Source organism: Streptococcus sp. SO4 (assembly GCF_030440055.1).
Lineage (GTDB): Bacteria > Bacillota > Bacilli > Lactobacillales > Streptococcaceae > Streptococcus > Streptococcus nidrosiense.
In genome coordinates, this window is record NZ_JAQFJI010000004.1 from 57,672 (window position 1) to 115,342 (window position 57,671).

Annotated in this window: 42 protein-coding genes (2 of these 42 cut by a window edge); 2 read left to right on the top strand and 40 right to left on the bottom strand. The window is 40.6% G+C overall.

The window, feature by feature from the left end; all coding sequences use genetic code 11:
• From bgaA to miaA, 14 genes are all read right to left on the bottom strand, one after another.
• Positions 1-3,669: the 5' portion of an LPXTG-anchored adhesin/beta-galactosidase BgaA gene (gene bgaA, locus PCY08_RS03310; protein ID WP_301559414.1), read on the bottom strand. Its footprint begins 3,396 nt before the window's first position; only the first 3,669 of its 7,065 coding nucleotides appear in the window; the start codon lies at positions 3,667-3,669; its stop codon lies off the left edge, out of view.
• A 518-nt stretch (positions 3,670-4,187) separates the two neighbouring features.
• Positions 4,188-4,745 (bottom strand): SMI1/KNR4 family protein, encoded by a 558-nt coding sequence (locus tag PCY08_RS03315; protein WP_301559415.1) that lies wholly within the window; start codon positions 4,743-4,745, stop codon positions 4,188-4,190.
• A 14-nt stretch (positions 4,746-4,759) separates the two neighbouring features.
• The gene (locus PCY08_RS03320) at positions 4,760-6,508 is read right to left on the bottom strand and encodes a glycoside hydrolase family 13 protein (RefSeq protein WP_301559416.1); all 1,749 of its coding nucleotides are present in this window, start codon (positions 6,506-6,508) and stop codon (positions 4,760-4,762) included.
• Between the two features lie 196 nt (positions 6,509-6,704).
• The gene (locus tag PCY08_RS03325) at positions 6,705-7,661 is read right to left on the bottom strand and encodes a hypothetical protein (RefSeq protein ID WP_301559417.1); all 957 of its coding nucleotides are present in this window, start codon (positions 7,659-7,661) and stop codon (positions 6,705-6,707) included.
• Between the two features lie 18 nt (positions 7,662-7,679).
• Positions 7,680-8,429, bottom strand: a complete 750-nt coding sequence (locus PCY08_RS03330; protein WP_049526216.1) for a hypothetical protein — start codon at positions 8,427-8,429, stop codon at positions 7,680-7,682.
• On the bottom strand, positions 8,426-9,013 hold the full coding sequence (locus PCY08_RS03335) for an SMI1/KNR4 family protein (RefSeq protein ID WP_049526253.1): 588 nt from the start codon (positions 9,011-9,013) through the stop codon (positions 8,426-8,428). Before PCY08_RS03335 ends, PCY08_RS03330 begins: the two co-directional genes overlap by 4 nt.
• Positions 9,014-9,057: 44 nt before the next feature.
• Positions 9,058-10,122 carry an ankyrin repeat domain-containing protein gene (locus PCY08_RS03340; protein WP_049526218.1) on the bottom strand — a complete coding sequence of 355 codons (1,065 nt, stop codon included), beginning with the start codon at positions 10,120-10,122 and terminating at the stop codon, positions 9,058-9,060.
• Between the two features lie 2 nt (positions 10,123-10,124).
• Positions 10,125-10,562 (bottom strand): hypothetical protein, encoded by a 438-nt coding sequence (locus PCY08_RS03345; RefSeq protein ID WP_049526220.1) that lies wholly within the window; start codon positions 10,560-10,562, stop codon positions 10,125-10,127.
• An 18-nt stretch (positions 10,563-10,580) separates the two neighbouring features.
• Positions 10,581-11,150: an SMI1/KNR4 family protein gene (locus PCY08_RS03350; protein WP_301559418.1), complete on the bottom strand. Its 570-nt coding sequence runs from the start codon at positions 11,148-11,150 to the stop codon at positions 10,581-10,583.
• A 202-nt stretch (positions 11,151-11,352) separates the two neighbouring features.
• The gene (locus tag PCY08_RS03355; RefSeq protein WP_301559419.1) at positions 11,353-12,108 is read right to left on the bottom strand and encodes an SDR family oxidoreductase; all 756 of its coding nucleotides are present in this window, start codon (positions 12,106-12,108) and stop codon (positions 11,353-11,355) included.
• Between the two features lie 20 nt (positions 12,109-12,128).
• Positions 12,129-13,058, bottom strand: a complete 930-nt coding sequence (gene rnz, locus PCY08_RS03360; RefSeq protein ID WP_301559420.1) for a ribonuclease Z — start codon at positions 13,056-13,058, stop codon at positions 12,129-12,131.
• 14 nt (positions 13,059-13,072) lie between these two features.
• Positions 13,073-13,696, bottom strand: coding sequence for a cystathionine beta-lyase (locus PCY08_RS03365; RefSeq protein WP_045763204.1), 624 nt, complete (start codon positions 13,694-13,696; stop codon positions 13,073-13,075).
• Positions 13,689-14,927, bottom strand: a complete 1,239-nt coding sequence (gene hflX / locus PCY08_RS03370) for a GTPase HflX (protein WP_045763203.1) — start codon at positions 14,925-14,927, stop codon at positions 13,689-13,691. The genes PCY08_RS03365 and hflX overlap by 8 nt, the downstream gene beginning before the upstream one ends.
• Positions 14,920-15,804: a tRNA (adenosine(37)-N6)-dimethylallyltransferase MiaA gene (miaA, locus tag PCY08_RS03375; RefSeq protein WP_301559421.1), complete on the bottom strand. Its 885-nt coding sequence runs from the start codon at positions 15,802-15,804 to the stop codon at positions 14,920-14,922. The genes hflX and miaA overlap by 8 nt, the downstream gene beginning before the upstream one ends.
• A 120-nt stretch (positions 15,805-15,924) precedes the next feature.
• Here miaA and PCY08_RS03380 point away from each other — a divergent pair, with 120 nt between their 5' ends.
• Positions 15,925-16,095 (top strand): DUF3042 family protein, encoded by a 171-nt coding sequence (locus PCY08_RS03380; RefSeq protein WP_001051776.1) that lies wholly within the window; start codon positions 15,925-15,927, stop codon positions 16,093-16,095.
• 115 nt (positions 16,096-16,210) lie between these two features.
• On the opposite strand, the gene PCY08_RS03385 is transcribed toward PCY08_RS03380, so the two are convergent.
• The 24 genes from PCY08_RS03385 to PCY08_RS03500 form a co-directional block, all read right to left on the bottom strand.
• Positions 16,211-17,050, bottom strand: a complete 840-nt coding sequence (locus PCY08_RS03385; protein ID WP_049526234.1) for a thymidylate synthase — start codon at positions 17,048-17,050, stop codon at positions 16,211-16,213.
• A gap of 53 nt (positions 17,051-17,103) precedes the next feature.
• Positions 17,104-17,538 carry a GTP pyrophosphokinase gene (locus PCY08_RS03390; RefSeq protein ID WP_301559422.1) on the bottom strand — a complete coding sequence of 145 codons (435 nt, stop codon included), beginning with the start codon at positions 17,536-17,538 and terminating at the stop codon, positions 17,104-17,106.
• Between the two features lie 98 nt (positions 17,539-17,636).
• Positions 17,637-18,596, bottom strand: coding sequence for an ROK family glucokinase (locus tag PCY08_RS03395; protein ID WP_049508573.1), 960 nt, complete (start codon positions 18,594-18,596; stop codon positions 17,637-17,639).
• 103 nt (positions 18,597-18,699) lie between these two features.
• A complete protein-coding gene (locus PCY08_RS03400; protein WP_301559423.1) occupies positions 18,700-19,545 on the bottom strand; it encodes an excalibur calcium-binding domain-containing protein in 846 nt (281 codons plus the stop codon).
• Between the two features lie 43 nt (positions 19,546-19,588).
• Entirely contained in the window at positions 19,589-20,212 is a 624-nt protein-coding gene (locus tag PCY08_RS03405; RefSeq protein WP_301559424.1) for an alpha/beta hydrolase, read from the bottom strand.
• Positions 20,213-21,934, bottom strand: coding sequence for an aminodeoxychorismate synthase component I (pabB, locus tag PCY08_RS03410; protein ID WP_301559425.1), 1,722 nt, complete (start codon positions 21,932-21,934; stop codon positions 20,213-20,215).
• Positions 21,935-22,067: 133 nt separating this feature from the next.
• On the bottom strand, positions 22,068-27,224 hold the full coding sequence (locus PCY08_RS03415; protein ID WP_301559426.1) for an SIALI-17 repeat-containing surface protein: 5,157 nt from the start codon (positions 27,222-27,224) through the stop codon (positions 22,068-22,070).
• Positions 27,225-27,568: 344 nt separating this feature from the next.
• The gene (msrB, locus tag PCY08_RS03420; protein ID WP_301559427.1) at positions 27,569-28,684 is read right to left on the bottom strand and encodes a peptide-methionine (R)-S-oxide reductase MsrB; all 1,116 of its coding nucleotides are present in this window, start codon (positions 28,682-28,684) and stop codon (positions 27,569-27,571) included.
• A 9-nt stretch (positions 28,685-28,693) separates the two neighbouring features.
• Positions 28,694-29,254: a TlpA disulfide reductase family protein gene (locus PCY08_RS03425; RefSeq protein ID WP_301559428.1), complete on the bottom strand. Its 561-nt coding sequence runs from the start codon at positions 29,252-29,254 to the stop codon at positions 28,694-28,696.
• Between the two features lie 158 nt (positions 29,255-29,412).
• On the bottom strand, positions 29,413-35,469 hold the full coding sequence (locus PCY08_RS03430) for a ZmpA/ZmpB/ZmpC family metallo-endopeptidase (RefSeq protein ID WP_301559429.1): 6,057 nt from the start codon (positions 35,467-35,469) through the stop codon (positions 29,413-29,415).
• A gap of 1 nt (position 35,470) precedes the next feature.
• Positions 35,471-36,034: a TIGR01440 family protein gene (locus PCY08_RS03435; RefSeq protein ID WP_301559430.1), complete on the bottom strand. Its 564-nt coding sequence runs from the start codon at positions 36,032-36,034 to the stop codon at positions 35,471-35,473.
• 507 nt (positions 36,035-36,541) lie between these two features.
• Positions 36,542-37,279 carry an adaptor protein MecA gene (gene mecA / locus PCY08_RS03440; protein WP_301559479.1) on the bottom strand — a complete coding sequence of 246 codons (738 nt, stop codon included), beginning with the start codon at positions 37,277-37,279 and terminating at the stop codon, positions 36,542-36,544.
• Positions 37,280-37,647: 368 nt separating this feature from the next.
• On the bottom strand, positions 37,648-38,907 hold the full coding sequence (locus tag PCY08_RS03445) for a TRZ/ATZ family protein (protein WP_301559431.1): 1,260 nt from the start codon (positions 38,905-38,907) through the stop codon (positions 37,648-37,650).
• A 276-nt stretch (positions 38,908-39,183) separates the two neighbouring features.
• Positions 39,184-40,932, bottom strand: a complete 1,749-nt coding sequence (locus tag PCY08_RS03450) for an ABC transporter ATP-binding protein (protein WP_301559432.1) — start codon at positions 40,930-40,932, stop codon at positions 39,184-39,186.
• Position 40,933: 1 nt separating this feature from the next.
• Entirely contained in the window at positions 40,934-42,658 is a 1,725-nt protein-coding gene (locus PCY08_RS03455; protein WP_301559433.1) for an ABC transporter ATP-binding protein, read from the bottom strand.
• Between the two features lie 48 nt (positions 42,659-42,706).
• A complete protein-coding gene (gene msrB, locus PCY08_RS03460; protein WP_301559434.1) occupies positions 42,707-43,645 on the bottom strand; it encodes a peptide-methionine (R)-S-oxide reductase MsrB in 939 nt (312 codons plus the stop codon).
• A gap of 123 nt (positions 43,646-43,768) precedes the next feature.
• The gene (gene thrB, locus PCY08_RS03465) at positions 43,769-44,638 is read right to left on the bottom strand and encodes a homoserine kinase (RefSeq protein WP_301559435.1); all 870 of its coding nucleotides are present in this window, start codon (positions 44,636-44,638) and stop codon (positions 43,769-43,771) included.
• A gap of 1 nt (position 44,639) precedes the next feature.
• Positions 44,640-45,926, bottom strand: coding sequence for a homoserine dehydrogenase (locus PCY08_RS03470; protein ID WP_301559436.1), 1,287 nt, complete (start codon positions 45,924-45,926; stop codon positions 44,640-44,642).
• Between the two features lie 140 nt (positions 45,927-46,066).
• A complete protein-coding gene (gene yaaA / locus PCY08_RS03475; RefSeq protein WP_301559437.1) occupies positions 46,067-46,789 on the bottom strand; it encodes a peroxide stress protein YaaA in 723 nt (240 codons plus the stop codon).
• A 45-nt stretch (positions 46,790-46,834) separates the two neighbouring features.
• Positions 46,835-47,245, bottom strand: coding sequence for a peptide deformylase (locus PCY08_RS03480; RefSeq protein WP_301559438.1), 411 nt, complete (start codon positions 47,243-47,245; stop codon positions 46,835-46,837).
• A gap of 106 nt (positions 47,246-47,351) precedes the next feature.
• Positions 47,352-50,036: a cation-translocating P-type ATPase gene (locus PCY08_RS03485; RefSeq protein ID WP_301559439.1), complete on the bottom strand. Its 2,685-nt coding sequence runs from the start codon at positions 50,034-50,036 to the stop codon at positions 47,352-47,354.
• Between the two features lie 190 nt (positions 50,037-50,226).
• Positions 50,227-51,195, bottom strand: a complete 969-nt coding sequence (locus PCY08_RS03490) for a glycosyltransferase family 2 protein (RefSeq protein WP_301559440.1) — start codon at positions 51,193-51,195, stop codon at positions 50,227-50,229.
• Entirely contained in the window at positions 51,188-52,219 is a 1,032-nt protein-coding gene (locus tag PCY08_RS03495; RefSeq protein WP_301559441.1) for an acyltransferase family protein, read from the bottom strand. The genes PCY08_RS03490 and PCY08_RS03495 overlap by 8 nt, the downstream gene beginning before the upstream one ends.
• A gap of 1 nt (position 52,220) precedes the next feature.
• Positions 52,221-53,831, bottom strand: coding sequence for a hypothetical protein (locus PCY08_RS03500; RefSeq protein WP_301559442.1), 1,611 nt, complete (start codon positions 53,829-53,831; stop codon positions 52,221-52,223).
• Between the two features lie 156 nt (positions 53,832-53,987).
• On the opposite strand from PCY08_RS03500, the gene PCY08_RS03505 reads away from it, so the two are divergent.
• Positions 53,988-55,178: a cation diffusion facilitator family transporter gene (locus PCY08_RS03505; RefSeq protein ID WP_301559443.1), complete on the top strand. Its 1,191-nt coding sequence runs from the start codon at positions 53,988-53,990 to the stop codon at positions 55,176-55,178.
• 40 nt (positions 55,179-55,218) lie between these two features.
• On the opposite strand, the gene scrK is transcribed toward PCY08_RS03505, so the two are convergent.
• A complete protein-coding gene (scrK, locus tag PCY08_RS03510; RefSeq protein WP_075228182.1) occupies positions 55,219-56,106 on the bottom strand; it encodes a fructokinase ScrK in 888 nt (295 codons plus the stop codon).
• Positions 56,107-56,367: 261 nt separating this feature from the next.
• Positions 56,368-57,671 carry the 3' portion of a sucrose-specific PTS transporter subunit IIBC gene (locus PCY08_RS03515; protein ID WP_301559444.1) on the bottom strand. Its footprint extends 580 nt past the window's final position, so only the last 1,304 of its 1,884 coding nucleotides appear in the window; the start codon falls outside the window, past its right edge; the stop codon is at positions 56,368-56,370.

Sequence of the window (57,671 nt, forward strand, 5' to 3'; positions counted from 1 at the left end):
ATTTTCAACTTCTAGGCTCAAACGTTCAATTTGTGGAGCTTCTTGTAGGAATTGGATAGCATAGGTTTGTAGTGGGCCACCATCGTTTGGTTGAACATGGATGCTTGCACGCATACCATTTGCTTCATTAGCTTGAATAACTGTCACTTGAGCATTTTCAGCTGTAGCTTTGACCTCTGGCAAGGCTGCTCCATAAGCAAGCTTGTGATATTTTACAGGTTGGTCTGTTGAAAGACCTTCAACCGCTTGATCTGCTACAGTTACACTTGGAACTACTGGATTAGCAGCTTCCCCTTCTGCAACTACCAAGGTCGCAGCGATTTCTTCATCTTCTAAAATACCTTTTGCTGGGATGCGAGAGCCTGGGATTGCTAGTTTAGCTTGGTCTTCAGCTGCAATTTCCCACTTATTAACATCATAGCTTGCTACAGTACCATCTGACAATACGTAGGAAACAGATTTGTCAACTGAATTTAGGTCTGTATTTGGAGCGATTCTCTTGACTACAGGCAATTCTGCTTCGAGAGCCAAGACTTCAACACGCGCTTCGACGTCTCGTCCATCTGCTACCCCCTTAACAGTCACAATTCCTGGTTCATTGACATCAACTGCTGACCATTCTACTGGAAGTTTTGTACGGCTACCATCACTGTAGATAAATGCTACCTTCTTAGGCATTTTCGGTGCTTGACCGATAACAGTACGGACTTTAGCAACTTCTGTACCCAAAACTGTTTTTTCAGCTTGGTCTTTCTTACCTGTAAAGATAGTAGTTTGATCAGATTTCAAGAGATCAGAATGAGCAGTCAAGGTAAATTTACCAGCTTGCTCAGTTGATTTGACAATGACAACACCCTTACCATTGAAGGCCTTACGAACCCATGAACCGTCAGCTTGCTCTTTATAACGTTCACGGCTTGCTTGTTCACCGTTATCCACACCGACAATTTGACCTTGTCCATGCAACTGGAAGCGCACAAGGTTATTGGCAGTTGGAACTACATTACCAGCACTGTCAACGATTTCGTAGTAAATATAAGTGAGATCTTTTCCGTCTGCTGCGATAGCATTTTCTTCTTTGACTAGGCGAACACCTGCAGGTTCACCAGCAGTCGTAACCTTATCACGAGCAATTTCATTACCAGCCTCATCGCGAGCTACTGCTTCCAAGGTTCCAGGTTGATAAGCAACCTTCCACTCAAGGTAAAGTTCCTTGGCATTGGCACCTTCTTGGTAAGTACGGCCATCACTAGTTTGTTTCTTGTTAAAGGTTTTCTTACCTAGAGACTCGCCATTCAAGAACAGTTCCACACTGGCAGCATTTGAAAATGCACGAACAGGAATCTTACCATCTGCGTCCGCTACATTTGCTTTCAGAGTAGGATCTTCCCAGTTCCAGTGAGGAAGGAGGTGAACCATTGGTTTCTTCTGAGCAGAAACCCATTGGCTTTGGTACAAGTAATAGTCATTCTTAGGAATTCCAGCTGTATCTACGATACCAAAGTAAGAACTCTTAACTGGAGTTTGGTTTTGGTTGTGCCATGGAGTAGGCTCACCGATATAGTCAGTACCTGTCCAGATAAACTGACCAGCATAACCAGCATTGTCTCGGTCAAAAGTCCACGATGCAGTGGCTGTTTTACCCCAACCAACACGGTCATTACCATAGTCTGATTGCTCATAGTGACGGTAAGCTTGGTTGCTATGGACTAGTTCACTTTCTGGACGGAAATAGCTACCACGAGTACGAGTTGCTGAAGAAGTTTCTGAACCGTAAATCAACCAATTTGGATGTTTCGCACGAAGCTTCTTGTAGTTGTCCTCTGAATAGTTAAATCCAACCGCATCAAGTTCGTTGGCAACCTTTTCATGATCACCACTACCATCACCAAAGCGGAACTTGTCTGCTCCCATAGTAACATAGCGTGTCTTATCAACAGCCTTGATCACTTGCACCAAGCGTTTAACCGTTGCTAGAGAACGAGCCTTACCGTCTGCTTCACCGATTTCATTACCGATAGACCACATGAAGATAGCAGGGTTGTTTTTGCCTCTCTCGACCATTGTACGTAGGTCAAAGTCAGACCATTTTTCACCTTTTTTAGCATCTGGGTGAGTGGCGTCTTTGTCAAAGAAACGTCCGTAGTCATACTGTTTCTTCCCACCGTACCAAGTATCGAAGGCTTCTTCTTGGACCAACAAACCTAGTTCTGCAGCGATCTGCAACGTTTGCTCACTAGCTGGGTTGTGGGTTGTACGGATAGAATTCACACCCATATCCTTCATCTGTTTCAGACGACGGTATTCTGCCTTATAGTTTTCTTCAGCCCCTAGAGCTCCATGGTCATGGTGAAGAGAAACTCCATGGAATTTAATGCGTTCACCATTCAAAGAGAATCCTTCATTTGGTGTCCAGTTATAGTAACGGTAACCAAACAAGTCCTTCTTGGCATCGACCAATTGACCATCACGATAAACACGAGTCACTAATTCATAAAGAGCCGGTTTATCGTTAAGAACTGTCCAGAGTTTTGGTTTCTCAACTTGCAAAATAGCATTCAAACTAGTTGATTGATGAGCTTTCAAGACTTGGCTATCTGTACGAACTGCGTCCGTTACAGCCTGACCATTTCGTTCAATAATTTGGTATTCAGCAACAATTTCATGATCTTTGTCATCTGTATTGACGATCTTACTTGTTACATGAGTATCAACCTTACCATTTTGTTGTTTTTCAAGGTCTGGTGTTAAGATAGTTGTTCCATTTTTCTCAGCATGAACCTTATCTGTGACTTGAAGGGTAACATCGCGGTAAATACCACTTCCTGAGTACCAACGGCTACTTGGTTGTTTATTAACCGCATGTACAGCTACGACATTTTCACGACCGTCTTTATTGAGATAATCAGTGATGTCATAAGAGAATTGGTTGTAACCATTTGGATAGTGACCAACTAGCTGACCATTTACATAGACTTGCGAATCCATATAAACACCATCAAAGACTAGGCGAACATTCTTGTTAAGGTCTTTTTCATCTAGTTTAAAGGTCTTGCGATACCAAGCATCACCACCATTGAGTTGTCCCCCCTCATTTTGGGCAGGAGAATCATGATCGAAGTCATTGTAGATACTCCAGTCATGAGGAAGGTCTAATTTCTTCCAGCTTGATACATCTGCATCTGGTTTGATGGCGTCTTTGGCATTAGCATTGAGTTTAAAATGCCAGTTTTGGTTAAATTCTACTTTACGGTCCTCAACCAATTGATTTACCTCCTCGCTGGTAGCCGGTTTTAGGTCCGGTTTTTCCGTTTGAGCAGATTGATCTTGAGTAATTGCTTGAGGTTTCTTATCTAGCATGGAATCCTCTTTTTTGTCAGAGTCTGATTGTAGAGTTTGATCGTCCTGTGTTTTTTCAGCTTCATGGCTTGGAGCAACTGCTTCATCAGCAACTGAATTGGCCGTTTCAACAAGGTTCTCTTTTTTAGATTCGTCCTCTACTTTTTCTGTAGCAACTGTAATCGGAGTTTCTTCCGCAGCTACTGGATTTGCAGCAGCTACACTTGCTCCAAATAAGACTGAGCAAGTACCGATGACTACAGAGCAAGTTCCAACGGTAAATTTTCGGATACTATACACTCTTTTTCGATTCCAATGATCTTTTCCCATAAGATCCTCCTTACATTCGTAACCGCTTCCATTTTTGTGTAAGCGCTCTACTTTTTCAGTAGTATTTTGCTTCTATTTTATAAAATAATATAAGAAACTTCAATACTGGCAGCATAAAAATCATACTTTTGATTCTTTTTTCTATAATTTGTAGAAAACTTTGAAAATCTGAATGTACATTTAGCGAATGATTTTACTAAAAAAGGTGGTGGGACAGAAATCGATAGACAAAGTCTCGATTTCGTAGTCCCAGCCCCGCGAGGATGATGATTAGGAGCTTTTTGGAGTCTAATACTCAATGAAAATCAAAGAGCAAACTAGGAAGCTAGCCGCAGGTTGTACTTGAGTACGGCAAGGCAACGCTGACGTGGTTTGAATTTGATTTTCGAAGAGTATAAAAGACGAACAAAAAGTTCAATCAACTACCGCGTCAAAGTTTGATTGCTAATAAAAAGTGAGGTCGGGATCTTTTGTCCCAACCTCTTTTACGGACTATCAAACTGATATTTCCTTATAGATTATTGACTAGATTTCCTCTTTTCCAAAAGCTTGACCATCTCATTTTTACGTTCTTCTAGCTCGGCAATTTGCTGGAGTAAAAGTCCTGAAAAATCACATTCAAGCTCTTCAGTTTCGCCACTATTATACCAATCTAGAGCTACAATATGATTGTCCTTATCAAAGCAAAAAATCACATCTCCGTCCCCGACGATAGACAGAAATGGAATATAATCCACAAAGCCCAGAGCGTGTAATTCCTTGGTTTTAAGACGAATGTCTAAGAAGTCTGGGATGCCATTTGCAATTCCCAAGACCTTAATACCTCGACAGAAGGTCCAAAATGGGGCTACATCGTAAGCCTTGGCTCTTGGCCATAGCTCTTCCCTGACTTCCATAAAGAGACCTCCCAGAGCTGACATGGCGAATTCCCTGAAATCTTCTGGCAGACGAATGCCGTATTGATTTTCGAAATCTTGAACATCTCCTTCCGATGGTTCATTGCCCATGCAGGCGACAACTTGATAAGTTTCCTTATCATAGTGACGAAAATACTCATAAACTTCCTTGAGTGCCATTATTTTAATCCTTTTTACTCAGAAATAATAACTACAAATCCATCTGGCAAGATGACTTGCTGACCATCTTCAAACTGGCAATGACTCGCTAAATCAACAGAGTCTCTTTCTAAAACAAAATTCTCTTTAGACTGATTAAAGATTGCCTGAACGTCTTTTCCTTGGTAGTTCCACTTCAAGGATAGGACATCTGGTTTCAATTCTTCCAAGCGATAATTACCATGCTGAATCATACTTGCCACTTCCTTACGGACTTGAATCAACTGTTTCATGAAATTCAGCATGTCATTGTCTTCAGACACACGCTCCCAAGGCATGACACGACGGCAGTCAGGGTCTGGTCCACCTATTAGGGCCAACTCTGTTCCGTAATAGATACAAGGAGTCCCTTTTTGAAGGTAGAGGAAAGCTAGAGCAGCCTTGACATGTTGGAGATTGCCTTTGGCAGTTGTGAGGATACGCTCTGTATCGTGAGAATCAAGAAGGTTAAACATCACTTCTGATATTTGTTGCTTGTAGTACATAGACTGGCTATTGATTTCTGAAATAAACTGCTCTGTCTTTTTACGCTGACGCAAGAAATAATCCTTGATACTTTCAGAGAGCGGATAGTTCATGACAGCATGGAACTCGTCCCCTTGTAGCCAAGGTTGTGAGGTATGCCAGATTTCACCTAAGATATACAAATCAGGCTTTTTAGCGAGAACTGCCTTTCTGAAATCTCTCCAGAACTGATGGTCAATTTCATTGGCAACGTCCAAGCGCCAAGCATCGATATCAAAATTCTCAATCCAGTAGGTTGCAACACTGAGAAGATAGTCTTTGACTTCAGGATTGGCTGTATTCAACTTAGGCATATAGCTAGCAAAGGCAAAGGTATGATACGGTAGCTCTCTTGGGTTCTGAAGTTTATCCTCAGTAACTGGAAATTCTTGGATATGGAACCAATCTTTATATGGTGACTTTTCTCCGTTCTTTAGAACATCCTGCCATTGGGCAGACTGGTAGCCGATATGATTGAAAACAGCATCTAGCATAATCTTGATGCCACGTTTGTGAGCTTCCTCGACTAGATTAGCAAAAATTTCCTTATCCCCAAAGTGACGGTCAATTTCAAAATAATCCGTCGTATCATACTTGTGATTGGTTGTAGCTTCAAAAATCGGACATAGATAAAGTCCAGTGATTCCCAAATCTTTTAGATAGTCTAAATGGTCAATAATCCCTTGTAAATCTCCACCAAAAAAATCATCCATGTTAGGTGCAATGGCAGCATCCCACTCTCGAGCTCCATCTGGGGTCAAATTAGGATTTCCATTTGCAAATCGTTCTGGGAAAATCTGATACCAAATGGTATTTGAAACCCAGTCAGGTACCTGACAACCGTCAATTTCGTGAATATAAGGAAGCTTAAAGCCGTTTCCATCAGCATCCAAGTTTTCTTGAGTATGTTCTACACAACCCTTATCACCGTAAAAAACACCCTGACCTTCTTTATCAAGTAGCTCAAAGAGATATTGAATTCGTGCAAAATCAACAGAGACCGTAACCTGCCAATAATCAAATAAAGCATCCGAGGTTACTTTGGTCATTTCTTTCTTAGCTTCATACTTAGCCTCGATAAAGATAAAGGGATCTCCATAGTGTAAGATGACCTGCTGGACATCATCCTTCTTGCTTCTGATTCGGATATGTAGCTGACCTTCTTTGTACAGATAAGCATACTCTGATTCTGGTCTATGATAAATAGCTGTTAATTCCATGTATTGTCTCCTAAATAATCTTCAACAACAAAAACGCAAACGTTTTCATAACTAACAGAACTAGTATACTATTTTAAGATTCGATTTGCAATACTTGGTCAAATTTGACAAGAAAACACCTCAAAATGAATACTGCAGACTAACCAAGAAATTTCAGCACCTATCTATAAAAAGCTCTCAAACTCAGCCTCACAGCCTAGTCAATCCGACAAAGGGCAAGTTCTTTTAATCCTCTGTCGTACAGGAAGGTTAAACAAAAGTTGTCTGTTATATTTTGAAGCTTGTGTTTACTCATTCCTCTAGGAAAGGCTATATCGCACCATTCTCTTGTTGTCAGAGAAAATAGCTTTTGCTTGCCCTTCCAGTCATCATTCTTAAATAGAGGGCTCAGGATCAGATAAGGCGAATCCGTAAAGAGTCCATTGACACCAGCTTTTTTACCTGAAGCCTTTAAATGTTCAGATTCTAATAACTTTTCAATAATACGACCATCACTAGAGATTTTAACAAGAGCATAATAGTCCATGCCCCATTTATTGACAGAGGTTTGACTTTCTCCAGAGCTAAAGGCATAGAGCTCTTGCTTCCAACATTTCATACTATCAATTTTAGGACAAGCATCAGAGCTCGTGTCGTGGTGATTTAACTCTTTTTTATCAATATGCGAATAAGTGGTCCACTTCGCCTGCTTTTTCTCCCTATCAAACTCTAAAAGGGCAAAGTTTCTTGCTTGGTTTGTATAAACTTGATCTTCAAAACACACGGGTATCTGGTCGCTATCTGATACGATTTGAAAATATCTCTCTTGTGCCTTTTTAGGAAGTATACTTTGCGGATTCTTTATGGCAATGATTTCTGGATTAGAAAAATCACCAGTATAATAGACTATTTCCTTGCCAGCCTTGATGATGCCAATATTTTGTCCATCTGTAAAGAGTAGAGGCTCTTCCTCCCAAACATGGTCACAATCCCAAGCATCTATCTCCTTCACACCCAAAGGTGATACTTCAAGCAGACAGTAGAGATTGGAAGCTTCCTTCTCACTGGTTAAGACAAAGGCTCTACCACCCTGTAACATGACAGAATTGAGAACACTATTGTATTCCTTGTCTAGTTCCCATTTATTCAATAGACTTAACTTTAACTTCCCCATTTTCTCTCTCCTAATCCATCACCACTCGTTGATGGCAAATAGAATGGCTGATCTAATATTTCTTAGCAATTGATCTGAAAGTTCATCGTATACTTGACCCAGTCCCTTATCTTGTGCCAGCCATCCAGGTTCATCATTCCAGGAGCCCATTGCTCCAAAAACATCCGCTGCACTTGCAGCTCTAAATATGCTTAAATGTTGCGGTGGAATTTGAGGTTCTGCCAGTCCTTTACCAGATTCTGGATCTAGCAAAAAGTTTCTAGCAGAGTGAAAGACTTTGGCAAAGTTGTCACATTCAATTTTACTTGCTAAATCTTCTATACGAGACAATATGTCCTTAAATTCTTCGATATTATTTTCATAGTGGGGAATGTCTTGAGAAGACCTTTCCCATTCATACTCGGTGTAGGTAACATCCCAGCCCCTACCTGAGGAAGCAGCTTCCCAATTTGGTAGGAAATAACTTGCCTTCCCATCTTTATAAAAACAGAGAATTGAACTCTGTGTCGTATTAGAGAATCCTAAAATACCTCTGTCTTCAACTGAAATAGGACAAAATAATTGTAAGTCCTTCAAACCTTTTTCCTTAAGATTTTCAAACCAGTCAGATACAGATAGTTCTATAACTTCCCCATTTTCTGACGGCAAAATTTGAAAGCTCAACTTATTTGTATATTTTTCAGGATTATAGCATATTTCTTTACCACTTTTTAAAGCCTTCCTAGCTGCTGCCACGATACAGGCTATCTGATACATTTGTCCATTCATATGATTTCTTCCATTATCCCTTCAATCAGATTTGTAAGGCTTTTAGCCGCATAGATCACCTGGTCAGGATCATGGATGTAGCAAATAACCTGTCCTTCCTGACCCTCCTGATCTGGATCAAAATCCAGCATAAGATAACAAGAGTCACAATACTGAGCAAAAGGAAGCCATTTTTTATTAAAAAGATAAGGCTTAATTCTACTATCATGCATGTTTTCTAGGTCTTGACTAGAAAAATAGTCGGGAAATTCGGTTAACAGAGCATCTCTATTTTGAAAGTACTTTTTACAAGTCTCAATTTCCTGTAGACTCATGAGAGAAAAAGTCAAATCTCTCTGGTCAATTACACAAGGTAAAATAGAGAGGTATTTACTCCCATTTTTATAGCTATAAAGCTCTTTGAAGTCACTAGGTAGACGAATACCAAATCTTTCCTCAAAGGCTTGAAGCTCTTCTTCGGAAGCACCAGAAATGCCCTGATAATCTTCCAGATATCCTTCCTCTACAGGATCATCCAAATCCCAGACTTCAAAACACTCACAAATATAAGTTTCTATTTTTTTAACTTGGTCAATTAGTTGCATCATTTCACCATGATTTCTTTATTTTATCTGTCTTCCAATGCTTTTTAACGCTTATAACTTGTTTTTTCTAGGAGAAGGGGTTCAGAATTTTGCTTAACCCAAGCAAGAGCTAGCTGACACAGGCGGTCTAGGCGAGGCTCGTCATCAAAATCTTTCCCATGAACTTGAGCAATAAGCTCTTTAGTCTCTTCCAATTCTTGGTCTGAAAGAGGGATTCCTAGAGACAAGTATTGAGGGAGAGCCTGAAGCATTTTTCTATAGTCCCTGTCCCAGTTGACCCCACCATTGCGATCCAGTTCATCTCGAACTCGACCTGGTATACGGATAACTTCCCCCTGAACAGTTTTTGCTGCTCCACTTGAAGGAATCAAGAAGGACCAAAGTTCCTCGTATTGCTCCTCCCAACTACCTTCTTTTACGAGAATCGGAGAAACTCCATCGTGGGTTATTCGTTTGGCTACCGGCTTGACATCAAACAAAGCATAAAGTTTTTCTAGACCCTGATCTGCTGCTTCTAGATAATCGGGATTGATCCCTTCTCTATGAAATTCAAAATCCTTACCAATATTTTCAACCTTTTCTTTCATAGCAGATGTTTTCTTAGCACCTGCATCCAGCAGCATAGAGGCAATTTCAGCTGTTTGGGCAATATAAATCCCCCGACAAACCATCAAGACTGAAGCTAGTGGGGTTCTTCCCATATCATTTTTAGCATTGACATCTGCTCCCTTATCAATCAAAAGTTTGACAGTCTTAGGATGGAAAAACTCAGCTGCTACATGTAGGGGGGTCTCACCATAGGTATTAGGTTTTCCAATGTCTGCCCCCAATTCGAGCAAGAGTTTTACAGTCTCTCTTCCCATGGTTGCCTGACGGTACAAAGGAGTCGCTCCATAATAATCAGGGATATTGATATCTAAGCCTTTTTCCACCAGCCAGATAACCAATTCATCTGGGACTCCTCCCATATGCAGAGGTGTACATAAGCTAAATCTTCCATCATGAGCGGTTAATTCACAACGATCATAGACTGCTTTAAGGGCTTCAATATTTCCTTCATCCATTAAATCCTTAAACTCTTTTGGTAAGGTTACTCTTTTCTTTGCCATATTTAGTTCCTTTCTTCTGATTTAGCATCTAGGGCAAGCCAATGAAGATTGTCAACAGTTTTCAAGGTCAGGGCTTGTCCATCATAATCATTTTTCAACTCAAGACCGTTTTGCTCAATAGATATATGATTGTACCAGTGGTCTAGGCTGGCGTATTCCCCCGTATGAATGTCGATGAGCATACTCGTTATGGGATCCCAAGTCCCTTTCTTAACTGTTTCTGCTAAGAGGTAGTAAGCATCTAAAAACATGAGATTTCTCCCATAGATCCAAAAGGGCAGATCAAGCCCCAACAAAGGCAACTTGGCAGAAAAAATCTCATCACCGTGTGGTGGAACGGTTTCATAATGAAATTCTATCTCACTGCCATAATAGGCAATCAGGGCTCCCTGACTTCCGATATTTTGAGGAATCCCTTCCTCAGCTACAATAAATTCCATGACTTGCTCCTTCTATTTTCAATCATAAAATCCGACCAGACTCTGCCAAAATATCAAACTGGACGCATGGCCTTTTCTAGTCATCAAGTGGATGAAGTCACTTTCACAACCCTTCCAAACTGCAGATTGAGCCGTTCCCATGGCTCTAACAAATGCTAGAAAATCTGATGCCAGCCATATTTTTTCATCATAGTTCATCTCTGCATCAAGAGCATAGACCGCCCCAGATTGACAGTCCAGCAAAATAGTGTAGGGATCTCCATTTGCAATGATGAACAAGCCTCTTTCTTGTAGAGTCGAGTAATCGTGGTATTCCAGATTGCGATTGATTAGCCAAGTAAGACTAGTGTCGTCCCCATATCCAAACTGGTAACTTAAAAAACCGACCTGCCCCCAGTTATAGGCCAAAATATATTTCCTAAAAATCGGATCCAAATCTTGGATTTGTAATTGTTTTTTCAAACGATCCAGTTCAGACACGGGCAGTTCAGTATGGCTCAGGACAATTCCTTCTCTTATCTCAGGGTCAAGCCCTTGTGTTGCTTCCTCAATAATGGAAATGATTTGGTCAATTGTCAATAATTCCATTGTCAACCTCCGGCTATACATGAGTCATTATCTAAGGTAAGCTAGCTGGTTTGGGACTTCATTTATCTAATGAACTTTCTTATCTCTATTATACCTCAAAGCTATCTAACAGGGATAAACTACCAGTATTTTCAGGGATTATTTTTGACAAACAACTTCTTCTAATTAAAGCAAAAAGCCATTCCTCAAGGGAACAGCTTTCTCACTTATAATTAAAGGTTTCTCCAGCCAACTTATCTGCTAGCTTGGGAAAGAGGGTATAAAACTTATGGGCTAGATTGAGCAAGATTGGGAGATTGAGCTCGCGTTTGTTTTTACCTATGGTCTTAACGATCTTTTGCGCGACAGCATCCGGTTCCAATAGAAAACGGTCAACCGACTTGAGATAGGTCCCATCTGGGTCTGCTTGGTCAAAAAATCCTGTACGGATCGGGCCTGGATTAACAGTTGTCACATAGACACCATAGGGCATGAGTTCGAGGCGCAAAGCATTTGAAAAACCAATGGCCGCAAACTTGGTCGCAGAGTATAGACTGGACTTGCTAGTCGCTATCAATCCTGCCATGCTGACGATATTGATGATATGGCCTTTTCGAGTCTCCTTCATACGAGCTGCAAGCAAACGTGATAGATTCATGAGAGCAAAGGTGTTAACCTCAAACATTTGATGAATGTCTTGATCAGAAATCTTGTCAAAATCTTCAAAAATCCCGTAGCCAGCGTTGTTAATTAAAACATCAATCTTGCCATAGCGCTGGTAGAGTTCCGTTATAAGAACTTGAAGTGCTTGATCATCTGTAATATCTATCTCGACCAATTCTGCATGTAGATGATTTCCGTATAGTTGAGCTAATTTTTCTCTATTTCTACCCAGCAAAATCAATTGATCATTGGGCAAGAGTTTGACCATTTCTTGAGCTAGACCACCACTAGCACCCGTAATGAGAATCGTAGACATATTTATCCTTTCTCGAGATCCTAGATTTCCACTTCTTCTAGGTCTTTAACCACATGGACATTTTCAAAAATTGTTGCCGCATCTTTCTTGAGCTGGCTAATGTCTTTTGAAAGGAAGCGTGCACTGATATGGTTGAGCAAAAGTCGTTTGGCTCCTGCTTCTGCCGCTACTTGTGCAGCCTGCATATTAGTTGAGTGACCGTGGTTGCGGGCAATCTTCTCATCACCCTTGCCATAAGTGGACTCATGGACAAGAACATCTGCATTGACTCCAAGACGCACACTAGCATCTGTTTTTCGAGTATCTCCCAAAATGGTAATAATCTTACCAGGTCGCGGTGCTGAAATATAATCTGCTGCCTTAATCTCGGTGCCGTCTTCTAAGACGACATCCTGACCGTTTTTAATTTTTCCAAAAAGAGGGCCGAATGGGACACCAGCATCCTTGAGTTTCTCAGCATCCAAGGTCCCTTCTAGGTCCTTTTGCATGATACGATAGCCGACACAGAAAATAGTGTGATCCAACTCTTCCGCATATACAGTAAACTTATCCGTTTCAAGGATTTTCCCAAGAGAATCTTGGTCAAATTCATGAAAATGAATCTTATAGGGTAGACGAGAACCAGAGACACGTAAACTAGTCAAGACAAATGACTTAATACCTTGGGGACCATAGATTTCCAAATCTGTCTGCTCTTCATTGGCTTGAAAAGCGCGACTTGAAAGAAATCCTGGCAAGCCAAAGATATGGTCTCCGTGTAAGTGGGTGATAAAGATTTTGCTGATTTTTCGTGGTCGAATCGTGGTTTCCAGAATGCGATTTTGCGTTCCTTCGCCACAGTCAAAGAGCCAAACTTCGTTAATCTCATCCAAGAGTTTCAGGGCGAGACTTGAAACGTTGCGGGCTTTAGAGGGCTGACCAGCCCCCGTTCCTAAAAATTGAATATCCATTCGATACTTTCTAATTAATCAATATATAACATAGCGGTGCGGTTTTCTGAGCGATAATAAAGCTTACCAGTATAGGCTTTAGCTTCTTGTAATAAATCTTCTTGACTATAGCCTTTGAGACGCTTGCGACCATCTGCCAAGCTTTCCAAATCTGTCAAAGCTGTAAGATTTTCCACGTTAACAACTTCCTCTTCTCCGATTGCCTTCATGTAAATTTTCCCAGACTCCTCAAAAACTAGCTGATGGGGGAAAATTTGCGCAATTTCAAAAAGCAAGTCAGCTGTGATTGTTTCCTCAGTTTCTGAGAAAATCCGACCCAGACCTTCTTTCTCATAGCAAAAACCAAAAGATTTGCCTGACAGATTCAGACGAATAAAGGGTTTGCTTTCTTCCGTGAAACTTGGCTCAGCATTGTAGAGGTTCAGTTCCTGGCTGACTTCTGCAAAATAATCCGTCGCAGCTTGAGGACTTTTTTTCTGGTAGAGTTCTGCAAAGTAGGCATTAACCACGCTAGGTGGAGGTGTGATTAGAGCTAGTTGCTCCTCTTCAGACCTACCAGCTAAAAGCTGATCTAGATATACCTTGTCTAAACTCGTATAGCCACCATACTTGAGAGCTAATGATTTGATATCAGTCATAAAATTCTTCTAATCTCCATTTATTTTTCTCAGAAATGTAGCCTGTGATGACTTCACCGTCATCTTGGTAGTCCCGTTCTTCAAGAATCGCAACACTTTCTAAATCATGAATCTTGTAAGACTTAGAAAAAGGCACGCGCAAAGTAAAGGGTTCAAAAATTTCCTTGATCTTATCTAGCAATAAAGCCTGCAACTGTTCTCGACTATTCTCAGATTTGGCAGAAATCAGTGCATACGGCGTTTGGGTAGGCGTGAAATCCTCCACCAAATCCGCTTTATTATAAAGGGTTAGGCGAGGAATATCCTCCATGTCCAAGTCTTTCATGATAGACAGGACCGTTTTTTCATGTTCCTCATGGTAAGGATTGCTGGCATCGATAACATGAACCAAGAGGTCTACATGCTTGCTTTCTTCCAAGGTAGACTTGAAACTTGACACCAACTCTGTCGGCAAATCTTGAATAAACCCAACGGTGTCAGTCAAGGTAACCTGAAGATTGCCCCCCAGATGAATGCTTTTAGTTGTCGCATCCAGAGTCGCAAAGAGCTCATCTGCCTCATACTGGGTCTTGCTAGTCAAGGTATTCATGATAGTTGACTTTCCAGCATTGGTGTAGCCAATCAAACCAATCTTAAAGGTACTTGACTCCAAACGTTTTTCTCGAACTGTCGCTCGATTTTTCTCAACGACTTTGAGCTGACGCTCGATATCTGTGATTTGGTTACGAACACTACGACGATTGAGCTCCAACTGACTTTCACCTGGACCACGAGAACCAATGCCCCCAGCCTGACGGCTAAGCATAATCCCTTGACCAACCAAGCGAGGCAAGAGGTATTTGAGCTGAGCAAGATGAACTTGAAGCTTTCCTTCATGGCTTCGAGCTCTCATGGCAAAGATATCCAAAATCAACTGCATGCGGTCAATGACTTTAACACCCAAGACTTCTTCTAAATTGACATTTTGTCGAGGTGTCAGACGGTTGTTGACAATGACAGTTGTGATTTCTTCTGCATCCACCATTTGAGCAATTTCTTCCAACTTACCAGAACCGACGAAGGTCTTGGAGTCGTATTTTTCACGTTTTTGTCTGTAACTATCGACTACGACTGCACCAGCCGTCTTAGCCAGACTAGCCAGTTCTTCCATGGAGAGGTCAAAATTATCCATGCCCTGGAGTTCAACACCAATCAGCAGGACTCGCTCCTCTTTTTTCTCCGTTTCAATCATTTAAAAACTCCTCAATCTGGTTTAAAATACGGTCTTGTACACCAGATTCTCCTATCTGATAAAAGGTCACCTGCATGCGATTGCGGAACCAGGTTAGCTGGCGCTTGGCAAAACGACGGGTCGCCTGTTTGAGACTGTCACGAGCTTCTTCCAAGGACTGCTCTCCTCGAAAATAGGGAAATAGTTCCTTGTAACCAATTCCTTTAGCAGCTTGAACATCTGGATAATGGTCAAACAGCCACTTGGCTTCGTCTAAAAGTCCAGCTTCAAACATCAGGTCCACTCTGTGATTGATACGCTCATAAAGCTGACTACGTTCATCGTCCAAGCAGATAATCAGCGGTTCATACAAGGTCTCTTGATTTTCCAAATCCTGACCAAAATGGGCAATTTCCAAGGCACGCATGGCACGACGACGATTAAACTGGGGAATTTCAAGGCCTGCTTGATCCACCAGATGGGCTAACTCCTCATCCGAAAAAGGCTCTAGACTAGCGCGATAGGCTAAAATATCCTCATGAGGTGTCTCTCCACCTAAATGATATCCTTCTAGCAGACTCTGGATATAAAGACCTGTCCCACCAGCGATAATAGCTAGTTTGCCGCGACTTTGAATATCCTCAATGGCCGCCTTAGCTTCTGAAACAAAATCAAAAGCCGAGTAAGACTCGGTTACTTCTCTCACATCAATCAAATGATGAGGGACAGTTGCCTGCTCCTCCGGACTAGCCTTGGCTGTCCCAATTTCTAGTCCTCGATAGACTTGTTGGCTATCTCCACTAACTACTTCACCATTAAAATGCTTAGCAACTTCAATGGCTAGAGCTGTCTTTCCGACTGCAGTCGGTCCAACAATCACAATTATTTTTGTTTTCATCTTTTTTCCTTGAAAAATTCCCATTTTTTCGTTACTATTATTATATCACAAAAAGGTCAGTCAGAAAAATGCGACCTCTTGAGGTAGCTGGCTGATTTATAAGTTAAAGGAGGAATACTCATGGCTAAAGGATTCGCTAAAGGTCTTGTAACAGGTATTGCAGGAACTGTCGCTGCAGTTGCAGGTGCAGTATACGCAGTTAAAAAGAAAGTGATCGAACCAGAAGAACAAAAAGCAGCTTTCATCGAAGAAAATCGTAAAAAAGCAGCGCGTCGTCGCGTATCACACTAAGCAACAAAAGAAGTTGAGACTTTTTCTCAACTTCTTTTTTTCTATATTTATACTCAATAACAACCCAATAGGAAACTAGGAATCTAGCGTGGTTTGAAGAGATTTTCAGAGAGTATTAAATTGCCAAGTCAAACTTCAACTGTGGCTTGACTGGATCATAATCAACCAGCTCAAAATCCTCTGCTTTAATATCAAAGAAGTTGGTCTTGTCTGGTACATTCAAGACTAAACGTGGTTGGCAATTTGAAGGCTCACGACGAAGCAATTCCTGAGCTTGTTCAAATTGATTGTCATAGATGTGAAGGTTATTGATAAAGTAGAAGAATTTCCCAACCTTCCATCCAAAATGTTTAGCAATCATCATCTGAAGCGCCACATACTGCATGGCATTGATGTGGTGAGCTACTAGCATATCATTAGAACGCTGGGTCAAGGTTGCATCCAGATAAATTTCCCCATCTACTCGACGGACATCAAACATAGTCTGAAAGGCGCATGGAAGGAGGCCATCTGTCTCCTCAAAAGCTTGATAATCCCAAAGTGAGATGATATTGCGACGGTTCCAAGGATTGGCTTCTAACTGTTTGAGAATCTTGTTAATGATGTCATGCTTCTTAACAACAGCCCCATAACGTTCCCCAATAGTCCCTGTATCTCCAACTTCCCAGTCATTCCAGTAGTGAACATTGTACTTGTCATTGAGAACTTCCAAACTATTGGTCTGGTCTTGGTAGATCCAAAGTACTTCCTTGATGGCTGATTTGATTGCGATGGGGCGCAAGGTCGTGATTGGAAATTCCCCCTTAGACAAATCGTACTCCGCAAAAGCACCTGTGATGTACTTGGAGTTAGCTACTGTTCCATCCTTATACTTGGGACGAGCTTGTTCTGAAAAGACTCCTTCATTGAGAATTCGCTCGATATTTTCTTTAAAAATCGTGTCTGCTTTTGTCATTTACCCCTACCTCAACTTTTATTCTTAACTAGTATAGCATAAAAAGGGTTTTTCTACCTGCTCAAAAAATCAATAGCCTTTTTATATTTCTTCAATCTTTCCCTATCCTTTTCAGTAATAGAAGACAATCTCGATAAATCTGAATTATGCTTCAAATCTGCTAATTTGACAACACGTGCTAGAGAATTAGATTTTACATTTTCCAGATATGTTTGATAGTCTTGCCCCTTTTTATTTGACAAAATCTGAACGGCAGTAACTACTGTTTCTGGCAAACCAGCTTGTAATAGTTCTTCAGCCGTATAATGACTGTCTTCAATAACATCATGTAGTAAAGCCACTGCTTTTCCTTCTTCAGTAGCAACTTGGCTTGCTACATAGATTGGATGTTCTATATAATCTACTCCTGCCTTAACCAGTTGCCCTTCATGAGCTTGCCTAGCAATAGACAAGGCTAAATCCACCATGGATTGTTCTGCAGTATTCATCCAAAACTCCTCCTATCATTATTGAGTTATTACTTTATTCTAACAACTTCAACTTAAAAAGAGCTTGATCAATAACCAAGCTCTTTTATCAATCTATCTTATTGCAAGACAAGTGACGCAGCACCAATCACTCCAGCGTCGTTTCCTAGAGTGGCAAGAGCCAATTTAGTGGTTGTACGAACTTGTGGGAAGGTATTTTCATCATAAACCTTTTGTACACCTTGGAGAAGGAATTCTCCCGCAGCTGATACACCACCACCGATAACGATTGTTGATGGGTTTAGGATTGAACCGATGTTGGCACATGCAATTCCCAAGTAACGTGAGAAGTTACGGTAAACGATCAAGGCAAGGTCGTCTCCTTCTTTTGCCAAATCAAAGACAGTTTTAGCAGTTACTTCTTCTCCATCATCAATCAAGCGTTTCAACTCTGCATCGCCTTCATATTCATCTGCATAACGACGAGTCAAGTTAACAATACCTGTTGCTGAAGCTACTGTCTCAAGACAGCCTTTTTTACCACACGTACATGCGATTGGTTGATCAAAGTCAACTGTGATGTGTCCAAGTTCACCTGCAGCACCAGCAACACCGTGAAGTAATTTTCCTTCTGCCACGATACCGCCACCAACACCTGTACCAAGTGTCATAAAGACAACGTCTGGTTGGTTTTCACCAGCACCCATCCAACGCTCACCAAGAGCTGCCACGTTAGCGTCATTGTCGATGAAGAATGGAATACCCAAGGCTTTTTCCATTTTTTCTTTGATTGGTTGAAGAGTTTTCCAGTTCAAGTTGTAGGCACCGATAACAGTCCCTTTTTCACGGTCAACCACACCAGGTGATCCCATACCAATTCCACGGAAATCTTCAGCAGACAATCCAAGCAAGCCCAAACGGTGTTGGATAGTTTCAATCATATCGTCTACGATATGGCTTCCTTCATCCAAAATGTTAGTCTTGATAGACCATTTTTCTTGGATTTCTCCTTCTTGCGTTAAAATAGCGAACTTGATAGAAGTTCCACCAAGGTCAATCCCAATAATCTTTTGACTCATCGTCTTCTCCTTATCCTTAATTGAAAAAGCTTACAGTACTAGTATAACAAAATCTGCCATTCAGTGCAAAGGTTTGCATTACTTTTCCAAACTTTTTTCTGTTCTATGGTTTCCACAAACCAGAAGCATCTACATAATAGCGTCCACCATCCACTCGCTCATTTTTTGCCATTTTACCATCTGATTTGAGGTAGTAGTTTCCTTGCCATGCATTACGAGCATAAGATCCATCTGATTTTAAATAGTACCAAGATTGGTAAGAAGAATCATAAACCCATTCACTCTGAGCCATTTTACCATTTGACTTGAGGTAGTATGCACCTTGCCAAGCATTATGAGCATAAGAACCATCTGATTTGAGGTAATACCAGGCTTTGTAGTAAGAATCATAAATCCATTCACTCTGAGCCATCTTACCATCTGATTTGAGATAGTAACTTCCTTGCCATGTATTGCGGGCATAGGAACCATCTGATTTGAGGTAATACCAAGCTTGGTAATAGTTATCGTATACCCACTCATTCTCAGCCATTCTTCCATCTGATTTGAGGTAGTATGCACCCTGCCAAGTATTTGTTGCTGGTTTCCCATTTGCAGAAAAATAGTACCAAGATCCATTTTGACGAACCCAACCACTTACAACTTCTGTACTAGGAGCAGGTACTGCACTATTTGGTGCTACATTGGTGTTAGCTTGAGATGTACTCGTCTTTTTCTCTTTTAAAACTCCCTTAGGCGCATTCTTCGATTCACAAGCGATTCCATCATGATCCTTATCCAGAGTAGCAGAATAACCTGGTTCTCCCTTATGAATATCTGCATATCCATTCTCCCAAGCTTCCTTACAGCTCGAAAAATGGATACTTTCATCTGCCACAACAGGTTGTAAAAACAAAGCTAGGGCAGGTAAAGAAGCTAAGCCTAGTTTTAATAAATGACGTTTGTTCATGATTTTCTCCTAAAATTATAATATCAATCTCAATATTATTTTATCAAACTTGTTTCAGCAATTCAAGAAAACTTCTGGTTAATTCTGCAAACTCTTTTGGTTTTGCCCTATTCAGGACATGAGGGCCGTCAGGGATGATCTGAAACTGAGAATCTGGCATCAGTTCATGAAGACCTTTCATTGAACTGAGATTTGGCTTATCCTGACTACCACAGATCAACAAGCTTGGATAGGGACAATCCCGTGCAATCTCTCTTAAATCAAGTATTTTTAATTCTTCGGAAACTCCAACCATAAGAGCCTTATCTGCCCCCTGCTTTTCATATATCCTCTTAGGAAGCAATTTAAATATCAGCAACTGAATGTAAAAAGGAATGTTACCTGCTAATTTCAGTGGACATCCTGACAAAACCAAGGCCTGAAGATTTTGTATCTCAGAACTTGAAAGCTCCAACGCAAGTGCAGCCCCTAAAGACAAACCGATTAAGACAAAAGGTTCAGTCTCCTCTGATAAGTGCTGATAAATGCGCTCTTTGGCTTCTTGATAAGTCCCAACTCCGGTAGGAAATAACTCTAGGGCTTCAGAGGGATAATCTGCCAGCAAATCCTGAACCTCTTTCCAACTATCTGCTGACTGTCCCAAACCGTGTAAAAATACGAGTTTCAATTAGTTCTCCTTTACTGACAATTCATACAAGCCTCTGACTGCATTGCAGCCATAGATGACTTCTGCTCGCATCAAATCTTCTATGGTCAAAACCTTCTCTTCTACCTGCCCGCTTTCAAGCAAGTGTTGACGATAAATCCCTGGTAAAAGACTTAGTTGACTTGGCGGTGTATAGAGTTTCCCATTCATTTTCAAAACCAGATTGCCAATAGAGGTTTCAAGCAATTTTCCATCAACAGTGTAATAGATGATTTCCTGCTCTCCCATTGTCAAATGTGGTCGGTGTGTCGTCTTAAAGTAGGTAAAGGCCTGCTGCAAATCAGCTTCTTGCAGACAAAGTTTAGCCTGACAGAAGCTATAACTAAGTGGTGTTAATACTTGTCGATCAATGTCTATTTCTCCAGACTTATTGAGACTGATTCGCAAACGATAGTCTTGATGGAGGTCACAAGCTTGACACTCTTCCTCTATCTTTTGTCTCAAGTCTTCTGCATCAAAAGGAAAGGTAAAGTAACGACTAGCCTTTTGCAATCTTTCTAGATGTTGATTTTCAAAGAGGATTTTTTTCTGGCTAATTTTCCCTGTCGTAATCAATTGAAAACGAGGCTGTTTTCGGTAAAGAACAGTAGCCTTTTGATGGACTTCGCGGTATTCTGACTCCCAAGTGCTATCCCATGTAATGCCTCCACCGACTCCATAGATGGCTTGCCCTCCATGCAGTTGAATGGTTCGAATGGCGACATTGAAAATTCGTCGTCCATTGGGAAGTAAGAGACCAACAGTTCCACAGTAGACTCCTCTAGCTTGTGGTTCCAAGTTCTTGATAATTTCCATGGTCGCGATCTTGGGAGCCCCTGTGATAGAGCCACATGGAAAGAGAGAACGGAAGATTTCTACTAGGTCAACATCCGGTTGTAACTGACTCTTGATGGTCGAAGTCATCTGCCAAACCGTTGAATACTGTTCCACCTGACATAAACGTTCCACATGCTCACTTCCCACCTCAGACAGACGATTCATGTCATTGCGCAAGAGGTCCACAATCATCATATTCTCTGAGCGATTTTTGGGATCCTGTTCTAACCAAACTGCCTCTTTCAAGTCTTCTGCATCAGTCAGACCACGTTTAGTCGTCCCCTTCATAGGACGAGTGGTCAACTCACGCCCATTTTGCTCAAAAAAGAGTTCTGGACTCATGGAAATTACTGCCATGTCGTCGTGCTCTACGTAAGCATTATATCCCGCTTCCTGCTCTACAACCATACGATTGTAGATAGCAAAAGGATTGGCAGACAACTCCTGCTTGAGTTGAACAGTATAGTTGACCTGATAAGTATCCCCTTGTCGTAAATGATGGTGAATTTGCGCAATCGCCTTTTCATAGTCCTCTGCAGATGTTACTTCCTGCCAGTTTGATGGCAAAGCCACCTCCTCATAAGTCAGAGGAATGCTAGATTTTTCAACGCTGTCATGAATAGTGAAATAGAGGAGATACTCTCCTAACAAGGGACCCTCGTGAACCGCCAACTTCTCCTCAAAAGCAGGTGCTGCTTCATAACTAACATAACCAACTACATAATAGCCTTGCTTTTGGTAGCTTTCCACTTGAGCTAACAAGTCTGTTACTTCTGCTAAATCTCTGGTTTTTAACTCTTTGATAGGCTGGGTAAAGGTGTATCGCTCGCCCAAAGCCCTAAAATCAATCACTGTTTTTCTATGCATATCCTAAGTATACCATAAAAGCCAGACCCCAACAGGAGATCTGGCAATTTTATTCTTTGAGAATGATAAAGTAGATGTCACTTTCTAAGAAAATCTGAACATAGCATTCTCTTTTATCATACCGACTTTTTATCTATCCTTTGGGAAAGAGTTCGGATGAAAAGGCATCTGTCACCTGCAATAGTTTTTGGAAGACTTTTTTCTTCAGCGCTACTGTATAATTGGCAACTGAGCCTCCATACTTGAAGTTTCGGTAATCCGTTTCTACTGCTTGGTCAAACAAGTCTTGCAATTTCTCATAAGAATCAATTTGCTGACCATCAATTTCAAAACTATGAATTCCTCGTTTTGCCTTAGCAATAATAGCGTCAAACCAAGCCTTCTTCCATTCTTCCAAGTTCTGGAACTTGCCTTTCGAAACCTTCTGGATGATGAAATCATCTCCAAGGGTGTCATGCCCCTCGCTTAACGCCTCATCCTTGTACTTGTTAGAAGCATAACCTAGGAAACCATTTTCGTAGCCATAATAACCCCACATACGGAAGGCATTATGCTTGAAGGAGATGGCTCCTGGAGCTCCCTGACTTGTGTTTCCACCATAGATAGCATCCACCATTTTGACATTGACATAAGCTGTCTTGAGTTCTTCTGGTCGATAAGTTCCCTGATAATGCCTATTGGTAATGATGTTATGTTTGATTAGGTCATCCACAGAATTTAGCTGAGTTTTGGCTTCCTCATCCGTCAATGGACGAACATAGTCCCACTGGTTAGGAGCAAGGAGTTTATTATCTTGGTCCTGATGACGCATTTGCTTGGTCATCTTGCTAAACCAAGCCTTCTTCAAAGCCAGATCATTCTTAGCGAGAACTCGTTCTCCTTCCAGATAATCTAGAAGCATCAAGGCCTCGTTATAACCCTTCATGTAGTGGTCAATCTGCTGGCGTGTTTGCAACTTGGTTGGATCTGGATTGTACCATTGATCCCCATCATTTGGTCGTATATAAGCCATGTTGAGACCAAGAGCACCATACTCACCTTGATGCCCTTCCTCAGCTGGCGACTGGAGCATGCCCTGAGCATAGGCTTCTACATAGGTTCCTTCACGATGTTTGTAGCCACCCAGATAGACAATACGATCGTTGACGTGAGTTGTCTCATGGGTGTAGACAGACAAACCATACTCACTCATCATATCTATTTCTACAAAGTGAACAGCATCTCTGGCATTTATCTTGGGATAGATAGAGGCATAAGCTCCTAGTTTATTGTCCTTATAGTAGCGACCTGCTGGTCCAAATACTTCACGAATTGGCGCATAGTCTGCCATACCACTAGTATGTCCATAACGCTCTACCCAGCCACGTCCATCAACGCGATAGCCTTCCCAAACTGGTGTAGCTACATTAAAGTCACTCTTAACCATACGATCTTTGACATCATCAGCAGCAAGTCGATACCAAAAGTCCAAGTAAGTCAACTGACGGTCCGCTACTAGATCAATGTCAGCCTTCATCTGGTCTATGGTTTTGCCAGATTTATCAGCTGATCCGAAGGTAATGGTATTATAGTTGGAAATCAGGAACATCTGTGCCTTCTTCACATTCAACAAAGGCAGAATCATATTGCGATGCAACCAGTTATTCAGATTGTCATAAGCCCGATGCTTCCGATTTGCAATTTCTTGATTCTTCGAAGCTCGCTCTGCTATGTACACATGGCCCTTGGTGGCATTCACAAACCAGTCATTCATATCCTTGTCAGTCGTCAATAACTGTCTGTTGTAGTCTAAGAAGGCATGTAAATCTTCAGATTTTGTATCCTTGGCTAGGACTCTTGCAAAGGTTTCATGAGTCTGGTCGCCTTTTAGGTTGCTTTCTCTTGAACCGATTTCAATCAACCGATCTAAGATATCCACATTTTGGCCATAAAAATCTGGTTTAAAGAGCATGAGTTCTTTCAGATTGTAATCGGCAAATCGGATACCATAATAGCGATTGAGATAAGCAAGTCCCAGCATGATAGCAGACTGATGATCCTGAACTTTTTGCTTCAAGGAAGCCATGCTAGCAGGTGAATCGTTCCACTGATAGTCTAGATTGGTGAGTAACTTATCAACCAGAGTTCCCAGCTGCGCTTTGACTTCTGCAAAGCTTTCTTCTAGGTACCAATTCTTCACGGACTCAACCTTCTTATCAAGGCTAGTGGTTTGATCATCTAGGATTCGATAAATCCCATCAGACTGTAAGTCCACTGTTTTCAGGATAGATGTTAGCTCCTTGGCTAAGGCCGAACGTTCCTTAACTAGCATATCTGGAGTATACAGCACATCCAAGTCAGCAATCTTGTATTCCTTAACAGCAGTTAAGCCAGAATTTTGCGAGGTGATTGCAAACACATCCTTGGTCTGATCTGCATAATGAACCATGATATGATCTGCCGCTGACAGGTCCGTCACAAAATCTTGTCCCTTCATGGCAATAACAGAGACTACCTCTTTCTTGGCTAGATTGTGATCAAGATCTAGCTTGTTCCCTTGATTAACGATCCATTCTTTATTGTAGAAAGGCTGTAATTTTTCAAGGTTGCGATAGGCTTGATCATGGCGACTATCATAATCTTGAATATCCTGATAAGCGTACTCTTTTACACCAGCAATCGTAGGAGAATCAGCACTTGACTTAGCCAAGTAGTAGCTGTAGCCTTCTTCAAAGGTTTTCTGAGCATTACGTTGAATCAAGTCAGTTGCCTCAGCAGTCACTTTATAATACTCTTTGCCATCTATTCTCTCAGTTTGGATGGACTTGATGGCTAAACGGCTGGTCTTATGATCTTTAGAGCTGACCTTGAGATAGTAGTTTTCCAAATTCCTTGGTGCTTCCGCAAATTGTTGAATCTCAGTCTCTCTGCCATTGTTAACCTTGATAAGACTTGTTTCCTTGATATCTTTTATTTCCAGCTTTTTAAGCTCTAAACGAAGCTTTTTGTCCTCAAGCAGAGCGCTCTCCTCACCCTTACCACGATTAAAGACCATCTTTGTAGATATGGTGTAATCCGTGTAGAGTTTTAGATTGTCAACTGTTGCTTCCAGCTGTTCACTCGTCAAATCAAGAGTTTTATCCTCTAACCCCTTGGCTTTGATAGTGGCACTAATTTTTGAGACGGTAACGCCATCTGCCTTGTTCAAATTATAACTTAAGCGAGCTGAACGGCCCATCGAATTTCCAGTAATATTTGAAAGAGTTAGGACAGGTTCAGGTTTAATTTCTTCCTTTTCCTTACTACCACGGATGATAACCTGATCTTTAGCTTCTCTTAAAATCCGTGTTGTTTCTTTCGGCTCTGAAATACGTTTCCCATCTTTTTCCTCATAGCTGGTAACAATCTCTTTCTCACCATCTTGACCGACTTGCTCGATTCTTGTTTCACCGACAAGCATGTCTGGATCAATCTTTTCCCTAGTTTGTTTAGGAATCAACTCTTTTCGGACTTCAATATGTAAAGTCGGGTTTGTATCCTGAATCAGCGCTTCAGTAGCGTTCACACCGCCACTATAGCTAGGGAGGTCCTGTTTCAAAGTTTCAACTGGAACTGCACCACCTTCATAGTCTTGTAAGGTTTCAGCTACTGCTCCTTGGCCATTAACACCACCTTCAAATGTTGGTTTAGACGGTTCAACCAAGGATTCGCCTGATACACCACCTGCGAACTCAGGGAGCTCCTGTTTCAAAGTAGCAACGGGAACTGCACCACCTTCATAATCTGGTAAGACTTCAACTACTGTACCTGGACCATTGACGCCGCCCTCAAATGTTGGTTTTGTTGGCTCAACTAAGGATTCGCCTGATACGCCACCTGTAAACTCTGGTTTGTCATGGATTTCTGGAATGCCACTTTGACTGCTAAATTCTTGTTTATACTCAGGCAAAGCTTCAGCTACTGTACCTGGGCCATTGACTCCACCTTCAAATGCTGGTTTTGTTGGCTCGACTAAAGATTCACCTGATACTCCACCTGTGAACTCTGGGATTTCCTGTTTCAGAGTATCAACTGGAACTGCGCCGCCTTCATAACCTGGCAAGACTTCAGCTACTGCTTCTGGGCCATTGACTCCACCTTCAAATGCTGGTTTAGACGGTTCAACTAAAGATTCGCCGGATACACCGCCTGTGAAGTCTGGGTGCTCCTGTTTCAGAGTATCAACTGGAACTGCACTACCTTCATACTCTGGCAAGGCTTCAGCTACTGTACCTGGGCCATTGACTCCACCTTCAAATGTTGGTTTTGACGGCTCAACCAAGGAGTCACCTGATACGCCACCTGTAAACTCTGGTTTGTCATGGATTTCTGGGATGCCACTTTGACTGCTAAATTCTTGTTTATACTCAGGCAAGGCTTCAGCTACTGCTCCTGGACCATTGACTCCACCTTCAAACGATGGTTTTGTTGGCTCAACTAAGGATTCGCCGGATACACCGCCTGTGAAGTCTGGTTTGTCGTGGACTTCTGGCACGCCACTTTGACTAGTCAATTCTGGGGTATACTCTGGCAAGGATTCAGCTACTGTACCTGGGCCATTGACTCCACCTTCAAATGTTGGTTTAGTTGACTCGACTAAGGATTCGCCGGAAACACCACCTGTGAATTCGGGAATTTCATGAACAGCTGCTTGATTTACTGGTTTTGCAGGAATTTCTGAATTTTCACTAGATGTTAGATCTTGCCCTGTTCCTCTTAAATCTGACTCTAATAAATAGCCAATATAGTCATAGCCTTTAATGTCAATAATCCCTTGAGAGAAACCATCTGCAGACACAAGGGTTTTAGTCTGATCATAAGCTAGCAAGTCCTTGTGTCCAAAAGCAAATACTTGATAAGGTAGTAATAAACTCTTACCTACAGAAGCAATCAATAACACTCCAACTATCTTAGAAGGTTTTTTCTTTGAAAATAGGAAAACCACCAAACTAGCAGTCAAAAGACCAACACCAGCCAAGGGGAAGCTGATAGATCCAGTTTGAGGTAAGACGGCTTGTCCCTGCTTGCGATAAACTAGATAATAGTTATCTTGGCTCAAATCTTGTGGCAATTCATGATGAATGAGTTCACGTTCAGCAGCTGTCAACTCCGATTCTGCTAAGTAATGAAAGGAAACTTGCTTGGTTTCATCAGCCTGAACCAGTTTCGGTTCAAGTGTTCCTCCAATGAAGGCAAGTCCAATCAATACCGAGCCCACTCCCATGCTCAGTTTACGAATGGCAAATTTTTGTAGCTTTTTTCTATCTTCCATGTCAGCTTTGTTCTTGTCCTTAAAGACATCTCCTTTATTCCGTTTTCATAATTTTATTATAATATTTTGTTGATTTTTTTACAAAATATTTTCGAGATAAATCGAACATTTCTAATTTGGTACATATTCCAATAAATCATCTGGCTAGCGACCTAGTTATTAGTAGATAGCTTCAGGCATTGAAAAACGGATGGCTTTCACCTTACTTGTTTTCAAAATCAAGAATTTTCAGGAGTGATCCCAACACGTTCGATTAAATTGCCCAACCGCTTCTAAAATCCAAATTCTACACTTCTTATGAATTAAAATATATTTCTAGTAAACACTTTTTAATCATCTCAAGATTACTCAACATAATCCAACAAATAGCCATAGCCCTTTTCTTCCATTTGATCCTTAGGAATAAAGCGAATGGACAGACTATTGATACAATAGCGTAGACCTCCCTTGTCCTGAGGTCCATCTGTAAAGACATGTCCTAGGTGAGAATTCCCTGTTCGACTTCTGACTTCCGTTCTGACCATATTGTATGACTTGTCTTCCTTATAGGTCGCAACATCTGGACTGATCGGCTGAGTAAAGCTTGGCCAACCACAACCCGATTCAAATTTATCTTTCGAAGAAAAGAGAGGTTCGCCAGTCGCAACATCCACATAAAGACCTGCTTCAAATTTATCCCAGTAACGATTTGAAAAGGCACGTTCTGTTTGACCATTTTGAGTCACGGCATACTCCTCTGGAGACAAAAGTTTTTTCAATTCATCGTCGCTCGGTTTTGGATATTGACTTGCATCAATAACAGGATAGGCTGCTTGATTGACATTGATATGACAATATCCATTAGGGTTTTTCTGGAGATAGTCTTGGTGGTAGTCCTCAGCCACAATAAAGTTTCTTAAGGCTTCCTTTTCAACCGCTAGAGGTTGGTCGTAATTCTTAGAAACTTGGTCAAAAACTTGATTGATGACTTCTAAATCTTTCTCATCTGTATAGTAGACTCCTGTTCTGTACTGAGTTCCCACATCATTTCCCTGCTTATTTTTACTAGTTGGATTGATAATGCGGAAATAATGGAGCAAGATCTCTTTTAGAGAGATTTGATTGGCATCATAGGTCACATGAACAGTCTCAGCATGCCCAGTTTGGCCGATCAATTCATACTGGGTTGTTTCTCCTCTACCATTTGCATAGCCAGAAACAGCATCTGTCACACCTGCTACTCGTGAAAAATATTCTTCGACTCCCCAGAAACAACCTCCAGCTAGATAGATTTCATGCAAGTCCGCATCTTTACCTAGCTCAGTTTTTTTCTTGGCCTTTTGTCCTTGACTAACTGCTGCCTTCTCGATTTGAGTGGTATCTGTGTAGCTTGCGCTCCTTTTTTCTAAAAGAAATAAAAATCCAATAATAATGCAAATGATGATTCCTATGAATACAATTATTTTTAATTTATCATTCATGATGAGCCTCTAATCTATGCTTTTTAGCGTCTGTAAAATAGTTTCTTTGTCCATAAAACCTGGCTGGGTTTTGACTAGTTTGCCTTCTTTATCGATAAAGGCCTGAGTCGGATAAGAACGAACTCCGTAACTCGCTAAAAGTTGTCCCGAAGGATCTAGCAATACTGGTAAATCTTTATAGTCCAAGCCCTGATACCATTTTTTAAAGGATTCTTCTGACTGCTCTCCTTTTTGACCAGGAGAAACCACTGTCAAGATGACATAGTCATCACTTGCTTCTTTTGCAAGTTCATCTGTATCAGGAAGACTGGCTAGACAAATAGAACACCAGGAAGCCCAAAATTTGAGATAGACTTTTTTACCTTTGTAATCAGATAGATGATAGGTTTTCCCATCAACTCCCGTGAGTTCAAAGTCTGTAACTGCTTCTCCTTTTTTTGCTACCTGAGAGCTAACTTGCGCTTGTTTGTCTGCATTTTGCTTGTCAGTTTCGCTTGTTGTCTGATTTTTACAAGCTGATAGACAAAACAAACTAGTGCAGACCAATACAGTTGCTTGCCATTTTTTCATCTTCATCACCTTTCTCGTTTATCATATGAATATAGATATCGACTTTGTAGTTCTATTATATACCTACCTTACTAAAAATACTTAGAATCTGTTTGGAAAATCAATAATCTTCTTGATTACAAAAAACTCCCACCTGCTAAGCAGATGAGAGTTTTGGATTATTTAAAGATAGAAGTTTTAAAGCTATCTGTTTGTTGAAGAAGTTTCTTATAAACAGCTTCCTTAAGTTTGGTTACATTATTTGTAGACACAGACTTATTACCATTCTTCTCTGTTTTTAAGGTTGCAGCATCCTTAGCAGCAGCTTCCTTGAATAAACGAAGAAGATCACTGTAAGATGAAATGTTAGTTCCATTTACTTCAAAGGTTGTCAAACCATTTGTAGCCTTGTCTTTCACTTCTTTATAGTAAGCTTTCTTCCAATCTTCAAGATTATTGAATTTTCCTTCAGAAATCTTACTGATAATAAAGTCGTCACCTAGGGTGTTCTTACCTGCCGCCTTAGCCTCTTGTTTATACTTATTAGTAGCATAACCTAGGAAGCCTTTTTCATAGCCGTAGTAACCCCATAATCTGAATGTATTATGTTTAAATGACATTCCTCCAGGAGCACCTTCACTTGTGTTACCACCATAGATACCTGTCATCATAGGAACGTTGACATATGCAGAACTAAAGTCATCTGGTTTATAGATACCATTTCCTGGTCCACGGTTAGTCATAAAGTTGTTATCTACTAGGTCGTTCACGGAATGAAGTTGAATAGCTTTTTCAGTATCATTTAGAGCACGAACATTGTCGTATTGGTTCTTAGAGTTTCCTCTCATTTGCTTATCAACTTTCTTGAACCAAGCATTATTCAATTCTTGACTATTTTGTCCAAGAACTGCATCAGCCTCAAGATTGTCTAACATCATCAAAGTATCGTTATAACCTTTCATGTAGTTATCGATAGCTTCACGTGATTTAAGATCATTTGGATTCGTATTATACCATTGGTTACCATCGTTAGGTCTTTCAAATGCCATGTTTAATCCTAGAGCTCCATATTCACCTTGGTGGCCTTGTGTAGCAGGTGATTGAAGCATACCTTGAGCAAAGGCTTCAACATCTGTACCTTCACGGCGACCAAAATTACCGAAGTAAACAAGACGGTCATTTAAGTGTGTAGTCTCGTGTGTGAACGCAGAAGCTCCGTATTCGCTAATCATATTAGACATAACGAAAGTTACTTTAGCACGATTATCATTTGGATTATCGTAAATACTTGCATAAGCTCCAGCAACAGCTCCATTATCACCGTAGTATTCTCCTGCAGGTCCATAGATTTCACGGATTGGGGCATATACTTCCGTACTATTTTTGAATTGGCCATAGCGTTCAGGCCAGCCTGGCCAACCGTGACCCCAAACATAGAATCCTTCCCAAACTGGATAGACGATATCTTTGAACAATCTATTCTTCACATTATCCAAGGCCAATCGATGCCAGAAATCAAGATAATTAATCTGACGTTGTGCGGCTAAATCAATCTCCGGTTTAAGTTTTTCCAAAGTAGTATTGTACTTATTAGCTGTACCATAAGACATCGTATCGTAAGTAGAAATGAGGAACATTTCTGTCTTATCTAGATTCAACAAAGGTAGAATCATTTTTCTATGAAGACCACGAGTCAAATTGTCATAAGCACGATATTTATGTTCGCCAACTCCTGGATTTTGAGAAGCTTTTTCTACTACATAGACCTTATCCTTAGTCGCATCAATGAACCAATCATTCATATTATCGATATTAGTGAATAATCCTCTGTTGTAGTCTAAGAAACCATTTAAATCTCCAGATTTAGTGTATTTCGCTAGAACCTCACCGAAAGCATCGTATGTTCTTGAACCACTGATATTATTCTCTTTAGATCCAATTTCAATTAATCTATCAAGAACATCAACGTTTTTACCATAGAAATCAGGTTTGAATAACATTAATTCTTTAATATTAACATCACCAAATTTAACGCCGTAGTAACGATTTAAGTATGTTAAACCTAGCAATAGGGCAGCTTTATTTTTCTCAACTTTATCAAGAATCATTTGTTGAGCTGCAGGAGAATTATTAAGTTGATGATCTTCATTTTCAACCAATTTAGTTACTAATGTGTTTAAATTAGCTTTTACATAGTCGAAACTTTCTTCTAAGAATAGATTTTTAATCGCATTTACTCTATTTTGTCCTGTTCTGCCAAGTTTTTGGTAAATTGGATCAGATTGAAGCTCGATAGGGTTTAAGATATTTACGATACCGTTAATTAAAGCACTATGATCTTTTTGAACGATATTAGGTGTATATTTAATACCTAAGTCTGTTACAGTGTATTCTCTAACATTACTTAGACCCTCATCACTAGAAGATAGGTTGAAGTAATCTTTTGTTCCATCAGCATAGTGAACAATAATTTTGTTTGCAACACTTAGATCTGTTACAAAGTTATTATCATTCATTGGAGTAACAGAAATAACTTCTTTAGTATTTAACTTGTGGTTCTTATCTAGTTTATTAGCTTGATTAACGATAAAATCTTTGTTATAGAATGGTTGTATTTTTTCAATATTCTTATAAGCAAGTTTATAGTCTGGATTGTAGTCTTGAATAGACTCATAAGCTGCTTCACGGGTGCTTACATTGTTCAACTTGTTCAATTCATAAGGTTCACTTATGAATTTATCGGCTGTAATATTGTAACCAGCAACACGCTTATCAGCTTCTTCCTTAGTCAAATGTTTGAGTTTTTTAGGACTCTTGGTATCTTTACCAGTACCATCCTCAGCTGAGCTATAGCCAACTACGCCAAAAAGATCTTTAATATGTGGGCCACCATCTTCATCGTTAACATCGTTAGAACCAAATATTTCATGACCTTTGATTACTTTAGCATATGTTACGTTATCTTGTACAGCTCCGTATGGCCATGTTTTAGAGGCAATACCACCAACGTTTCTAGTATTTTTAACATCAAGGATACCCTTGGCAACAGAATTTGTTAATCTTGCTTTTGTACCTGATTTCCAACTATTTAGCATGTAAGTGACAAATGGCACTAGCATACTTGCATTTGCATTTTGCGCCGTAATAGTCGCATCTACATAGGCTCTATTGACAAAGCCCATATAGTTTGAACCAGCAATACCACCAACTGTCGAGTTATTTCCTACAGAGTTGATTTTACCAATAAAGGCGACATTTTCAACCTTACCATCTTCATCAATCTTATTGACAATACCTGCAACATCATTGTTACCAGTAACCGAACCAGTCACCTTAACATCTTCAATCAGACCTTTATTTTTAAGGTTAAATCCAACCGTCGCAATTTGATTTTGACCAGAACGATTAATATCTACATTTTCAAAGTTAATGTTCTTAATAGTCCCACCATTAATGACATTGAAGAGGGGATGTTCCAAATTATGGATAGCAAAACGTTTGTCACCATCACTCAATAGTTTACCAGTAAACTCCGAAGTAATGTAAGATTTACCTTGAGGAACAACGTTACGAGCACTCATACTTTGACCCAGTTTAAATTCACCAGCAGGATTTGCCTGAATGGCTTGGATCAATTCTCCAAAGTCGTAGAAAACACCATCCTGACTAGCTTTTGGTTTTTCAATATAGTAGGTATAAGTTTCATTAAAGCGATTATCGACATTACGTTGAACCAAGTTCTCCGCTACTGCTGTTACCTTGTAGACTTGTTTTCCATCAATTGTTGACTCTTCGATTTTTTGAACCGCTAGTAGATTGGTCTTATGGTCATTAGAGGTAACTTTCAGATAATAGTTTGACAAGTCGGTTGGCACTGAAGTCAGTCGAGTTTCATCCATTTCGATTTGATTTTCATATTTGATCAAATCCGTTCTTAGAATATCTTTAATCTCGATTTTCTTTAAATCCAGTCTTAGTGGTTCTTCCGTGAGAACTACTTCTTCATTCCCATTTCCACGATCGTAAACCATCTTGGTCGCAATCTTGTAGTCCTTGTAATACTTCAAGTTTGTAAGATTTGCAGTCAGGTCTCCTTCAGACATATTGACTGTTTGAAGGCTAGTGTCTCCATCTTTCAAAACAACTTCAAGAGATTTAATAGTTACACCTGTTGGTTTGACCAATCGGTAACGAGCCTTGGCACTACGCTCTAACTCTTCTTTATCAATTTGAGTAAGTGTCAACGTTGGCGCAGTCAGGATTTGATCACCTTTCTTGATGATACGATCTTGAACTGCTTCAACAACTTCCTCTGAAATCGTTGGAGCATCTGCAGTTTTCACGCCTTTAAGAGTCTTATAGACTTTGGTAATCTTTTTCTTACCGTTCTGACCAGCTTGAGCAACAACTTCTGTTCCCTTCGGAAGAGTGCTGTCTACTTCTGTTCTTGTCTCGAAAGGAATTTCTTCAAACGAAACTTCTTCAACTTGACCTTCAATAGCCTTGGTACCACGACTAATTTTTTCGTTTACTGGAGCCTTAACAGTTTCTGTACTTGTGCTGATTGGGTCCCCAACTTTTTGACCATTAACAGTTTTATAAACGCGGTGAATTAGCTGACTTCCTGCTTGACCGTTTTGAATCACTGTTTCTTCATCAGTGTAACGAGTATCATCAGCTACATACTCCTTTGTATATGGAACTTCTACAGTTTCAGTTTCCGTGATAGTTGCTTCAGCTACTGTATACTCTGGTAATTCTGGCTGAACTAGGGATTCACCTTCGTGACCTGCTTCTTGCGTGCCTTTGGCTGTAATCTCTCCGGTATAAGCTGGGGATTCTGGTTGAACCAAAGATTCGCCTTCATGACCTGCTTCTTGCGTGCCTTTGGCCGTAATCTCTCCAGTGTAGGCTGGCAACTCTGGCTGAACCAAGGATTCACCTTGGTGCCCCTCTTCTTGCGTGCCTTTTGCGCTAATCTCGCCGGTGTAGGCTGGGTTTTCTGGTTGAACTAAGGCTTCGCCTTCATGACCCTCTTCTTGAGTTCCTTTAGCACTAATCTCACCTGTGTAAGCTGGGGCTTCTGGTTGAACCAAAGATTCGCCTTCATGACCTGCTTCTTGGGTGCCTTTGGCACTAATCTCACCTGTATAAGCTGGGGCTTCTGGTTGAACCAAAGATTCGCCTTCATGACCTGCTTCTTGGGTGCCTTTGGCACTAATCTCACCTGTATAAGCTGGGGCTTCTGGTTGAACCAAAGATTCACCTTCATGGCCTGCTTCTTGCGTGCCTTTGGCTGTAATCTCTCCTGTGTAGGCTGGCAATTCTGGTTGAACCAAAGATTCGCCTTCATGACCCTCTTCTTGAGTTCCTTTAGCACTAATCTCACCTGTATAAGCTGGGGCTTCTGGCTGAACTAAGGACTCCCCTTCGTGACCTTCTTCTTGAGTACCTTTGGCTGTAAGCTCGCCGGTGTAGACTGGCAACTCTGGCTGAACCAAAGATTCGCCTTCGTGGCCTTCTTCTTGCGTGCCTTTGGCTGTAAGCTCGCCGGTGTAGGCTGGCAACTCTGGTTGAACCAAAGATTCGCCTTCGTGGCCTTCTTCTTGAGTTCCCTTAGCAGTCGTCATTTGCTCTGGTTGGTCTTGGAAGTCTGATGCTTTAAAGTAACCGACATATTCGTATCCTTCGATTTGAATGACACCTTTTGCCAAATCCTCTTGACTACTTGCTGCAATCGTTTGATTGTAGGACACTAAGATTTTATTCTCAAATGCTTGAGCTGACTGAGGGATAAAGTAACTACCACCTAGAGCTCCAATAAAGAGAATACCCAACATTTTATTGCGGTGTTTTTTAGACATCACCACAACAACCATAGACGCTGTTGCAAATCCAAGAGTTGCCAGTGCTAACTCCTTGCTTCCAGTGTTCGGTAATTGTTGAGAATTCACTTCCTTCTTTCTGTAAACAAGATAGACAACATCATCTTGTTTTAAATCCGAAGGGAGTTCGTGATGGATCAAAGCTTTTTCTGCTTCTGTCAATTCTTGTTCAGCCAAATAACGGTAATGAACTTGGTTGGGTGTTGCCACTTCGTTAGCTGAAACAGTTTCAACTAAAAAGTTATTTGCCCCCAAAAGAAATGTCCCGATAACCGCAGAACCGACACCAACCGAGAACTTCCGAATAGAGTATTTAATGACTCTCTCAAACTGCATTTTTCTAGTATTCATTTTATATCTTCCTAATATGATCTATTGGATATTGAGCACGCGCCCCTCCAATGAGTTTTGGTCGACTAGCAAGTGCCGTTACATGAGCCTGACCAATCTCTCTTAAGACTGGTCGAATGGGTACCTGAACATGTTTGATATGCATACCGATAGCTGTATCACCAATGTCTATACCAGCATCTGCCCTGATAAATTCGACCTCCACGGGATCCTTCATATAGCGGAAGGCGGCCAATTGACCAGAACCTCCTGCATGTAAGGTCGGGAGTACACTCACAATCTCCAACTGATGTTTTATAGCTACTTCTCGTTCAACAACTAAAGCCCGATTGACATGTTCACAACCTTGAACAGCCAGGTGAATTCCCTTAGCCGTCAACAGTTCCAACATAGTCTTGACAATAAGTTCACCGATTTCCTGACTCGAATCTTTTCCGATGTGTCCTCCCAGCACTTCACTCGAAGACAAACCCAAGACAAATAGTGCTCCCTCCTGTAAAGAAGCCTTGTCTAATACATCTTCAAGTATCTGCTGTGTTTCTGTTTGAATCCGTCTTTGGTCCATTTTTCACCTCGCTTTTTTTCATTCTATCATATCGTTTTTCATCAATTTTAGCAAGATTGGAAGGCATAGGAATACCATTTGCTAGGATTCAAAAACTATATGAGGGCTCTTTTTAAAAACTGATTCAAATTCATCTAGTTTCAAATGTAAGATAAAATTATACTTTGAAAACAAAAAAAATATAATAGTTTAGTAAAATCGTTGATGTAACAACATTTACACCTAAAAGATTTGTCAGTCAATTCGATTATAAACTACCGAAAAGCAACTTCTACCATTCTACCCCATTTCTTCTATTAAAGCTACTACTTTGCTTATTTTTTAGGCACTTTTTCTTCCTTGTAGCTTTAGATGATGATTCAGAAAATTTTCATGAAATTATGCTAGAACTTTAATTTTATCCTCAAATTATAATATGACAGTTTTTTGGATACAAACTGAATCCAAAATTTTAAAAACTAGATTTTACAAAAACAGAGAAGGGTAGCTTCTCTGTTTTTTTATAGATTAAACTTTTTGAAGTCCTTGAACAGCATCATGATTGATGAGTAGTTGCCCATATTCTTGTAGGACAGAACGACTGATATCACTATCATCCGCAAATTCGCGCATACGTGCCAACAACCAAGCTGGATAAAGGCTAGGTTGATCTTCTACATCAACTAAAACTGTCAGATAGTACTGGTCATTCATCTTGTAGAGTTCTGAAGTTTCCATTTGGTAGTCAACCGTTTTGGCAAAAGAAACCAAACTAGATAAATCGTCAAAACGTAAGATGTAGTAGATATAAGGCTCTCTTTTTCCTTCTTCTACTTCGAGGGCTTCGTCAAGCGCTGCTTCTTCTTCCTTTTCAACCTGCTCTAAAGATTGAATGGCTTCAATATCATCTTTAGTTTTTTCTGCCATGGTTTTCTCCAAGGTTTTTAAAAACTCATCTGGAGACATTTTAGCCAACTCATCCATATCAGGAAGATCTGCCAAATCGTCAAAATCTAAATTATGGTCGATCTTAGATTTTGTCACAAAAACATCAACCTTATCAGGCTTTGGAGTCACTCGGAAGCTAAGCATGCCCGTGTCCAAGAAACTGTCTGGCATTTCTAACTCATCCAAGATTGCGTAGAAAAATTCTTCTGTTTTCTCTTGTGGAACGAGAAAGTCTGCGATTTCCATTCCACGATCCATCAAATCTTCTAAAGACATGGTGATTTTTAAAGTCGTATCACTGATTTGTTTCATTTTCATAGTTCGTAACCTCATACTTTCAGTTCTATCTATTATACAAGATTTCAAAAATTTTATCAAAAAAAATGGCGTTGGGTTATCGATTACTATCTAGTATAGAATACTTATTACGCTATCACCCTCTTTATTATCAAAGATAAAACACTTCATTATGCACTTGACCTAGTTCGTGCAAGGATTAAAAGAGGATAAAGGTCTGTATCCCTCTCAAAAGTGTTCAGATTAAATATTATGCAACAAAAAGAAGACTCGTAAGGTCTTCTTTTTCTATACAGCCTACACAATAAATACTCAATCAATAAACTTGTTAGAGCAAACGAGGTCAAGTCGATACTGACCTAGCTTTAAAAAATTAGAAAGAGTATCACTTACAAATCTACTGTTAGTACCTTCTCAGCTCTCACGACTTGCTCACCTGCAATGTAGACATCATCAACATCACTGGATTTGACGGCATAAACGAGGTGAGAGAGCATGTTTTCTTGAGGTTGGAGATGGATTTTTCCTTGCGGTTGGATAACGAGAAAATCTGCTTGCTTGCCGACTTCTAGACTACCAATCTCATCTTCCATTCTCAACACCTTAGCTCCTTCAATCGTCAGTGCCTTGAGAGCAGTTTCAATAGGAAATTGACTGGCATCACCGCTCTTCATTTTCTGTAAAAGGGCCGCCGTGCGTCCTTCCTCAAACATATCGAGATTATTGTTAGAAGCAACTGAGTCCGTCGCGATACCAACTGGAACACCTGCTTTTTGTAATTGAATGATTGGTGCAATTCCCGAAGCTAGTTTGAGGTTGCTGATAGGATTGTGGGCGATAGCGACTTGCGAATCTGCCAAGCGGGTAATTTCTGCTTCATTTAACTCCACACCGTGGGCAAATACAGCCTGATGATCTAAATAGCCAAGTTCATCTAGAAAGGCTATTGGACGTTTACCATAACGCTTCAGGATAATGCCTGACTCTTCCTGTGTTTCTGCCACATGGATATGAAGCGGAATATCTTCTTCTTTTGCTAGGTTCAAACTAGCCTCTAACAATTCTCGACTACAACTGTAGGGCGAATGAGGAGCCACCATAACCTTGAAATTGGGATCCTGATAGCTTTTAATTGTCCCGATAACAGCACGCGTTCTTGCAACAGTTTCATCTGTCGTCTCCATGTCTGAAGAAAAGAGAGTTGGAGAAAAATAGCAACGCATCTTGGATGCCTTGACTGCTTCATAAATCTTCTCTATCTCTACTCCATTCGGATTGTACATATCATTGAAAGTTGTCGTTCCTGACTGGAGCATCTCTGTCAGCGCCTCTTTAACGGCCTTTGTAGTCATCTCTGCTGTAAATTCTGCTTCTGCTGGCCAGATATAGTCTTCTAGCCATTCGTGGAGATTGCTATCATCACGAATCCCCCTCAAGCCTGTCATTGCAGAGTGAGTATGGCAGTTAACCAAACCAGGCATAATCCAAGCACCCTGATAGTCTATAATTTGATCTGCTTGCTTGATAATTTCTTGATTTTCCTGACCGACATAGACGATTTGAGAATTTTCAAGAGCTAAGATACCATCCAGGTAGACATGGAAATCTTGGTCACAAGTCACGATATTTACATGCTGAAAGACTTTCATCAATAGGCTCCTTTTCTAAATTATACTCTTCGAAAATCTCTTCAAACCACGTCAGCGTCGCCTTACCGTATATATGTTACTGACTTCGTCAGTTCTATCTACAACCTCAAAGCAGTGCTTTGAGCAACCTGCGGCTAGTTTCCTAGTTTGCTCTTTGATTTTCATTGAGTATTAGCTTTCATACTAGATAATTTTTCTAGCTATTGTAACAAAAAAGTCACCCGAAGGCAACTTTTATTCTGTATTTGCTTATTTGCTTTATAAACGATTAAAAGTCTATTCTGGACTAAAAGCAGCTGCTTCTTGCATTTGATAATATTTACCTTTTCTAGCCATCAGTTCCTGATGATTGCCATACTCGACAATATCTCCATCCACCAAGACAAGAATCAAATCAGCATCCTTAATGGTCGACAAACGGTGGGCAATGATGAAGCTTGTGCGCCCCTTCATGAGTTTGGCAAAGGCATCCTGAACCAAGACCTCTGTCCGGGTATCGATGGATGAAGTCGCCTCATCTAAGATAAGAATCTTAGGAATGGCTAGAAAGACACGGGAAATAGTTAAGAGCTGAGCCTGACCAACAGACAAGGATTCCCCTGCATTTTCAAGCTTGGTATCATAACCCTGTGGCAACTGTTGGATAAAGAAGTCTGCGTTAGCTGCCTTGGCTGCCGCAATGACCTGCTCTCGGCTAGCATCAGGATTGCCAAAGGCAATATTGTCATGAATGCTTCCTTGCTTGAGCCAAGTTTCTTGAAGCACCATTCCAAACTGCTGTCGAAGAGAAGCTCGAGTATAGTCATAAATGGAATGACCATCCAATAAAATAGCTCCAGAGTTAATCGGGTAAAAACGCATAAGAAGATTAATGATGGTAGACTTCCCAGCACCCGTTGGTCCTACGATAGCAACCTTACTACCAGCTGGAATATCAATAGACAAGTCCTTAATCAAGATTTTTTCTGGAGTATAGCCAAAAGAAACATGCTTAAAGGAAATAGCTCCTTTGACTTGGTCGCTGTTCAAGACTTCAAGACCTGTTTCTCTAATCTCAGGGCTTTCTAAAACAGTATAAACACGTTCTGCACAAGCCAAGGCACTTTGCAACTCAGCTAAGACCGATGAAATATCATTAAAAGGCTTAGTGTACTGCTGCACATAGTTCAAAAAGGTCACTAAACGTCCAACTGTCAAAGTAGAGCCCATCATGATACGGAAAGCACCAACTCCAGCAAGAAGGGCATAAATAAGGGCATTTACAAAACGGGTTGAAGGATTGACTGTCGAAGAATAAAAGATAGCCGACTGAGAATATCCTGCATAAGTATCGTTTGCCTCATGGAGTTTTTGGATAAATTCTTCCTGGGCATTGAAGGATTGGATAATCGTCTGTTGGGTGAGGGATTCTTCAATCAACTGGGTTTGAATCCCCCTAGACTCTGTCTGTTTTTGAAAGAGATGGTAGGATCTCTTGGCAATAAAGCGTGAAATGACCATAGACAGAGGTGTTAAGAGCAAGACCAAGAGAGTCATCAAAAGATGAATCTGAAGCATGGCAAGGATGCTGACCAAAATCATCAAAACTCCGATGAAAAATTGGTTGAAAATCATATTCAATCCCGCTGCCAACTGTTCAATATCTGTCGTCACACGGCTGACCATTTCTCCGCTCCCCTGTTTGTCTACAAGGGCAATCGGTAAACGATGGAGTTTTTGAATGATTTTCTCTCGCAAATCTTTAGTGTAGGAGAAAATCAGTCGATTATAGAGGAGGGGATTGGCCCATTGAACTAGTGTATTTCCTATGACCACCAATATCATCTGGAGGAAAATCTGCCAAAATACCTGAGATGAGCCCGTCACTAGGACTTGGTCAATTACCTGTCCAATCAAGATTGGAAGATAGATTGATAGGGCCACTTGAGCAATGGTTCCTAAGAAAGCTAGAAAAAGAAGGATGGGATGACTTGCTAAATCTTTTGCTAATCGTTTGAGGGTTTGACTTGCATGTTTGCCTTTCATTCTAATCCTCCTTTCCATGTTGGGATGCATTGATTTCACGATAGACTTGACTAGTCTTCATCAATTCCTCATGATTTCCAAGTGCTAATTGCTGACCTTTTTCTAAAAGGAGAATCTGGTCTGCAATCTTCAAGGTCGAAGTTCGTTGGGAAATCAAAATCAAGCTGGTGTTTGGCAAGTTCTCCTGAATGGCCTTTAGAAGATTGGACTCAGTAATGGTATCAAGGGCTGAAGTCGCATCATCCAAGATGAGAAATGGTGCTCGATGCAAGACTGCTCGGGCAATCGACAAGCGTTGCTTTTGCCCACCTGAAAAATTTCGACCGCCTGCTTGAACCTCTGCGTCCAGCTGACCTTCCTTATCGCTGACAAAGTCCTTGGCCTGAGCAATTTCTAAAGCCTGCCAGAGTTCTTGGTCCGAGACAGGTTTTTCCATACCTAAAGTCAAGTTGGAACGGATGGTTTCCTTAAAGAGTTCAACTTTTTGAGGGACATAGGCCATCCAGGACCGCCATTGAGCAAGATTTTGAGGACTATTCCCAGCCTGATAGAGGGCCACTGTTCCTTTATCTGGTTTGTACAAACCAAGTAAAACCTGTACCAAGGTTGACTTACCAGAACCAGTTCCTCCGATAATCCCAAGAATTTCTCCTTGATGCATATCAAAAGAAATATCCCTTAGCGAAGGTTGAGCAGCATCTGGATAAGTAAAGGTCAAGTGACTAACTTGTAAAACTCGATGTCCAGATACTTTTCCTACATGAATCTCAGAATGAATATCTTCAGGTTCTTCAGCGAAGACTTCCTCAATGCGCTTAGCTGATATATAGGACTGGTTGAGTGAATTAATCAGCATGGCTAGTTTAATCAACTCTACCAAGATTTGTAGAAGATAGTTGATTAAGGCAATCAAGGCACCCTGACTGAGCCAGCCTCCCTGGATAGAAATATAACCATTCCAGATAATCACCAGCAAAGTTCCGTTGACAATCAAATAGGTCAAGGGGGTCAAGAGACTAGACCAGTATCCTGTTTTCATTTGAATAGCCGTATAGACTTGGTTTAGTACTTGAAAATTCTCAATTTCTCGTTTTTCTTGGCCAAAAGCACGAATCACACGCATCCCTTGTAGTTGTTGGCGTGTTTCCTGAACCAGCTGATCTGTTTTCTTTCTCAAAATGCTATAAAGAGGATTGACCAAGCGTGATAAAACTACAATGACAAAGGTCAAAATGGCAACCATGACCAAAAACCAGAAGGTCAATTCAGGCGATAGACGATAGGCCATAAAAATGGCACCAAAAACAATAATAGGAGCCCTTAAAAATAGGCGTAAAAATTGATTGATCCCTGTCTGAATCTGATAGGTATCCGAAGTTAAACGCGTCACCAAACTCGAAGTCGTCAAACGGTCTCGACTATCCTTTGGCAAGGAAAGAATATGACGATAGAGGTCATTGGTCAACTCCTTAGCAAATCCAACCGCTGCCTTGGCTGAGTAGAACTGAGCAACTAAGGCTACTAAAACGCCGATAACTGCAAAAACAAAGAGGAGACCCATTTGCATCCACAGATGACCCTGATCTTTTTGAGGGATGGATTGGTCAACAATCCCAGCTATAACCATAGGAACTAATAGTTCAAAAACAGCTTCTAGCAACTTAAACAAGGGTGCCAGGAAAGACTCTTTGATGTAGGGTTTAAAGTAAGAAAGTAAGTGTTTCATAAGTCCCTTCTAATTCAAAATGAAGAAGGTGGAAAAACCACCATCTTTTTATTTGTTCAAATATGGAAGTAGGTAGCCATAACCAGCCTCTTCCATTTCATCCTTAGCAATGAATCGTAGAGAGGCAGAATTGATGCAATAACGTAAGCCACCTAGTTCCTGAGGTCCGTCTGTAAAGACATGACCCAAGTGGGCATTACCCGAACGTGATCGAACTTCGATACGCTCCATACCGTGACTCAAGTCCTGATAGTAATGAATGAGTTCCTTGGAAATAGGACGGCTAAAACTTGGCCAACCGCAGCCTGAGGCAAACTTATCCTTGGCAAAGAAGAGGGGCTCTCCTGTCGTGATATCGGCATAAATTCCTTCCTCAAAGGTTTGATCATAGGCATTGCTAAAGGGAGCTTCCGTAGCAGCTTCTTGGGTGACACGGTAGGACTCTTCTGACAAATTTTCTCGTAACGTTGCCTGACTAGGCTTTTCATAGTTGGCGGCATCTATCAGTGGTTTTTCAGCATCCCTCACATCAATGTGGCAATAACCACCAGGATTTTTCTTGAGGTAGTCTTGGTGATAGTCCTCAGCCAGGATATAGTGACGGAGTTTCTCCACTTCTACCGCTATCTTGCGACCGAGCATGCGCTCCTGCTCTTGGACAAGGGCATAGATAGTCGGTAAATCCTCTTCATCTTGATAATAAATCCCTGTACGATATTGACGGCCACGGTCATTTCCTTGTTGATTGACAGACAATGGATCAATGACCCGGAAATAATAAAGCAAAATCTCACGGAGCGAGACTGCCTTTTCATCATAGATAACTTGCACAGTCTCAGCATGATCTGTTTCTTTGATTAATTGATAATTGGTAGTTTCTACCTGACCATTAGCATAACCAACACTGGTTTGCAACACTCCAGAAATTCTGGAAAAATATTCTTCCAAACCCCAAAAACAACCACCTGCTAAATATATTTCTGCCATCTCATACCTCCTTGACCATCTATCGGTCAGCAAAAGTGGGAAACATTTCATATCCCATCTTTCATTTTCAAAAAAAGGATAGGAAGCCCTCTAATAGAGAGTTTCCCCATCCTATCGCTATATTTATTTTTCTTCGACGCGCACGCCTTGTGTATCTACTTGCAAATCATGAAGCTTGCCTTTGAACGGTTGTTTTTCAAGCTCTGCCTTAATCTTCGGCATCTTATCAGGATCAGCTAGAACCATGACAGTAGGTCCAGCGCCAGACAAGTAGGTCGCATAAGCACCGTTTCTCTTAGCAACTTTTTTAATTGTCGCAAATTCTCGCACCAAATCTTGACGATAACGCTCGTGGAAAAGGTCACTCTCGATAGCTTGGCCAGCTTTGACCATATCTCCTGTCAATAGAGCTGCGATAGCCACATTGGCGATAGAACTTGCTGCAACAGCTTCCTTGTATGATAATTTCTTAGGCAAGACACCACGACTATCGCGAGTTCGCAATTCATAGTTTGGAATATAAGCTAGGAAAGCACACTCTGGAAAAGGCGCCACAACAGCTGAAACCTGATCTTCGACTGAGCTCGCAATGACCAGATTACCATAGATAGCTGGCGCAACATTATCAGGATGGCCTTCAATCTTAGTCGCCAATTGCAATTTGTCGTGATCGCTTAATTTAAGATTTCCTAATTGATTTGCCAGTTCAATTCCTGCAACGATGACAGAGCTCGATGAACCAAGTCCACGCGCAAGTGGAATATCACTAATCATTTTCAGACGTCTTGGTTGTAGGTCTGGAACAATTTGTAAAGCAATCTTCAGCAAAAGATTACGCTCGTCACGTGGAATCCATTTGCCTAATTGGTGCTCAATCATCCATTCTTCGCGTTCCTCACAAACCTGAATTTCTAGATATTTAGTTACAGCTACACCAACCGAGTCAAAACCAGGACCCACATTGGCACTTGTAGCAGGTACAATAATCTTCATCTTAGTCTCCTAAAACCTTGAAGGTGTTGAGAAGTTCAAACTCAGATACACCCTTCAAAGCTGATGTAATATTTTCAAGTTGCGCCTTGTTGATCTTATGACTGATAATGACAACACGAGCCTTGCCTTCTTGCTTGCCATCTTGTAGGATTTGCTTGAAGGAAATATCTTCTGCATTAAAGAGTTCAGCCAATTTCAAGACTTGACCTTTTGAATCTGGTGCCAAGATTGAGAAATAGTAGTTAGCTTTAACATCTTCTGGCTGAGCCAAAACAAGGTCACGATGGTATTCGTTAAAGGCTTTTCCAATTGTACCGTCATTCAAACGACGAACGATACGAACAATATCAGCTACGACACTCGTTGCTGTTGGTTTTTGTCCAGCCCCTGGTCCGTAGTACATTGATTCACCAATCCCGATAGACTCCACAAAGACAGCATTCATGACACCATTGACACTTGCAAGTGGGTGAGCTTTAGGAAGGAAGGTTGGTGTAACCTCGGCAGCGATTCCAGAAGCTGTTTCTTCGATAGAACCTACTAATTTAACCACATACCCAAGATCTTGGGCAACTGCCACATCCTCTGGAGTGATATTGCGGATTCCTTGATGGGCCACATCTTCAAATTTGACATTCATCCCAAAAGCAAACTGGCTGAGGATGACCATCTTGTATGCTGCATCAATCCCGTCAACGTCATTAGTTGGATCACTTTCAGCAAAACCAAGGCGTTGAGCTTCAGCAAGGGCATCTGCATAAGACCAGCCTTCTTCTACCATTTTGGTCATCATGAAGTTAGATGTTCCATTGACAACACCAAGAACACGAGTGATTTTGTCTGATGCTAGTGAGTTAACCAAGGTACGAAGGATTGGAATTCCTCCCGCAACAGCTGCTTCATAATAAAGAGCAACATTATGAGCTTTGGCAATCTCAAGCAATTCTGCACCATGAACAGCCAAAAGGTCCTTGTTGGCTGTCACGACATGTTTCCCTGCTTCTAAGGCACGAGTGATAAATGTTTTTGCCGGTTCGATACGTCCCATCAACTCAACAACAATCGCAATGTCTTTATCTGACAAAATTTCGTCAATATTTGTTACAAAATTAAAATCATTTCCTGCTTCAAGCAAGCGGGCTTTCTCTTCATCGTCTTTGACCAAAACTTTGGCTACTTCAATTTCTGAATGTGCTGCTTGAACAATTTTTTCTCCATTTTCCTTTAGCAAGAATGGTACGCCACTGGCTACTGTACCAAATCCAAGTAAAGCAATTTTAACTGACATGTTTGTCTCCTTGAAATTTTCTAATAGCCCTATTATATCAAAATTGTGAGAAAATTCCTACCATTCTGAACTAAAAATAGAAGCATCAAATCATAAAAAAGCCTGCCCTGATTCAATCAGGAGCAGACGCTATTTTCAATCTATTTTACAAAGACCATTTCCTTGTCACTAGACAGGTCGTCTCGATAGGTAAAACCTGCAAAACTGAGCTTTTTAATCTCTTCTACCGAAGTTACCTGATCTTCCATCAAGGCTGTTAAGAAAGTACCTCTAGCTTTCTTTGAAATGGTTGAGTGGACTTTAAGTTTTCCATCTCTGTTCTCCATAAACTTAAAGGTCACCATTTGCTCGCGAACCTCTTTAGGGAAGACAGTTTCAAATTCCGAAGACAAGAGTGAAAAGATTAGTTCTTCACCCTTCACCGACTCTTCATAAGCTGACTGCCAGTGACTTTTCAGGCTTTTCCCAGCGATTTTAAGCTTCATCAAAAAGTCCAGTCTGTGAGGTGCAATCGGTGCAAAGGCTGGAATCACACCGTAAAGAGCTGACGTTATCATGAGGTGTTTCTCCAGATAGGCTTGTTCAGCCTTGGTTAGATTGTCCCGTTTGATGTTGCGATACATAAGTCCATCAAAGAGTTGCAAAGCAGGATAAGAGTTTGCAGTTCCATTTTTTAAAGCTTGGATGCGTTCATACTCTTCTTGTGCTTTTTCAGCAGAAATTTTATAAAAATTTTCCAGTTCTTGAGCAGAATATATAGTTAGTTCGTCTAGTACAGCCTGACTTTCAGGACACAAGGTTTTTGCCTCTAAACTAGGAACATTTGTATTCATTTCTTTTGCGGTTGGGATTAGAATTTTCATAGTCTTAGTGTAGCATATTTTTCTAGGAGCACCAAGGATTTGAGCCTAAATAATGCGACCTTCCAAATGATCCAATTCATGCTGACAGATCTGAGCCGGAAAACCTGTCAGGGTAATGGTCTGCTCTTTCCAATGAATATCTCTGTAGGATACGGTAATTTTTTCGTACCTGGTTGTCGGTCTTACACCTGTCAAAGACAAACATCCTTCCTCGGTCTCGTAAGGCCCTTCAAAAGACTTGAGAACCGGATTAAACATAACCATGGGAATCATGCCGATATTAAAAATAATCACGCGCTTTTGCACCCCAATCATATTGGCCGCTAGTCCAACACAGGTCTCACGATTAGCCTGCAGAGTATCTTGTAAATCCCTTGCTAGAGGTAAATCCTCCTGACTAGCAGGCTGGGATACCTGCGATAAAAATATCATATCTCTTACGATTTTCTTTTCCAAGTCTTCTTTCCTCCATCTTTTTCTCTACTTGATTATAGCACAAAATCTATTGACATTTATCTTTATATAAACACAAAAAAGCCATCCGAAGATGACTTTTCAATGCTTAAATGGCGTTTTTATCTTTTCCAAGTGCACGTTGAACTGCTTTGACAATTTCAACAAGAACAACAATCATGAGTGAACCTACAATAACCGCCATCCATTGAGTCAAGCTCAAATGTGAAACGTGGAAGAGGCTGTTAAATCCTGGAACCACAATCGTAGCCATCAAGAGGATGAAGGCAACTGGGATTGACCAGTTAAAGGTCTTGTTCTTGAAGAGTCCAACCGTAAAGATTGATTGGTAAACAGACTTGACGTTAAAGGCATGGAGCAATTGGATCAAACCAAGAGTTGCAAAGGCCATTGTAAGGGCATCTGCGTGGATTTCACTTTGAACTTGATGCTCTGGGAAGAGAATTGCCCAACCATAAACACCAAGAACCAGCATGGTTTGGAAGATACCTTGATACATGATAGCTCCGAAGACACCACCATCAAAGAAGTTAGACTTACGTCCACGAGGTTTGTGGGTCATCACACCTGGCTCAGCTGGTTCAACACCAAGAGCGATGGCTGGTAGCGTATCTGTTACCAAGTTAATCCAGAGAAGATGTACTGGTTGCAATACATCCCAACCAAAGAGAGTTGCAAAGAAAATGGTGAATACTTCAGCCATATTGGCAGACAAGAGGTATTGGATTGATTTTTGGATATTTGAGAAGACCTTACGTCCTTCTTCTACCGCTACGATAATGGTTGCGAAGTTGTCATCAGCAAGGACCATATCAGAAGCTCCCTTAGAAACCTCCGTACCTGTAATCCCCATACCGATACCGATATCAGCTGTCTTAAGTGATGGTGCGTCGTTGACTCCATCACCTGTCATGGCAACAACTTTACCTTCTTTTTGCCATGCTTTCACGATACGAACCTTGTGTTCAGGTGATACACGAGCATAAACAGAGTATTGCTTGAAGACCTTTTGGAATTCTTCATCAGTGAGTTCATTCAACTCAGCACCCGTGAAGACATGGTCTTCGGTGTCATTTGGATCGATGATTCCAAGACGTTTAGCAATAGCTTCAGCTGTATCTTGGTGGTCACCCGTGATCATGATTGGACGGATACCTGCTTCCTTAGCGACACGGACAGCTTCTGCTGCTTCTGGACGCTCAGGGTCAATCATGCCGACTAAACCAGAGAAGATGAGGTCAGACTCAACAATTTCAGATTCCAAGGTTGGAATTTCATCGCTAGTTTTATAAGCCATCATCAAGACACGAAGGGCTTGTTTAGCCAAATCTTTGTTGGTAGCAAGGATAGCTTGTTTGTCTTCTTCTGTGATTGGACGAACTTCCCCATTGACTTCAATACGTGTCACACGTTTGAGCAATTGGTCAGGGGCACCCTTAACAGCGATAAAGTAAGTACCGTCTGCTTCCTTATGGATCGTAGACATAAGTTTACGTTCTGAGTCAAATGGCAATTCTGCCACACGTGGCTCATTCTTCAAAACTTCACGAACGTCAAAGTTGTGGTCCAAACCAAACTGTACAAGAGCTGTCTCCGTTGGGTCACCAATCAATTTACTAGATGGGTCCACCTTTGTATCATTGGCAAAGTTCATGATACGAAGGGTATTGTTACTAGCAGCAATCTCAGCTGCTGAGCTTTGCAATTGACCGTTAGTATAGACTTTTTCAACCGTCATTTGGTTCATAGTCAAGGTACCTGTTTTATCAGATGCGATGATTTCTGTCGAACCAAGTGTTTCAACGGCTGGTAATTTACGAACAATCGAATTACGTTTAGCAAGAGTTGTAGTTCCCAAAGAGAGAACGATGGTTACAATGGCAGGGAGTCCTTCTGGAATCGCAGCAACCGCAAGGGCTACTGCAACCATCAAGCCTTCCAACGGATGTTCACCACGAACGAAGACACCAACCAAGAAAGTGATAATCGCAATCACAACGATTAAGTAAGTCAAGGCTTTAGATAATTGTTCCAAGCTTTGCTTCAATGGTGTTTCTGTCTCATCGGCATTGGCCAACATATCCGCAATCTTACCAACTTCAGTATACATACCAGTGTTAGTCACGACACCAATACCACGACCGTAAGTTACGTTTGAGTTTTGGTAACCCATATTAACGCGGTCCCCAATACCAGCATCTGCTTCTACTACTTGAGTAATATCTTTTTCAACTGGTACAGATTCACCAGTAAGAGCAGCTTCTTCGATTTTAAGAGACGCCGCTTCAAACAAGCGCATATCAGCAGGAACTACATCTCCAGCTTCAAGCAAGACGATGTCCCCAGGCACCAATTCTTTTGAGTCGATCTCAATGACATGACCATCACGACGAACACGGGCCATTGGGCTAGACATATTTTTCAGAGCCTCAATCGCTGCTTCTGCTTGACCTTCTTGGTAAACACCAAAGGCTGCATTCAGGACAACTACGGCCAAGATGATAATGGCATCTGTTAAACCGTCCATTCCTTCTGTAATGACAGAAAGTGCCGCTGCCGCTAGCAAGATGATGATCATCAAATCCTTAAATTGATCAAGGAATTTAGCTAGTAGGCTACGTTTTTCGCCCTCTTCTAACTCATTTCGACCATAAGTCGCTATGCGTTCTTGAGCTTGAGCAGTTGACAAACCTTCAACAGATGAGTCCAGATTCTTTAGGACTTCCTCAGAAGATTGTGTGTAAAACAAGTCTTTATTTTGTTCTTTTGACAAAACAGTCTCCTCCTTTTTGGCCTCTTTTTACAAAAAAAGAGACCTGTTTTTTAAAAAAACAAGTCTCGCTGTTTAATATAGTGCCGGAAATAATTCGTAATGACGACACTATCGCGGTTAACCGCCAGCTACTCCCTTGAGTAGTTCTATTATATCAGAAATTCTAAAGTTTTCAAGTGCTGGGGTGGAGTTAGTCAACATTCCCATCATAAGTACGATCGCTAATAATGTATCTTGGACGATGTTTGGTTTCTAAATAGATTTTTCCAATATATTCACCGATTACACCAAGGCTAATGAGTTGAACTCCGCCAAGTAAACTTACAATAGCGTAGGTACTAGCCCAACCGGCCACAACTGTACCAGCAAATTTGCTCCACAAAACCCAGATGATCAACAAAAAACTAAAAAAGGAAGTCACAACTCCCATTGCGGTAATCAAGCGAATGGGTTTAATAGATAGGCTCGTAATTCCGTCCATTGCTAGGCCAAGCATTTTAGAAAGTGGATAGTGACTTTCTCCAGCAATTCGTTCATGACGTTTATAAGTCACATAGGAATACTTAAATCCTACCAGAGGCATAATGCCACGAAGGAACAGATTAACTTCTTTAAACTTGGATAATTCCTGTAGAAATCGTTTTGAGACTAAACGATAGTCAGCATGATTAAAAACGACATCCGCTCCAAATAGTTGCATCACTTTGTAAAAACCTTCTGCTGTTATACGTTTAAAAGCTGAGTCTGTATCTCGATTATCACGAACACCGTAGACTAACTCTGAACCAGTCTTATATTCAGCAATCATCTGATTCATACAATCAATATCATCTTGACCATCTGCATCAATGGTAATCACGATATCCGCAAATTCTGCAGCTTCGTACATCCCAGCAAGAACACTACTTTGATGACCACGGTTTCGACTTTGAGAAATACCTACAACAAATGGATTCGATGAAGCATATTCTTGGATAAGTTCCCAAGTTTTATCCTTACTGCCATCATTCACATACATGACCTTGCTATTTGGATGAACCTCTTGATTTTTTACCAATTCCTCAATCTTCCCGACAAACATCGGATTTGTGTGAGGTAACACTTGCTCTTCGTTATAACATGGAATCACGATATATAAAATCGGATTATTTCTACTCATCTTTGTCTCCTAACCTTTTAAATCCAAAGGGAAAATTGGTCCCTCTAAATACTCTGACAATCAATTCACACCCTACCAAAGTCAATATTGTCACAACACTTGTTGTAACGTAGCCATTCACAAAAATACCAGTATATCTTGTAGACAGTTGTAAAACTAATTTTTCTACCAATACTAAAACAATTGGGGCATGGACACCATAGTAAATCAAGGTTCTTTGGCCGATTGATTTCAAGAGAGTCATTTCAGGAATTGACTTAAAGAATATGAGGGTGGACCATATACCTGAAATTGCAGCAATGTAAAATAAGAGATGGTTCCCTATCTGCTGATAGTAGAGATCGACAATTTGTCTTCCACTCCAATGATAGTTCAATCTGCCTACAAATATAGTTAGAGATAAGGCAACTGGCAGATTGTATATTGCAAAAAACTTCTCCAGCTGAGGTAAATATTTTCTCACTCCAACACCTAGAAAAGTGAAGACAACGGCTACAGGGACCAAATCAAGATTCCAGATAAGATAAAAATTCCAAGTATAGATTTTTTGTCCTAAAACGACTAGAAGCAAGAGTGATACAAGAATCAATAGCCATTGACCAATCGACCATTTTCTTCTGAGAATAAAGTAACTAACAACATGTGCTAAAAACATGACATTCAGAAACCATAACTGAAAATAAACATGCAAGCGATCTGACAACAACAATTGTTTAGTAAAATGAATAAGATTAAAACTAAACACTTGTTCAGGATACATGACAAAGAGTTGAAAGAGAAAAACAAAAATATTCAGGCAAAAAAAGGGAACGACCAAACTTTTCACCTTGCTAATAAAATATTCCTTAAATGATTTGTATTTAGTGACATTTAAAGTAAAACCTGACAAGAAGAAAAATAAGGGGATATGAAAAACATAGAGGAGTATTTTTGCACGAAGAGGCACAAAACTGCTGTGCCCTATAATAACAAGTATAATCGCTAGCCCCTTAGCCATATCTAGGTAACCTATGCGCTTTTTCATCCTATCTCCCTTCTCCTGTTCTTAGTCGATAAAGATTCATATCAGAAGTGACCACCTCAACTTCTTCAAAATAAACATCTTTCTGGTAATGTTCTTTCATTATTTTCTTGACTTGATCCATCTTTCCTGAAGAAGGTGACCAAAAGAATAGGATATTCTCCTTATCAATAGCAGAAGAAAGAAGATTACTAGGCTCCTCAACATTATACTTTTTCATTAGTTGATAATAATGTGGCGAAAAAGTTTGCCAGTTACCTAAGGTTGTTGTATTTTCAATCAACTGATCAGGCTTCCTTCTAATCGTAGCCAATCTCGGTTGAGAATTGACAAGTGTTCCATAACCACCAAAAACAAGCAATTTATCAGAATGTTTTTCCACTACGTCATGATACTCTGATACCATGGATGATTGAATGATTGGGAACCAGTAAAGTTCTTGTCCCACACTATTTACCCAGGCCATACTCGCAAGCATTCCTACAAGTTGTAGACTATAAAAAATTCCTCTTTTCTTCAACAGTTTGCGCTTAGTGTAAAATAAAGGAGCATAGTAGATAAAAAAGATTAAAAAGCTAATGATAATTGGGATATAGACCCGTTCTACTACTCTCTGCCTAACAAATAGAGCACCTATCAGCGCAAACGGAACAAGAGGGAGTAGCCATCCATAAAACTTCTTGGGCTTGAAGAACAAAAACCAGCCAATCATAACAAAAAGAAAGCTTGTCAAAATGATATTTTGAAAATAATCTGATACCATCTGAAGCACATTAAAGGAGTACTTTTCAGAGAAAGAACGTACTGATTGAATTTTTGTTAACAGCTCATTGTTCAAAGCACCTTTTTCAGCAAAGAGCCAATAAGTTGAAGTAGATAAATCATTTTCACTGACTCCCAGTTCCTGAAATTCCTTGGCATGTTTCTCATAATCAATCGCAGGAAAATCTCTCAAGTTGGTACTCAGAGTATTCCAAGTTAGGTATTCTTGAACATCTGGATTCGTTAGTGTATAAACTTTGTTGGAAGTAAAGATAAACAAAATAACAGCAGATAACAAGAATAATTCTTTTTTCTTTTTTCCTTTGATTACTTCAAAAGCTAGGAAGGGGAGTAAAAGCAATAATAAACTGGCAATAATTTGCGGCCTAATCGATAAACCTATTACAGACAAAAGCATTCCCGTCACGTATTTTCTATCAAATAATAATAGTATAGCTGCTGTCGATAACAAGTAAGCAATTACTGAAAACGAGAAATACTTCATTAAAACCATTTGAAGTAAAATCACTAAGGGAAGTAAGAAATAATATTTCTTTCTAAAAAAGAACTCCAAATAGATGCTAAAACTCAAGCAAAAACTGAGAGCTAAGAAAATAAAATAAATATTCCAAGTTGTAAAAAATTGCTGAAGAAATACTAAAGCAGATGATAACAAAATTCCAATATAGGGAAGCAACATATTATCACCCGATAATATGGTTTGATTGACCATGACATCATCAATCACTGGATAATCGAATCCCTTAATCAATCTATATCCATAAAAAATAAGAAATGGTAGCAACAGCAAACCAATTCGAATCACTCTATCTATGATTTGTTTATGATTCATGAAAATCTCTTTCTAAAATTTTGATTACCTAATATTCTATCATATTTCATTCAAAAAATCTGTTGAATCAGTATAAATGTCCCATCCCCCTCCATTTGAATTTTCCTTGGAAAACCAGTATAATGATAGAATACAAAATTCTAGGAAGAGAGTCAGATGAATCAATCAGTTTCAAATTTGAAATTAGCTGAGCGAGGTGCTATTATTAGCATCTTGACCTACCTTTTCTTGTCAGCAGCTAAGTTAGCAGCAGGTCACCTCCTTCACTCGTCCAGTTTGGTGGCTGATGGTTTCAACAACGTTTCTGATATTATCGGAAATGTTGCCCTCCTCATAGGGATTCGATTGGCCCGACAGCCAGCAGATAGAGATCATCGTTTCGGTCACTGGAAAATCGAGGACTTGGCAAGTCTTATCACCTCCATCATCATGTTCTACGTTGGTTTTGATGTTCTGCGCGATACGATTCAAAAGATTATCAGTCGTGAAGAAACTGTAATTGACCCACTTGGAGCGATTTTGGGAGTGATTTCTGCAGTGATTATGTTTGGAGTCTATCTCTACAACACTCACCTCAGCAAGCAATCTAAGTCTAAGGCGCTGAAAGCGGCTGCCAAGGACAATCTATCAGATGCCGTCACCTCACTTGGAACCACCATCGCCATCCTAGCTAGCAGTTTTAACTTCCCTCTCGTGGATAAATTGGTTGCCATCGTTATCACCTTCTTTATCCTCAAGACTGCCTATGATATCTTTATCGAGTCATCCTTCAGCCTTTCAGATGGTTTTGATGAGCACTTACTCGAAGATTACCAAAAGGCTATTATGGAAATCCCTAAGATTAGCAAGGTCAAATCACAACGGGGTCGTACTTATGGAAGCAATATCTATCTAGACATTACTCTCGAGATGAATCCAGACCTCTCCGTTTTCGAAAGTCACGAAATTGCAGATCAGGTTGAATCCATGTTATCAGAACGCTTTGGCGTCTTTGATACCGATATTCATATCGAACCAGCACCGATTCCTGAGGATGAAATTCTTGATAATGTCTATAAAAAATTGCTCATGAGAGAGCAACTAATTGACCAAGGAAATCAATTGGAAGAATTACTGGCTGAAGATTTCATTTATATTCGCCAAGACGGACTAGAACTAGACAAGGAAGCCTATAAGGAGGAAAAAGAATTAACCTCTGCTATCAAGGAACTTCACTTGACATCCATTAGTCAGAAGACAAAACTCATCCGCTATCAGATAGGTGATACTATTCATACAAGTATCTGGCGCAGACATGAAACTTGGCAAAATATATTCCATCAGGAAACGAAAATTGAAAAAGACTAAAGAAAGAGGTCGGGACAAATCCCGACCTCATTTTTTATGCTTATTTTGCTACGCTCTTAGCAAGAACGAAGTTTCCAAGTGTAGCTGAACCATTACCTGCAACAGCTGGTGTTACGATATAGTCACGCACATCGGGAACTGGTAGGTAACCATTGAGCAAGGATGTGAATTTCTCACGTACACGGTCAAGCATATGTTGTTGAGCCATAACACCACCACCAAATACGATAACGTCTGGACGGAAGGTTACAGTTGCGTTTACAGCTGCTTGAGCGATATAGTAGGCTTGAACATCCCATACAGAACTGTTGAGTTCGATGTTTTCACCACGAATTCCTGTACGAGCTTCCAAGCTTGGACCAGCCGCAAAACCTTCTAAACATCCCTTATGGAAAGGACAAACACCGTTAAATTCTTTCTCCTCATCCATTGGGTGTTTTGCTACATAGTAGTGCCCCATCTCAGGGTGACCAACACCACCAATAAACTCACCACGTTGGATAACACCAGCTCCGATACCTGTACCGATTGTGTAGTAAACCAAGTTTTCGATTCGTCCACCTGCATTATTACGTGCTACTACTTCACCGTAGGCAGAACTGTTTACGTCTGTTGTGAAGTACATTGGTACATTTAGAGCGCGACGGAGAGCACCAAGTAAGTCAACATTCGCCCAGTGAGGTTTTGGTGTAGTTGTGATAAAACCGTAAGTTTTTGAATTTTTGTCGATATCAATTGGACCAAATGAACCAATTGCAAGACCTGCAAGATTATCAAATTTTGAAAAGAACTCGATAGTTTTATCGATTGTCTCGATAGGAGTTGTTGTTGGGAATTGTGTTTTCTCTACAATGTTAAAGTTTTCATCACCGACAGCACAGACAAATTTTGTACCGCCCGCTTCCAAGCTTCCATATAATTTTGTCATGATAAACCTCTAGTTTTTATTTTCTCTATTATAGCATATTTCATGGAGGAAAAGTTGCTCAATATTTTAGTTTTTCCTCTGTAAATTTTAAGATTCAATTAAAAACGAACAAACATGACATTTGTTCGTTTTTTTGTTTTATTAAATCGACAGTAGTGTACTCAATGAAAATCAAAGAACAAACTAGGAATCGAGCTGCAGGCAGTACTTGAGTACGGCAAAGCGAGTATGACGCAGTTTGAATTTGATTTTCGAAGAGTATTAAGCTTTAACTTCGATGATTGCATCACCCTTAGCAACTGATCCAGAAGCAACTGGATTTACTGAAGCAAAGTCTGCAGTGTTTGTCACGATAACCATTGTTGTATTATCAAGGCCTGCAGCAGCAATCTTAGCTGAATCAAATGTTCCAAGAACATCTCCAGCTTTAACCTTGTCACCTTGAGCAACTTTTTGGTCGAATCCTTCACCGTTCATTGAAACAGTGTCGATACCAACGTGGATCAAGATTTCAGCTCCGTTTGTAGTTTTCAAACCATAAGCATGTCCTGTTGGGAAAACGATTGTCACTTCAGCATCAGCTGGTGCGTAAACAACATCTTGATTAGGTTTTACAGCAATACCTTGTCCCATAGCTCCACTTGAGAAGACTGGGTCATTAACGTCTGAAAGGGCAACTACGTCACCAACGATTGGTGTTTGGATGACACCTTCGCTAGGTGCAACAACAGTACCAGTTACTGCTTCGTCAGCCAAACGTTCAGTTGTAGCTTCTGAAGCCACTTCTGCTTCATCTTCATAACCAAACATGTAAGTAAGAGCAAAACCAAGAGCGAATGATACAGCTACCATAAGAAGGTATTGTGGAAGTTGTCCGTTACCAATGTAAAGCATTGTACCAGGGATGATTGTGATACCATTACCAGTACCAGCAAGACCAAGGATTGAAGCAAGTCCACCACCGACTGCACCAGCGATCAATGAAAGGAAGAATGGTTTACGGAAACGCAAGTTAACCCCGAAGATAGCAGGCTCAGTAATACCTAGGAAGGCAGAAAGAGCAGCTGGGAAAGCAAGTGTTTTAAGTTTAGGATTTTTAGTTTTCACACCAACGGCTACTGTTGCAGCACCTTGAGCAGTCATGGCAGCTGTGATAATAGCGTTGAATGGGTTAACATGGTCAGCAGCAAGCAATTGAACTTCAAGCAAGTTGAAGATGTGGTGAACACCTGATACGACGATAACTTGGTGAACTCCACCAATCAAGAAACCACCAAGACCAAATGGCAAGTTAAGGATAGCTTTTGTTCCAAGAAGGATATAGTTTTCAACAACGTGGAAGACTGGTCCGATAACAAACAAACCAAGAATTGACATTACGAGGAGTGTTACGAATGGTGTTACCAAGAGATCAAGTACATCTGGAACCACTTTACGAACAGCTTTTTCAAATTTAGCTCCGACAACCCCGATGATGAAGGCTGGAAGAACTGAACCTTGCAAACCAACAACTGGGATAAATCCGAAGAAGTTCATAGCAGTTACTTCTCCACCAGAAGCAACAG

What these genes read in the sequence shown, in the direction of transcription:
- PCY08_RS03450 (WP_301559432.1), bottom strand. Translation starts at nt 40,932, where the DNA reads ATGAAAGGCAAACATGCAAGTCAAACCCTCAAACGATTAGCAAAAGAT.
- PCY08_RS03470 (WP_301559436.1), bottom strand. Translation starts at nt 45,926, where the DNA reads ATGTCAGTTAAAATTGCTTTACTTGGATTTGGTACAGTAGCCAGTGGC.
- PCY08_RS03395 (WP_049508573.1), bottom strand. Translation starts at nt 18,596, where the DNA reads ATGAGTCAAAAGATTATTGGGATTGACCTTGGTGGAACTTCTATCAAG.
- PCY08_RS03430 (WP_301559429.1), bottom strand. Translation starts at nt 35,469, where the DNA reads ATGAATACTAGAAAAATGCAGTTTGAGAGAGTCATTAAATACTCTATT.
- PCY08_RS03415 (WP_301559426.1), bottom strand. Translation starts at nt 27,224, where the DNA reads ATGGAAGATAGAAAAAAGCTACAAAAATTTGCCATTCGTAAACTGAGC.
- yaaA (WP_301559437.1), bottom strand. Translation starts at nt 46,789, where the DNA reads ATGAAAATTCTAATCCCAACCGCAAAAGAAATGAATACAAATGTTCCT.
- PCY08_RS03495 (WP_301559441.1), bottom strand. Translation starts at nt 52,219, where the DNA reads ATGAAAAAGCGCATAGGTTACCTAGATATGGCTAAGGGGCTAGCGATT.
- PCY08_RS03365 (WP_045763204.1), bottom strand. Translation starts at nt 13,696, where the DNA reads ATGACTGATATCAAATCATTAGCTCTCAAGTATGGTGGCTATACGAGT.
- PCY08_RS03345 (WP_049526220.1), bottom strand. Translation starts at nt 10,562, where the DNA reads ATGGAATTTATTGTAGCTGAGGAAGGGATTCCTCAAAATATCGGAAGT.
- PCY08_RS03505 (WP_301559443.1), top strand. Translation starts at nt 53,988, where the DNA reads ATGAATCAATCAGTTTCAAATTTGAAATTAGCTGAGCGAGGTGCTATT.
- msrB (WP_301559434.1), bottom strand. Translation starts at nt 43,645, where the DNA reads ATGGCAGAAATATATTTAGCAGGTGGTTGTTTTTGGGGTTTGGAAGAA.
- PCY08_RS03400 (WP_301559423.1), bottom strand. Translation starts at nt 19,545, where the DNA reads ATGAACAAACGTCATTTATTAAAACTAGGCTTAGCTTCTTTACCTGCC.
- scrK (WP_075228182.1), bottom strand. Translation starts at nt 56,106, where the DNA reads ATGACAAAATTATATGGAAGCTTGGAAGCGGGCGGTACAAAATTTGTC.
- msrB (WP_301559427.1), bottom strand. Translation starts at nt 28,684, where the DNA reads ATGAATGATAAATTAAAAATAATTGTATTCATAGGAATCATCATTTGC.
- PCY08_RS03425 (WP_301559428.1), bottom strand. Translation starts at nt 29,254, where the DNA reads ATGAAAAAATGGCAAGCAACTGTATTGGTCTGCACTAGTTTGTTTTGT.
- PCY08_RS03455 (WP_301559433.1), bottom strand. Translation starts at nt 42,658, where the DNA reads ATGAAACACTTACTTTCTTACTTTAAACCCTACATCAAAGAGTCTTTC.
- PCY08_RS03445 (WP_301559431.1), bottom strand. Translation starts at nt 38,907, where the DNA reads ATGAAAGTCTTTCAGCATGTAAATATCGTGACTTGTGACCAAGATTTC.
- hflX (WP_045763203.1), bottom strand. Translation starts at nt 14,927, where the DNA reads ATGATTGAAACGGAGAAAAAAGAGGAGCGAGTCCTGCTGATTGGTGTT.
- PCY08_RS03435 (WP_301559430.1), bottom strand. Translation starts at nt 36,034, where the DNA reads ATGGACCAAAGACGGATTCAAACAGAAACACAGCAGATACTTGAAGAT.
- PCY08_RS03325 (WP_301559417.1), bottom strand. Translation starts at nt 7,661, where the DNA reads ATGGGGAAGTTAAAGTTAAGTCTATTGAATAAATGGGAACTAGACAAG.
- PCY08_RS03355 (WP_301559419.1), bottom strand. Translation starts at nt 12,108, where the DNA reads ATGTCTACGATTCTCATTACGGGTGCTAGTGGTGGTCTAGCTCAAGAA.
- pabB (WP_301559425.1), bottom strand. Translation starts at nt 21,934, where the DNA reads ATGCATAGAAAAACAGTGATTGATTTTAGGGCTTTGGGCGAGCGATAC.
- PCY08_RS03330 (WP_049526216.1), bottom strand. Translation starts at nt 8,429, where the DNA reads ATGAATGGACAAATGTATCAGATAGCCTGTATCGTGGCAGCAGCTAGG.
- rnz (WP_301559420.1), bottom strand. Translation starts at nt 13,058, where the DNA reads ATGGATATTCAATTTTTAGGAACGGGGGCTGGTCAGCCCTCTAAAGCC.
- PCY08_RS03380 (WP_001051776.1), top strand. Translation starts at nt 15,925, where the DNA reads ATGGCTAAAGGATTCGCTAAAGGTCTTGTAACAGGTATTGCAGGAACT.
- PCY08_RS03350 (WP_301559418.1), bottom strand. Translation starts at nt 11,150, where the DNA reads ATGGAATTATTGACAATTGACCAAATCATTTCCATTATTGAGGAAGCA.
- miaA (WP_301559421.1), bottom strand. Translation starts at nt 15,804, where the DNA reads ATGAAAACAAAAATAATTGTGATTGTTGGACCGACTGCAGTCGGAAAG.
- mecA (WP_301559479.1), bottom strand. Translation starts at nt 37,279, where the DNA reads ATGAAAATGAAACAAATCAGTGATACGACTTTAAAAATCACCATGTCT.
- PCY08_RS03390 (WP_301559422.1), bottom strand. Translation starts at nt 17,538, where the DNA reads ATGAATACTGCAGAACAATCCATGGTGGATTTAGCCTTGTCTATTGCT.
- PCY08_RS03490 (WP_301559440.1), bottom strand. Translation starts at nt 51,195, where the DNA reads ATGAGTAGAAATAATCCGATTTTATATATCGTGATTCCATGTTATAAC.
- PCY08_RS03320 (WP_301559416.1), bottom strand. Translation starts at nt 6,508, where the DNA reads ATGGAATTAACAGCTATTTATCATAGACCAGAATCAGAGTATGCTTAT.
- PCY08_RS03500 (WP_301559442.1), bottom strand. Translation starts at nt 53,831, where the DNA reads ATGAATCATAAACAAATCATAGATAGAGTGATTCGAATTGGTTTGCTG.
- PCY08_RS03335 (WP_049526253.1), bottom strand. Translation starts at nt 9,013, where the DNA reads ATGCAACTAATTGACCAAGTTAAAAAAATAGAAACTTATATTTGTGAG.
- PCY08_RS03340 (WP_049526218.1), bottom strand. Translation starts at nt 10,122, where the DNA reads ATGGCAAAGAAAAGAGTAACCTTACCAAAAGAGTTTAAGGATTTAATG.
- PCY08_RS03385 (WP_049526234.1), bottom strand. Translation starts at nt 17,050, where the DNA reads ATGACAAAAGCAGACACGATTTTTAAAGAAAATATCGAGCGAATTCTC.
- PCY08_RS03315 (WP_301559415.1), bottom strand. Translation starts at nt 4,745, where the DNA reads ATGGCACTCAAGGAAGTTTATGAGTATTTTCGTCACTATGATAAGGAA.
- thrB (WP_301559435.1), bottom strand. Translation starts at nt 44,638, where the DNA reads ATGAAGATTATTGTACCTGCTACAAGTGCCAATGTGGGTCCTGGTTTT.